Here is a 55,236-nt window from a genome sequence, read left to right as displayed (position 1 = left end):
ATCATCGGCCTTTAGGCCGGTGAGGATGTCAACAACAAATACCGATCTCGTATTTCCCTTAAACATACCGCATTGAATATGAAATGAAGATCCAAATACTCCAAGTAAAGCAACATAACCATTAGTATGATGAAATTTTCCATCCGGAGCTTCTGCTAACAGACCCCAACTTATCAGTACATTTTTAGTAATATTCTTAATGGACTCTTTTTGTACTTCAGATCTACAGTTAGCAAGAGCTACTTGTTTCAATCTTATACATAGATCTTGAATTTCCTTATCATTTACCACCAAATCTTTACGCGCTACCGAATCATAAGAACGACCTTCATCTTCATAATACATTTCAGCTGTAAGCTCTATTCCTGCAAGTCTTGAAGTTCCTGATACTCGTATATATGTGCCATCAACAATACCTTTTGCTTTAATATAATAAGGGCGTTGTCTTCCGGCGTTGATTTCTACAACAATAATTGTTTTTTCATCAATAGTTTGTAAATATACATCAGGAACAATCACAGGCTCACAACTGTCAGAAATAGCTGTTGTAATAGCATCAATCTCTGAAAAAATCTTTTCTTTTGGAATTCCTACAACACGACCTAAATCATCCACGCCAAAAAGAATATAACCCCACTCCCATTAGCAAAAGCAACAACTGACTTAATATATTTAATACTGTCCTTAGGACGCTCAACTTTAAATTCTACATTTTTAGACTCGCCTGCAAGCATTTCTTCTATCGTCATAACTTTCTTACAGTCCTTATGTTTTTTCACTGAATTTTCAAAAATTTTTTATCATCCATTCAATTATAATGTAAAAATTTTAGAACAATTTACCTTTCATATTTTCCATACTTGACATAGTCAATCTTACATCCTAACCTACAGCCCGACATTAAACACAGTTAAATCTACAAAACTTAACTTTTAATCATATTTACTCAAAAATGCTCCAAGAAATTTTAGATGAAATAATTTTATTCAGCGTTTCTTTTATAGCTAACCTTTTTGCCTCGGTTTCAGGAGGCGGTGCAGGTTTTGTACAATTTCCTCTTCTTATATTAATGGGACTTCCTTTTGCCGAAGCCTTAGGAACTCACAAAGTTGCCGTAATCTTTCTCGGTGTCGGAGCTTTGAGCAAGAAAAAAAGCGAACACGGCAAATTCAATCTCGACCGGCAGATTGCGCTTCTTATGCTCTTTATCGGCTGTCCGGCCGTCGTTGCCGGAACGCTTATAGTCATCAGCGTTCCTTCGCAAATTGCCGAAATAGCAGTAGGCATAATTACTATCGCAGCAGGTTTCTACACTTTCTTTAAAAAGCAATTCGGATCAAATGCCAATCCCGAGCGTTCTAAACTGCGGGTTTTAGCTGGAACGTTAGCTATTATTGCAGTGGGCTTATTTTCAGGATCTTTATCCTCAGGTGCAGGTCTTTTTGCCACACTTACCTTTGTTTCAATTTTCCGTTTGGATCTTAAAAGCGCAATTTTACATACTATGGTATTCGTAGCAACAATTTGGAATATCGTGGGAGCGATTACCGTAGGATCGGTAACCGCTATTCATTGGGCATGGGTGCCGGTACTGATTGCTGCTACTTTTTTAGGATCTTTTGCCGGCACAACGCTTTTAATTAAACTTCCGGTAAAAATAGTACGACTAGTTTTTTCCTGCGTGGCTATTATGAGCGGCATAATCCTCATATCTACAGCCGTGTAGATCGTTTTGCTCAATACCGATATTGCTGATATGATCTTTAACCGCGATCTTAATAAGCATCTTGGCTAAATCAGGATCGCGCTTTGCTCCTCGCAGCATTTCCATCAAATCCACTTGGAAATTAATCTCGTTGTCAACCAGCTCCTGCTCTCGCATAGCATCTTCATCAAGATCTTCATCGGTATTGTTTTCTACCATTCGCACCACTGCTGCAAGACTCGATCTTGATGCTATTTCCGCCTCATCGCCCTGGTGAAGAATAATTGCATCAAAAGCGGCAGTTAAAGACGCTGCGGCATCTAAAGCAAATAAAGTCCCGAGGCTGTCTCCGTCTTTATCCGGATCGGGAACAAAAGGATCAAAAACATCCAAAACCTTTTCTAAATCTATGTGATTGAATTTATCTAAGTGATATTCCCAAAGCTTTTTTAACGCGAAATTATATTCCGCTTTGCCCTTATGCTTTACGGTATCTACCCATAATTCAAAATTAGGGAACTGACGATGGGCTAAAACCAAAGCAAAAAGGCTTTGACGCCACGGAGACAACTTATTTAAAGTCGGATAAAACTTTTCACCGAATAATGTCATGAAACAAAACCTTACACGTTAATTTTCTTTACAGAGATTTTACACAGATTTGCTACAAAGATAGAACATGTCTTCAGAAAATCAGGAACTAAAAATGCAGCTTTATTTTGTTAATGTCGGTTACGGAGAATCTATCGTTATCAAAAACGCAGAAAAAGCTATTGTCATAGACGGTGGACCTGACGACAAAGAAACTTATGAAGAAAAAGGGACAATCCGTCTGCACGAGTTTCTAAAAAAGATAGAGATAACAACAATTGAGGCGATGATCTTAACTCATCTTCATTATGATCATGTAGGCGGACTTTATAAAGCCGCCTCCTGCTTTCCCGTTAAAAATTTTTATACTGGATTGATTACCGAAATTGCTCCTCAAGCCGTAAGTTATATCAACGAAAATTTAGAAGAAAATATTTCCACCTTTATGCGCGGAATTTCCATCTATGAAAAATTGCTTAAAACTCTGACTCAAAACAAAGTCACTTGTTGTGAAATTTCCAAAGAAGACCGGCTCTCTTTTTTTGACGGACAAGTACAAATTCAAACACTGGGAATAAGCAAAGACGCTTTATTAAAACGCAAAAATATGCTCGAAAAAGCTTTTTTAGGCTATCAAAATCCCGACAGTCAAAAAATTATGCTTAAATTTGATAAAAGTGAAAACTTATTTTCTCTAGCACAATTCGTCACAGTTAAAAACCGTTCTTTCATGCTTACGGCAGATCAGTCAGGAATTGCACGTTTTGCCGATGAACTGCAGCGTTCTAATGTAGTTAAACTAACCCATCACGGACAAATCGACGGCATGCCGCCCTGTCTTATCGATATCTGCAAACCTTCTTTTTTCGTTATCTGCGCCGATATTAACCGTACATACAACAGCGCTCGTCCGGAAATAGTTGCCGCAGCTCAAGATTATTTAAATAAAGAATCTATAGCCGGTAAAGTTTTTATTACCGGAATGCTTAACAAAAGCTTTCCCTTTAATAAAGAAGTTTGCGCAGTAGGCTTTGACTGCACAAAGGATCTGACGTATTTTCCCGTAATCAAAAATTAACTTTACAAAATCCTTACATAAAACAAATTTGTATTTAAAAAGTGTCTGCTAATCTTACGCCAGCTTTTTTAAAGGTGTAAGTATGATTAGCAACAAACGACAAAAAACCGTAAAAGGAATATGCCTTGCCTTTTTAATGGTATGGACGCTCTTTCCTATTTACTGGATGTTTACCCTTTCAATCCGCAGTCAGGATGATTTGAACTCGGGATTCTCTTTTTACCCGCGATCTTTTTCTCTTGATAATTTTATCGGTCTTTTTACGGAAAAAGGATTTTTGAACGCCATCTTAAATTCTTTATTCGTAACCTGCACTTCTTTGTGCGTATCCTTAGTGTTCGGCGTAATGTGTTCTTACATATTATCCCGCGCCAGATTCAAATTCGGCATGAAGGGCCCGATGCTTTTCTGGGTTCTTCTTATTAGAATTCTGCCGCCTATTTCCCTAGCGCTGCCGCTTTACATCATGATGACATCTTTGGGCATCATCAACACCATGACTCCGATCGTGCTTGCCCACATTTTAATTAACGTACCTTTTATCATCTGGTTCCTTTTGTCATTCTTCCAAAAACTTCCTGTCGAAGTCGAAGAAAGCGCTATGGTTGACGGAGCCAGCGAATGGCAGATGTTTACCAAAATCGTTCTGCCCCAGGTTCTACCCGGTCTTACCGCAGTCGGTATCCTTTCTTTCATGACTTCATGGAATGAATACCTTTACGGTGTAATTTTCGTGCAGGATCCGCAAAACTTTACCATTCCCCTGCTGCTTTCCACCATGAACTCCGAACAGGAGCTCACTCAATGGGGCATGGTCGCGTCAGGCGGAGTTATCTCCTTAATCCCGGTTTTATTTTTCGTAATTTTTGCACAAAACTTCTTAATCTCAGGACTGTCAAGCGGTGCTGTGAAAGAGTAAACCAAAGGAAAAAATCATGAAACATTCACGCTTATTTAAATCCGCAATCTCCGTATTAGCCGGTGCCGTCATACTAAGCTGCAGCGCCTCTGCCGCTCTTGCCGATGACGAGGTAACCCTTACCATCGCCGCACGCGGCGGTTCACACGTTGACGTAATCAATGCCGTTAAAGATAAGTTTGAAAAAGAAAACAACTGCACCATTAAAATTCTGGGTCTTGAAAACGCTTCTTTAAAGCAGAAAGTTTCCCTTGACTCCCGCAATGAAGAAGGTGCCTTTGACCTTGTAATGCTTGACGATCCGTGGATCCCCGAATTTGCCGCAGGCGGTTTGCTTTTAAACTTGACGCAAAACGGTTATAAAGACGATCCTGATTTCGTCACCACCTCTCTTGCCGTATGTAAAGAGCCCTATGCTACCGGCGATACCTACGCTCTGCCTTTTGCCGGCAACGTAACTTTGCTTTTCTATAATGCCGGTGTTCTTGATAAAGTCGGCGCTAAAGTTCCTGATAACTGGCAGGATGTTTTAACCGTCTCGCAAAAAGTAAAAGATCAGGGACTTTTAGGCTATTTAGTCCGCGGACAACAGGGCAACCCGATAGTCGGTGACTATCTGCCGATTTTGTGGGCTATGGGCGGTGACGTTTTTGATAAAGATATGAAGAACGTAACCGTAAACTCACAAATTGCCAAAGACGCCCTTGCCTTATACATCGAACTTTACAAAACCGGCGCCAATTATGACAAAAATGACCTTGTAGCCTCCGTATCCAAAGGCAAAGCCGCCATGAGCCTCGGCTGGCCGTCATGGTTTATCTCTGGCTCCGATTCTTTAGCCAACTATGCCGTAATTCCGGGCAAGAAAGACGCTTCCTCACCTGAATACAGCGCAGGAGTAATCGGCAACTGGATGATGGGCGTTACCGCCAACACCACGCATAAAGATCTTGCCGTCAAATTGCTGCAATACCTAACTTCAGCTGAAGTACAGATCAGCGCTGCCGACAAAGGTGCCGTTCCTACCCGTACTTCTGTCTTCAACAATGCTGATTTGAATGCCAAATATCCGTTCTATCAGGTATTGCTCAAAGGTACTGAAAAATCCAAAGTTCGTCCTCGTACTCCGCTTTGGGGTGAAATCGAGAACGTCTACGGTATCGAGCTTTCCAATGCTTTAACCGGACAAAAATCAATTGATGATGCTTTAAACGACGCCAAAGCCGCCATCGAAGAAGTCATCGCCCGCTAACTGTAAAGCCCCGCCCAGCGGGGCCTATACCATCATGAAAAAATCAACAAGTCTTTTCGAATACTTAATGATAAGCCCTACGGCTTTGGTTTTAACCGTATTAAGCTTATTTCCGTTAATTTTCATTATTTACTACAGCTTTACCGATTATTACTATCTTTCTTTATCCGATCCGAAAAACATCGGTATTGACAACTATATAAAACTGTTTTCAGATCGCTATTTCATGCAAGCGCTGTACAACACCTTCATCTTTACGGTCGTTGCCGTAATCACTGAAGTATTTTTAGGTCTTATGATTGCGGTTTTGATTGACAGCATCGTCAAAAAACAAAAATTTTTCAGAACCGTAAGTCTGCTGCCGACTCTGCTGCCTCCGGTAACCGTAGCTTTGGTATGGCAAATCATGCTTGCCAATAATGACGGTCTTTTCAATTCGATTCTTAATCTCTTGGGCTTTGCAGGCTACAACTTTTTAGGTGAAATCGATACCGCTTTCTGGTGCATTCTGCTTATTGATATCTGGCAGTACTCTCCTTTTGCTTTCCTTTTGATGTATGCCTCACTCCAAGGCGTGCCCAAAGGCCAATACGAAGCGGCAGCAGTTGACGGTGCCAATGCTTTTCAGCGCTTTATCTACATTACTTTGCCCAATATTTCAAACGGCATCGCGCTCGTTGCCATATTGCGTATGATTGACTCATTCCGTCTGTTCGATAAAGTCAACGTCTTGACCAAAGGCGGTCCGGCCAACTCAACAGCCACAATTTCCCAATATATTTATCAAAACGGCGTCAGCTCTTTGCGCGTAGGTTATGCCTCAACTGCGTCAGTAGTAATGACCGTCATGGTCCTTGCCATGGCATCAATCTACATCTACCGTTCATTTAAAACCAAAAAGCTCTAGTAAAGGATTTCTTCCATGGCAAAAATATCGCTTCAACACATCAATAAAACTTATGACGACGGCGTATGCGTAATTGATGACTTAAACCTTGAGATCAAAGATAAGGAATTCATCGTTTTAGTAGGCCCCTCAGGATGCGGCAAATCAACCACGCTGCGTATGATCGCGGGACTTGAAAGCATTTCCGGCGGTGAAATGTATATAGGCGATCGCCTTGTCAACGATTTAAATCCTAAAGAACGCAATATTGCGATGGTTTTTCAAAGCTATGCTCTTTACCCGCATATGACCGTGTACGAGAACATGGCCTTTTCCTTAAAGCTGCAGAAAGTCGACAGCGGAACTATCGATCGTAAAGTCAGAAATGCAGCCAGAATGCTTGATTTAGAGCATCTGTTAGAACGCAAACCTCGTGCCTTGTCTGGCGGTCAGCGCCAGCGCGTAGCATTAGGCCGTGCCATGGTACGCGATCCTGATGTCTTTTTACTTGACGAGCCTTTATCAAATCTTGACGCAAAATTAAGAACCCAAATGCGTACCGAGATTTCATCTTTGCATAAGCAGCTTGGTACGACTTTCATCTACGTTACTCACGATCAGACCGAAGCCATGACCATGGCCGATCGCATTGTCGTAATGAAAAGCGGTGAGATTTTACAAGTCGATACCCCGACCAACCTTTACAATCATCCTAACTGCATATTCGTTGCAGGCTTTATCGGCTCGCCGCAAATGAACTTCTTTAAAGGCAAACTTGAAAGAAACGGTGATCACCTTGACTTTGAATTTGACGGTAATGTCATAGCCGTAAATAAAGAAAATCAGCCCGGCTCTCTTGAAAGCTACACCGGCAAAGAAATTTATCTCGGTATCCGCCCTGAGCATATCCATATCAAAGCTCACGACAATATGCAGAAAGTCCGTGCTACCATGGAGTTTCGTGAACTGCTGGGCGCCGATATATGTCTTTATACCAAAACCGGAACCGATCGTATGGTGATAAGATGTCCTTCAACTTATGAAGGCGAGTTAAGTCAAAATTGCGATTTTTATTTTGACATGTCAAAAGTGCATTTCTTTGACGCAGTCACTGAGCGCACCATCATTTAAAAACTGTTTAAGCCTTGCAAAATGCAAGGCTGTTTTTCTTTCGCTTTGCTATCCTTTGCAAACTGCAAGACCACCTTCAAGCTTCCACAATTTTTGCCCTTCATCACATATTCATCATCTCAAAATTGCTTATCGTGAAATTTTCATTAAAAACTTGAACTTTTTACTGTAAAAATAGTCGTTTATTACATAAAATATGAGAAATTTTTTTATTTTTCATAGCGTCTCTTTTTTCTAAGAGACTGTTTCCGGCAATTTTTCACATAAAACCTTTTTATTGCATGCATTTTGAAGATTTCATTTCAGGAGAGCCCCTAAAAAAAGGCCCCGCAGGTGCTTTATTACCGAAAAAGCATATCATTATCATCTGTGCCTCAATTGCCGTTATCGCTTTAGCCGCCATTTCTGTTTCAATTCCTGCCGATGCTTCAAATGACGCAGGATTAGTTGCCGTTAATGATCCGAACTCATCAGACGAGATGATTCTTATCGACCCGAATGCAACCGATAACATAATCCGCCCTGAAAACTCACTTACTGATGCATTATTGCCAAACAGTGCAGATGCCAAGGTAAAAACCTATGCAGTCGGTAAACAGATTGTGGAAGTTGACTCTAACCCGATAACTCTTGATACGATGGATGACGAACTTACCGACACAGCCATTGATGAAGATAACTCAATTGAAAAACAGGTTAGAAAACTTGCCAAAGCCGAAGGCTCGGATTTGACTCCCAATCACTGGTATACCGAAACGGTGACTAAAGGCGATACCATATCCTCAATTTTCTCGGATTTGAACATTCCGGCAAGAACCTTAGTTGCAATCCGCAAAACAGACGGTCTGACCAAATCATTCGATAAGCTGCAGATTGGCGATACCCTTTCATTTTTAATTGACGATGACAACAATCTTTTATCTTTCGTCAAACAGGAAAACAAAAAATCCCAACTGCGTTTTACCCGTCCTGACAGCTTAGGCTCTGATTTTATTTTAACTAAAGAAGCTTTAAATGCTCATACCGCCGTCAGTACCGTAAAATTACTTGCAGAAGCAAAACAAGAGCTTAAAAAGCTCAATAAAGACACTCCTGCAGCAGAAATGCAGGATAACTCTCAAGGCTCACTATTGGCCGAAGCCAAGAAAAAAGCCGATGCTTTAGAACAAGAAGCAGCACAAGCTGCAGCTGACAGCAAGACTACTGAAAGCACTCATGATAAGCTTTTTGCCTCACGCGGCCGCCTTGTTGTCGTCAACATAGAAAAAGGACAGACCTTTGCTGAAGCTGCTTATAACTGCGGACTCAGTTATTCGGAAATATACAAAATCATCGGTTTGTTTAAAGGGCGCATTCAATTTTCACGGCATATACAGCCGGGTGATTCCATGCGTGTGCTGTTTTCCAACAGTAAAGGCAAAGGATCAATCAACGCTGTTGAATTCAAACTGTCGCGCCTTGGCAAGGTTGCCACCTACCGTAACCTAACTGATAATCGTTACTATGATGAAAACGGACCTGCCGCAGCTAAAAAAGCTACGTTCAAACGTATTCCGCTTGAAGGCAATGTTCGCATTTCATCACAGTTCAATCCTAACCGCCGTCATCCGGTCACCGGGCGTATTCGTCCGCATAACGGAACCGACTTTGCGGTAAGAGTCGGAACCAGGGTTATCGCACCGTCAAGCGGAGTTGTCGAAACTGCTCGTTACTCGCGATCTGCCGGCTACTTCATCGTATTAAATCATGCCAACGGCTATTCCACCGTATACATGCATTTATCAAAACTCAACGTTAAACCCGGTCAAAGAGTCAAAATGGGTCAGGTTATTGCCCGTTCAGGCAATACCGGCATATCAACGGGCCCCCATTTGCACTACGAGTTAAGAAGAAACGGCCGTCCGGTTAACGCGATGCGAGTCAAGTTGCCAAGCTCGGGAGTTTCCTCTGCAACGACAAGACAGATTCAGCGTTTTAAAAATAACGTAGCGCAATTTAAAAAAGATCTTTATAACTCACGGCTTATGGCTCAAAACTAAAAATAGCTTTCTACTCTTTTTATATGAAACGATCGGAAGTTGCCGATCGTTTCTTTTTTGTGCTTACAAAGCTTAATTTTTGACGAAATTAACATCAATCTTTACCGATTTCTTTTAAGCTTTAAACAAGTCTTACAAAGACTTGAGGAGCTACGTATGGGACAAGATACTTTAAGAGGTTTTAATACCCAGCTACAAGAAGTCGACGATCGTTATTCCTGGATCAATGACATGATTAAAGCACGTCAAGATCTTGTTTTAATGTACATGAAACTTTTAAACCTCACGCCCAAAGGAAGTACCGACATTACCGAGTGTTATCCTTCCTATGAAGAAGTGACAAGTTTTTGTGAGCACCTTATAGACTACCTGTCCCACGGTCATTTTGATCTCTATCCTAAAATAATCGAGCTAATCGAAAATGCTTCGGGACGCTCGCTGTCCATCGCACATCGTGTCTTACCGCGTATTGAAAAAACTACGGAATTTTTAATGCGTTTTAGTGATTTATATGCCGAAGATCTTAATGAAAAGAAAATGCAAAGCTTAAAGCGTGATTTGGAGCAGGTCGGAAAATGCCTCGAGCAGCGTTTTAAAAATGAAGACCGCCTCATTATCGGACTTCGTCTCGTCCACTCCATCATGAAAAGCAATTAGACCAAATCAATTAAATCACCGATGCGCTTTACGGCAATGATTTCCATTCCGGCAGGCGCTTTTTTGGGAGCATTATCAAAAGGTACAATTGCCCTTTTAAAGCCCTGCTTAAAAGCTTCGGCAATACGCTCCTGTCCTGACGGAACAGGTCTTATTTCTCCGGTAAGACCCACTTCACCGAACGCAATCGTCGTTCTGTCAATAGGCTTTGAATGGTAAGAAGACAATAAAGCCAAAATTAAAGGTACGTCTGACGCAGTTTCCTCGACTTTTACTCCGCCTACGACATTAACAAACACGTCCTGATCGGCAAGCTGACAACCTCCGTGCCGATGCAATACCGACAACAGCATGGCAAGGCGATTAGGATCGGTGCCTAAAGACAAGCGCCGCGGGTTACCGAGCTGAGATAAATCAACCAGAGCCTGCAGCTCGACTAAAAGCGGGCGAGTCCCTTCCCAGACCACCATGGCAAGAGAGCCCGGAGCAACTGTTTCCTGACGATTTAAAAAAATCGCAGACGGATTTTTAACTTCGCAAAGACCATGATCAGTCATAGCGAAAACACCGATTTCATTAACCGCTCCGAAACGGTTTTTATGACAACGCAGGGTTCTAAAACGCGGATCGTTTCCTGACTCCAAAATAACCGAACAATCAACACAATGCTCTAAAATCTTAGGTCCGGCAAGAGTTCCGTCCTTAGTCACGTGCCCGATTAAAAACACCGCAATACCGGTTTTCTTGGCAAACTGGGTTAAAGCAGCCGCTCCCTCGCGAACCTGACTTACGGATCCAGGAGCCGATTCAACTCCCTGCACGTGCATTACTTGAATAGAGTCGACAATCAAAACAGCCGGCTTTTCCTCGGCCGCAATCCGGCAAATTTCATCAATTGAAGTCTCTGCGGCAATTCTTACCCGCTCAGTAGGCAGCATCAGACGCTGAGCCCGCAATGCCACCTGCTGCAAAGACTCCTCACCCGTGATATACAAAACAGCTGCATGGCTTGCAAGCTTGCATACGGTTTGCAGGAGCAATGTAGATTTACCTGCTCCGGGATTGCCGCCCAGCAGTACCACAGATCCGGGAACAATGCCGCCGCCTAAAACCCTGTCAAACTCGCCGTACCCGGTATATAAACGCTGCGCTTTTTCAAGCTTTACATTATTAAGATTACTGACTCCGCTGCCGCTTGCTCCGGCAAAACCCGACATAGCTCTGGCGGCCGCACTGCGACCTGCCGAAGGCTCATCATTTACTCTTATTTCGCTTATGGTATTCCACTCGCCGCACTCACGGCATTGTCCCTGCCAGCGCGGATAACGTGCTCCGCAAGAAGCGCATACATATACCGTTTTAACTTTTGCCATATCTACAGATCACCGCTTTTGAGCATTAACAGAACCGTGGAAAGGTCAGAATAATTAAGGCAGGCTAAAGCTTCGGCTTGAACCTTGGGCTTGGCGTGATAAGCAATTCCCAAAGACGCGGCATTCATCATTAACAGATCATTAGCTCCGTCCCCTATCGCAATACTTTGCTCTTTAGGTACCGAAGCTTTAGTCATCAGATCCGCAAGCGCATCTTTTTTCTTTAAAGCATCAACGATTTCACCCTCAACAAATCCCGTAAATTTTCCGTCTTTTATCTCAAGGCTGTTAGCCCTGACCATATCAAGATCATATTTATCTTTAAGAACATTAATAAGCTGTACAAAACCGCCTGAAGCTATTCCTACCTTCCAGCCTTTTTCCTTAAGCCCCTTGACCAGAACGCCGTAACCTTCCGTTTCATGCATGATAGATTTTACTTTTTCAAGAACTAAAGCATCACCGTCCTTTAATAACGACACTCTCTTTTTTAATGATGAAGCAAAATCAAGTCGACCGTGCATAGCCTCACCCGTTATGGCTGCAACCTTATCATAAACATTAAGGCAACGGGCAATTTCATCAATACCTTCAATCTGCACTGAGGTCATATCCATATCCATTACCAAAACTCCGGGTGTTTTTAAAGACGGAACGGATTGAACCATAATAACGTCAAAATCAAAAAGTTTTTGGCAGACGGCTTCCCTTAAGCACTCTTTTAATTCTGTGTAATTGTCGCATTCATAAATATATAGAGCATATGAATGGTTAAACTCTGTACCTGCCGCTTTCAACTGAAGCGTTCTGTCATTTAAAGCCAAATGCTCGCACAGTCTGTTTATCGCGTTTAACTCGTTTAATTCATTATTCTTGACTGATAAATATAAAAACACCTGCATCTTTTCGTCCTTTTACATACTGCGCTTTTAAAGCAATAACGCTATTTTACAAAAGGACCGAACAATTTAAAACGCGGATGCGATATTTTCGCCATTAAGGTTCAAAACAGCACAAGCATTAAATAACATTTTGTTTTTAAATGCTTTTTCATCCAAAGAAAAAAGTATGCAAAGCTCTTTTATTAAGCTGTTAAAAAGTTTGCAATCATAGCTTAAGCGATCGTCAAAATCGCTTTCCAAAACCAAATTTGCCGCCCCCGCATAAATTAATGCTTCATTAAAAGACCGTCCGCGCCTTAAGCCGTAGCGTCCGATCCCGAGTATGAATCCCGCATCCAAATAACGCTTAGCCAAATCCTTTGAAAAAGTAAAACCGTGAATTATTCCGCTTAGTTTCCCGCGATATTCATTTAAAAGCTTTAAAAGTTCGTTATGATATTTTCTTATATGCAATGAAAGCGGTATGGAATAAGCTGTCGCCATATCACAAAAAAAGCGCAGATTATAAAGCTGCTCTTCAAGAGAAATTGCCGCTTTATCATCTAATCCGCACTCGCCTATGCATAATATTTTATTGTTATTTAAAAGATTATTCCACTCATCCTTTTCTTTATCACTAAGACTTCCCGTCGCATAGCAAGGGTGAAGACCTACTCCTGCAAAAATATTTTTACCGCTATTTTGCAGGTTTAAAAGACTGTCTTTAAAATCTACGGCAACAGATAATGCACAGATTTTATTGAGCTTAAGCATAAGACAAAGCGCGTCTTGAGAACGCGCTTTTGTCAAATGCATATGAGTGTCAAAAAAGCACATCTTAATGCTCGCGCGTTGCGGCAAAATGCACTTTAGGATGTCTCTCCATGGTTAACGATAAGTTAACACCGGAACTTGCCAAATACGTCAGATTATCACCGCCGTCATAAGCAAGATTCTGCGGAACCTTCTTTTCAAGCTCTTCAAGTGCTTTAGGATCGTCAGAGCTTACCCAGCGGGCGGTCGACACATTGACATTCTCGTAAACGGCATCCACGTTATATTCATGCTTAAGGCGCGATACCACCACGTCAAACTGCAAGACACCGACGGCACCAACGATTAAGTCGTTGCTGACTATAGGACGGAATACTTGTACCGCACCTTCTTCTGACAACTGTACCAATCCTTTAAGCAGCTGCTTTTGCTTTAAAGGATCTTTTAAGCGAATGCGGCGAAACAGTTCAGGCGCAAAGTTGGGGATACCGCTAAAATGCAGAATTTCACCTTCTGTGAAGGTATCTCCGATGCGGATGGTTCCATGATTATGAATACCGATAATGTCACCCGCCACGGCAGAAAGTGCCATTTCACGTTCTCCGGCCATAAAGGTAACGGCATCAGATATCTGCACGTCGCGCTCAATGCGTACATGACGCAGTTTCATTCCTTTATGATAACGTCCTGAAACCAAACGCATGAAAGCGATGCGATCGCGATGCTTGGGATCCATATTAGCTTGGATCTTAAAAATAAAACCGGAAAGCTTCTCTTCAGTCGCCTGTACTTTTCTTGAATCAGCCTCACGATCTAAAGGAGACGGCGCCCAAGCAGTCAGACCGTCCAGCATGCAGTCAACACCGAAATTACCTAAAGCGGTACCGAAAAACACCGGGGTAAGATCTCCGTTTAAAAAGGCCTCTTCATCAAAAGGATTCGATCCTCCCTGAATAAGTTCCATATCTTCGCGTAATTTAGCGGCAAAATCTTCACCGATAGCAGCATCAAGCTCAGGATTATCAAGACCTTTTATTACACGGCGCTCTTGAATATGGAAGCCCTCACCTGAATGATATAAAAGAACTTCATCACGCAGGATATGGTAAATACCCTTAAACGACTTGCCGCTGCCTATAGGCCAGGTAATTGGAGCGCATAAAATATTAAGCTCATTTTCAACCTCATCCATAAGCTCCAAAGGATCGCGGGTTTCACGATCAAGCTTATTCATAAAAGTCAAAATCGGAGTCGAACGCAAACGCGTTACCTCCATGAGCTTACGGGTACGCTCCTCAACACCCTTAGCCGCATCAATCACCATCAGGCAAGAGTCTACTGCAGTAAGAACGCGATAAGTGTCTTCAGAAAAGTCTTCGTGGCCCGGGGTATCAAGCAAATTGACGATACAGCCGTTATACGGGAACTGCATTACTGAGGTAGTAACCGAAATGCCGCGTTCTTTTTCCATATCCATCCAGTCGGATTTGGCAAAAGAGCCGGTACTGCCGCGGCCTTTTACTTCACCTGCTCGCTGGATCACGCTGCCGAAAAGCAAAACCTTTTCGGTAATCGTAGTTTTACCTGCGTCAGGGTGGGAAATAATCGCAAAGGTACGGCGCTTGTGCACCTCGTTTATAAAATTCTGATCTGCCATAAATTATTTACGCATAAAAAAAGCGGACAAAACACCTTCGTCCGCTTACTTAAATCATCTACTTGGAAAAGTGAGCAATCGCTTTTTCAATACGCTTTAATGCACGATCGCGTCCGACCAAAACCATAGTGTCACCGATACCCGGGGACATAGCTGTACCGGTCATGGCAAGGCGTAAAGGCTGTCCGACTTTGCCCATACCGATTTCAAGTCTTTTAGCCAAAGCTTCCAGAACTTCGTCAATGGCCTGGGGCTCCCATGAAGAAAGTGAATTTAAGGACTCAAGTGCTGCTTTAAGTACATCAACCGAGCCTTCTTTAATCCACTTTTTTACACCGGCAGGATCGTATTCGGTAAAATCCTCATAGTAGCAGCGGGCCTTTTGTGCCATTTCTTTTAAAGTATGGGTACGCTCGGCATAGTTTTTAACTACCAGCTCAGGAGCAGGACCTTGAGACAAATCGGTAACGCCGATACGGTTTAAATGCCAAACCAGTTCTTTTGCTACATCTTCAACCGGTAAAGTCTTCATATAGTGAGCATTAAGCCAATCAAGTTTTTTGGTGTTAAAACTGGATGCGCTCTTGGAGATCTGAGCCGGGTCAAACCACTCTATCATCTCCTCACGGGAGAAAATTTCCTGATCGCCGTGACTCCAGCCAAGACGAACCAAATAGTTAACTAAAGCTTCAGGTAAATAGCCGTCTTCACGATACTGCATAACGCTTACCGCTCCGTGACGCTTTGACAGCTTAGTACCGTCATCTCCTAAGATCATTGCCACGTGACAAAATACCGGGATCTTGGCACCTAATGCTTTATACAGGTTAATCTGACGGGGAGTGTTGTTGACATGATCGTCCCCGCGAATAACATGGGTAATACCCATATCGTAATCATCAACAACCACGCAGAAATTATAGGTCGGAGTCCCGTCTGAACGCTGGATGATAAAATCATCCAACTCGCTGTTCTGAAATTCAATATGGCCCTTTACCAAATCGTCAAAGGCGACGGTTCCTGTATCAGGATTGCGAAAACGAATTACATAAGGCTCATCAGGAGCATGCTCGCTGTGATCATCACGGCAATGACCGTCATAACGAGGCTTCAAGCCCTTTTCCATCTGCTCCTGACGCATCTTTTCAAGGCGTTCTTTAGAGCAATAACACTTATAAGCAAGACCTTTTTCCAAAAGCTCATTGATAACTTCTTTATAACGGTCAAAACGCTTGGTCTGATAATAAGGACCTTCATCCCAATTAAGATTGAGCCATTGCATTGACTCTAAAATAGCGTCAATTGCAGGCTGAGTGGAACGTTCTCTATCGGTATCTTCAATACGCAGCACAAACTCTCCGTTACAGTGTCTTGCGTACAACCACGAAAACAATGCGGTTCTGGCACCGCCGACGTGCAAAAAACCCGTAGGTGACGGGGCAAAGCGAGTCTTGACCATTTATCTAAATATCTCTTTACTGCTATTTAATTCAAGATGGGCGTATTTTAGCACTTTCGCTTGCTTTTTTCCGCTATTACAAGACTAGCAGCTTAAGGAATATCCTTTGATTATTTTCTTCTGCCTTAAGGCCCTGCGGATAACGGAAACCGTCATCACTGTGCCTTTTCTTAAACTTGGGATATCCTCCATTGCCTTTAAAAAACTTTTTAAACGCCTCATATAAATCCATTACTTTCTGCTGCAGGACTTGACTGTGACAATATTTCTTTTAAAAAAGAATATTCTTCTTTTAATTTCTTTAAAGCGTAATTAAATGTGTATTGATTAAGTTTAGGTTTAACACATAAAGCTTTGGCTTCATCTTTACTTAAAGTTTCTCCCCCAACACCGCATTAATTAAATCCATATACCTAAAATATGAAAATCCTATCTGCCGCAAAATAATGTTTTGTACCAAAACATAAGCTTTAAACGTTGTTGTATTAATTACGCCGACTTTAATACTTCATATTACAAACCGTTCGCCGGATGAGATATGCTGCATTCTTAATCTAAAGACTTGGCATCAAATCTAACTGCATGAATTTCTCACTAAAAATTAGAAATTTGTAAGCAATGAAGCTTTTTTAGAATAGATCCTTAGGTTAATATTTCAAAGTTAACCAAACACAATGACCAGATAAATAAATTATATGGAAATGCCAACCAGTCAAAAAGCAAAACTTCAGATCCGCGGTACGCCTGCAAGCCGCGGCATAGCTTTCGGCCGCATCTCTTTTTTAAAACGCCACGCTCTTCCTTCTGAGCGGCACGAAGTTTCTGACATGAAAGCCGAGCTTGAACGCTTTGAAAAAGCTCGAACCGATGCAATAGCTCAGCTTGGCAATCTTTATGAAGCATCTCTTGAAAAAGTCGGTGAACAGAATGCAGTGGTCTTTCAAATTCACCAGATGATGCTCGACGATCCGGATTACGTCTCTCAAATAAATGAGTTAATCGAAAACGAACACGTCAATGCTGAATACGCTGTAGACTTCGTTTCCAAAAAATTTGCCGACATGTTCAAAAGCATGGATAACGATTACATGCAAGGACGTGCTGCGGATGTAATTGATATTTCTCGTCGCGTAACCGAGTTGCTGCTTTTAAATTCAGGTCAGCTCATCCCGCAGAAAATCTCTCCTTCTCAAGGCCAGCCTGTAATTTTAGCAACTGATGATCTGTCGCCGAGTGAAACCGTCCAGCTTGATAAAGACTCAGTATCCGGCATTATTACTTCAGACGGATCTTCAAGATCGCATACGGTGATCTTTGCAAGAACTATGGGCATTGCCTCGGTTATCTGCATCGGACCTTCACTTAACCCTTCCCTTGAAGGAAAATTTGCTATCGTCGACGGCGGCAGCGGTATTGTTTATATTGAGCCCGATGAGGCGACTATAGCTGAATTTACCGAAAGAAAACGTACGGAAGATGCGCTGCGTGCTCGCCTTGAGCAATTCCGCGGCAAAGAGACTTTGACTTTATCCGGCAGAAAAATTCATCTTTATGCCAACATCGGCTCTGCCGACGACATAGAACTTGCCAAAGCCTCGGACGCAGAAGGCATCGGACTTTTCCGCAGTGAATATATTTATCTGTCATCTCCTGATTTTCCGAGTGAGGAAACTCAATTTAACATTTACAAACAAGTACTTGAAGGCATGTCCGGCAAACAGGTCATTATCCGTACCCTTGATATAGGCGCAGATAAAACAGCAGATTATTTTATGCTAAAGCCCGAGGACAATCCGGCGATGGGCATGCGGGCAGTACGTATCTGTCTTACCCGCCCTGAAATATTCAAAACCCAGCTCAAAGCTCTCTATCGCGCTTCAATATACGGTAACCTCGCTATCATGTTCCCGATGATTACCACGGTTGAAGAAGTCAAGCAGTGCATAGCTTTATGTGATGAAGTAAAAAAAGATCTCAGTAAAAACTCAATTCCTTATTCTCATAATGTAAGTCTCGGAATTATGATCGAGACGCCGGCCTCTGCCATAATCAGCGACGAACTTGCCCAATATGTAGATTTCTTTAGTATCGGTACTAACGATTTAACGCAATTTACATTGGCAGTAGATCGCCAAAATGCTGAAATCAGTAAATTTTTAAACCCTTACCATCATGCCGTTATCCGCCTTATTGAATATACAGTGAAAAACGCGCATGATGCGGGAATTTGGGTCGGAGTATGCGGCGAACTTGCTGCCGATGAAGGTTTTACACATGAGCTGGTAAGGATAGGCGTCGATGAAATCTCCGTTGCGCCTTCAAGTGTACTTATGTTGCGTGCCAGAATTTCAACTTTAGGATAAAAACCATGGCTGAATGCGTTGTAATTTCAGATGAAATCACCGGCGGCAGTTCAGTTGCCGCCATGCTTGAAAAAAATCGTTGTACGGTTTGTTCCCTTATCAGCAATAAAGGACTAAAAGATCCGGCCACGGCTAAATTTGACTGTCTGGTTTATTCCACCAACAGCCGTACCCTAACTCCGGAACAAAGTTATCAATTGGTTTTCTATGCCGGAAAACTTCTGAAAAATCCCGAAGTAAAGCTTTATGCAAAACGCATTGATCCTTCAATGCGCGGCAATACCTGCACTGAAACCCAGGCGTTGCTTGACGCCTTAGGCGAGCCTGATCGCGTAGCCATCGTAGTTCCTGCTTTTCCCGATCTAAAACGTATTAACGTAGGCGGTTACATATTAGTTGACGGACTGCCGCTGCAAAAATCACTTGCAGGGCTTGATGATATGCGACCTGCCCAAGGCGGACGCGTTGCAGAGCTTTTTTCAGAGAAATTCCGCTACCATACAGAGGTCTTATACCTAAAAGAATTCATTAAAGGAACCGAGCATTTAAGCAATAGACTTAAAGAATTGGCTGAAAAAGGAGCCCGGGCCATCGTTCTTGACTGTACTTCTCAAGAGGACATTAATACTATTGCCGACGCCGTGTTAGCCTCAGGAATCAAATTCCTTGCAGTAGATCCGGGGCCTTTTACTGCAACTCTTGCAAGAAAAGTAATGCGTGAGGCAGAATCACATAAAGCTGCCAATCAAAAAATTTTCGGCTTGGTAGGCGGTATCAGTCCGCTCATTGCAGCCCAAGTCGAGAAGCTGCGCCTTGAAGAACAAGTCCTGCTTATATCAGTTGACAGCGCAGCACTGATTGAAGATGATCAGCGCCGAGCTGCCGAAATCGATCGCGTGGTAAATGAGTATCTTGCAAAATGCGATGAATACAAAATCATCTTTGTCGTATCCGATCACTTAGGTGCCACATCCCAGCAAATATTGACATATGAAACGGAGCTTGAAAAAACAGGAAGATCAAGTCTTGAGGCTTTGGATTTAACCAGCTCGGCTTACGGACAAATTGCAAGACGCGTTCTTCTCGGAGATCCCAACGTAAAAGCCATTTACTCCACCGGAGCCGAATACACTCTTGCCGTATGCCGAGAACTAAAATCATCGGGACTTAACATATTAGGACAAGTTCTGCCGCTCACTGCCTACGGTGAAATCTTAGGCGGAGACTTTAATGGTCTTAAATACGTAACATCCTCGTCATCTGCTACAGATGCATCTACAATTACGGCAAGTATTCAATATTTAAAGAGGAAGATGGAGATTTAAGGATAAGCAACAAAGAGGATGACTATCGTCACCCTCTTTTTTCTAATTACTTAATATCCTGATTAAATTGTAATTTATATAAGATTTATTTCTTTTTATATTCTTAGATGTAAATAGTAAATCATATTCTACTAATGCATTTAAAGCTTTACGAGCTGTAGTAATATTCATTTTACAGATTTGAGATACATCCTTAACCGTAAGTCTCGGACATTGGAATGATAACAACCAAGCTTTTCTCTCTGAATCAAGCTTTATTTTTTTCAACCCCTGTTCGGCCAACTGAGTAGACGTTTGCATTTTTTTTACTAATTGTTCAGACATACGTCCGCAGCAATCAACAAAAAAGCTAAGCCAAGCAAACCAATCCGGATCTTCTCCCCTAATACCATTTAATAAATCGTAATAACGACTTCTCTCTTTCTCCAATTCTTCACTAACTAAAAAAACAGGAACATTAACTAAACCGTATTTAACAGCCATTAAAGCTATTAAAATTCTTCCTAATCTGCCATTACCGTCAAGGAAAGGATGTATTGATTCAAATTGAGCATGCATAATAGCTATTTTTAATAGAGGATCTGCATGTTCATCAATAATAAACAAATCAGGCTGATTAATCTCAATGAAACTACTATGATGTATACCATTGACGAAAAACTCTAAATTTTCCATATAGTTCGAAATAGTTTGCGCTTCTACAGGAATGTATACAGCATGTTCAATTTTAGAATCAGGCCCTATAAAGTTTTGTATTTTGCGAAACTCTCCACCGGCTGAATTTGTGCCGCGAGCATTAGTCATTAAAATTCTATGTAATTCTTTTATTAACCGAGTTGAAAAAGGCATTCCGCTATCAATTAATAACAGCCCATGTTTTAGCGCTTCCTGATAGTTAAGAACCTCTTGTTTTTCCCATTCTTTTTGTTTATTGGAAGATTTTTCAAACATATCATAGAAAGTAACTTGAGTACCCTCTATTCGTGTGGATTGAACAGATTCCGATAAAGAAAATAAACTTACCAACGAGTCTCTGACTAATGAATGACCGAACTCACTTTTCATAGAGCCTATAACCATGTTTACTTTAGCAAGCTTTTGTAAAAGAATGACAGCCTCTTTAATTGACATAGAGGGAGGCAAAAATTTTAATCCTTTTTTACTTGTCATCTTTTTCTCCATATAAGATTAAAAATTAACTAAAGTTAAACTTATAAAGCAGTATAAAACTATATTTACACAAAAAACACCATTAATACATCAAAGTTAAATTTTAAAGATACAAGCTAAAAAGCGTAAAAAAAATGATGTCTTTCAAACAAAAAAAATAAAGACGATTTTGGTTATACTGTAAATTTTGAGGTTAACTGGAAGATTTGGTTCTTGCCCGGAAATGATGTGAAAATCTATGGAGCGAGCGACGGGAATCGAACCCGCGTCAGAAGCTTGGGAAGCTCCTGTTCTACCATTGAACTACGCTCGCATTGAAAGGATGGAGCTATTCTATCTCAATCTTAATTATTAAGCAAAAACATTTAAGCTTATTTTTTATTTTTAATTTTAGCTTTTTACAAGGACAATTAAATATATAACAAACAATTAACTATTTAAAACATTCGTCAAGCTTTCTTAACACACCGATTAATTTGCGATATTTTGCCCAATTTCCGCGCCAATATTCTTGAGCTGCAGTATGAAGAAGCATTTTTGAAGGCAAAGGTTTACCTTCTTTTATCATCTGACGCATTTTAGCAACCAGCACATATTCAAGCCACTGGTGAAATTCCATGGTATCAATACAAAACGGAGCAGTACTTAAAAAAGCCTGAGCACGAGGTCTTTTCTTTTCCCCTCCCCAATGCTCCAAGGCTTGTAACTCATGTTCAATTTCATCTAAAATTGCTGAGATTTTATTAATATCATGCATATTTATCACTTTATCCAATTTGAAATTAGAACGATCATACTAAAAAGGATCGAGTATGACACAAGATTCAACTCAAAATACTATTAATGAATTGCTGAAAATTGCCGCCGAACTTACGGCAAAAGGTATTACCCCGGGAGTTGCAACCTTAAAAACTCACTTAAACAAGCCCGTATCATTACCTCTTATCATCGAAGCGGTTAAGCTGTGGAAAACTTTAGATAAAGATTCTATAAAACAAGCCGTTAACTCTGTGTTAAACAATGCAGATAAACCGACTTCGCAAGTAATGAATGAAGAAAATTCAACATCTGCTTCAAACGAACTTAGTGAACTTAAAAATGAAATAAGTTCTTTGCGCTCTGAAATTGAGTTACTGCGTCATGAAATCGGTAATCTTACCGCTGCGCTGAAAAACCTTTAACCGCTCACGGCCTTTTCTTCAAAAAAGGCCTCTAAAATTAGAGCAGCTGAAACGCAATCTATTTTGCCCTTACTTGCAAGTCCTTTATAGCCGTATTGAGAGAAAATCCTCTCTTTGGCATCTGCAGTGGTTAAGCGCTCATCTTTAAAATAAACTTTTAATTTAAATTTATCCGCAAGACGGTTTCCGAATTTCCTTGCCTTAAAAGTAAGCTCTTCTTTTGTCCCGTCCATATTTATAGGATAGCCTACCACAATATAAGACGGCTGCCATTCTTTAAATAAAGCATTTATCTGATCGGCATTGGGAATACCGTCACGAGCTTTTACAGCTTCAAGAGGAGTTGCCGACATTGTGAACTCATTGCCTACAGCAACACCGATACTGTTAATTCCGAAATCAAAAGCAAGAACACTCACGCTAAAGCCCTTCCGTTAAAGCGAATCGGATTACGACGACTGCCGCCTAATAAAGACTCCGCAATAACAGAATAATCTTTCATTGATTCAAAGCAATGAGTTCCTATGCTGTTATGCAGACTCTCAAACGGAACAACGGTAGTTATAACCATAGATAAACCGTTGTCATGCCGAGTACGAAGCAGTTCTGCGACGATTTTTTGATCAAAAAGCTGCAATCCTTCATGGTTTTGGCACAAACCGTCCAAGATCAAAAGTTTGACAGTACAAAAACGTTCCCAACGATCGTTTCTTTCAATACGCTCTTCACGATCTTCACTTTGATTAAACAAACGGCTCTTTTTAAGCTCATCAAAATAAATGAGCTCCACGCTTTCAGGAGATGATTTCAAACGCTCATTGGCTATTGCCGTAGCCAGCACAGATTTACCCGCACCCTCGGCTCCCTGAATGATAAGCAGCATCGGCATGGTTGCATCATCTACTGCATAACAGAACCCTTGAGCTGTTCCGATAGCTTTTGAATTAAGCTGATCTTTTATTATCGTGTCAAAAGTATATTTTGCGTCAATGCGTCCGGATTTATGGATTTTGTTTATAAGGCTTTTAAGATCGGCTTTTCTGCTTTGCTCTATCTCATAGGCGGCAAGAGCAGCCTCACGCTGCTTCATTACCTTAAAATCAAAATTCGGATCTTTTTCAAGTTTTACTTTGATCTTCGAGATATCTTCAATAGTATCGATTAGTGCCTGTACTGCATCAATACTGTTTTTCCCGTTTTTTTCTGCCATCAATCTACTCCTAAATTAGCTAAATTGTAGCAAAAAGAACTTAAACAGTTAATTTTTTAACCATTACTCATCTTAAAAGATAAAGTATTAAGTTTTTCAACAGAAAATCATACCTAAAAAACAAAAAAGCCTCCTTATACTTAAGCACAAGGAAGCTTTTTTACTAAAAACTCAAATTACAGAGCAGTAAAAGTTGCACCGTCAAAAGCATGAGTCTCAATGACAGTAGCTTTACGCCCTGAAATTGCTTCATACTTAGCATCAATTGCAGCTTTTACAGCATCGACCTTTTCAGGCTTGAGAACAGCAACAACGCTTCCGCCGAATCCGCCGCCGGTCATACGGACTGCAGCGTTTTCACCGATTGCTTCACGAATGATCTCAACCAAGCCGTCAATTTCAGGAACAGTAATCTCAAAGTCATCGCGCATTGAGCAATGCGATGCGTACATAAGTTCGGCAAGACGCTTTAAATCACCCTTGGTAAAGGCTTCAACTGCGGCTAATGTACGATCGTCTTCAGTGATTACGTGGCGAGCTCTGCGGTAAGTTACATCATCAAGCTCCGCTTTCTTGGCATCAAGCATATCCATAGTAGCATCACGCAATGCTTTTACACCTAAAACTTTAGCTGCATTTTCGCATTGTTCGCGACGCTCATTATATTCACCGCCTACAAGCTGATGTTTTACATTGGAATTTACAATCAAGATTTCCAATTCCTCAGGAATATGAACCTGAGTCTTTTCAAGAGAGCGGCAATCAATAAGCAAAGCACAGTCTTTCTTGCCGCAGGCAGAGATAGTCTGATCCATAATGCCGCACTTGCAGCCAATGAAAGCTTCTGCTGCCTGACCGATTAATGCAATGTCCTGCAAATCAATATTAAGACCGAAAGCGCAGGAAATAAGGTTGCCGAAAGATACTTCCAATGAAGCGGAAGAAGACAAACCGGCTCCTAACGGAACATCACCGCAAATTGCCAAATCAAGGCCTTCAAACTTATAGCCCTTCTTAGCAATAAGCATGGTAACGCCGCGCAGATAATTGCTCCAAAGTTTATCCGGATGCTTATCCATATCAACAGTAACGGTAAACTCATCACTGTCGCCATTTACGTCTGCAGCGAACACGCGCATTTTATCAGTGCCGTTTTTACGGGCAGCAATAGCAGTACCGAACTTAATTGCACACGGCATAACGAAACCGTCATTGTAATCGGTATGCTCACCGATGATATTAACACGGCCCGGGGCATAAGAAAGCATAGTAGGCTCAGTGTTGAAATGTGCTTTAAAAGCCTCGATTGCTTTTGTTTTTACGTCGTTCATATTTAACCTTTTTAATTAACGTTTAGTGTAATGTACTTCGCTTAATGCCTGTAAACGGGCAGCGGCCTGTTCAGCAGTAAGATCGCGCTGTTTCTCAGATAAAAGCTCAAAACCTGCGACAAACTTCTTAACTGTAGCTGAACGTAAAAGAGGCGGATAGTAATGTGCATGCATCTGCCACTCAGGATGCTCTTCACCGTCGGCAGGTGCATTGTGCCAGCCCATGGAGTACGGGAAAGAGCACTCAAACAGATTGTCATAACGGGTGGTAAGCTTCTTGATAATAAGAGCCAAATCATCACGCTCGTTATCTTTTAACTGATTGATTGAAGCAACCGGGAATTTTGGCAGAATCATTGTTTCAAACGGCCAGAAAGCCCAGTAAGGAACCAGAGCTACAAAGAACTCTGTCTCACAGACAATACGCTCTTTCTTTTCAAGCTCGGCTTTAACGTAATCGAGCAAAAGCTTTGACTTGTGCTTTTCAAAATATGCTTTCTGCTGCTTTAATTCTTTAGTTATTTCCTCAGGGAGGAATGAGCAAGCCCAAATCTGTCCGTGCGGATGAGGATTGGAGCAGCCCATGATAGCGCCCTTGTTTTCAAAAAGCTGTACCCATTTATAAGTCTCGGACAACTCCGTAAGCTGAGAAGCCCACAAATCAACGACGGAGCGAATCTCATTGACTTCCATAACAGGCAAGGTCTTGGAGTGATCGGCTGAGAAACAAATAACGCGGGCAGTACCGCGAGCCGGCTCCAATTTGAAAAGATCATCACCTGCAGGTCCGTCAAGCGGGGTATCCGGGGTTAAGGCAGCAAAGTCATTAGTAAAAACGAAATTACGCTCGTAATCCGGGTTTACGTCTCCTGACACACGGGTATTACGCGGGCAAAGGTAGCAGTTAGGATCATAAGAAGGCTTCTTATCATCGGCTGCTTTTTCGACCTGACCGTTCCAAGGACGCTTTGCACGATGCGGAGAAACCAAAATCCATTCACCGGTCAAAGCGTTGTAACGACGGTGCGGATGTGAAGTTGCATCAAACTGGCTCATAAAAATACCTCTTAATCATCGTAACCGTTAGGGTTGTTCTTTTGCCAATTGTAAGAATCGCGAGTCATATCATCTAAGGTAAGCTCTGCAGTCCAACCGAGCTCTTCTTTAGCACGGGAAGGATCGGCATAACACTGAACCACATCTCCGGCGCGTCTTGGAGCAAACTTATAAGGAAGCTCGCGGCCGATTGCTTTGGAAAAAGCCTTAACCATATCTAAAACGCTGTAACCGATACCGGTGCCTAAGTTATAAATATGGACTCCGCTCTTATTAAGGCAATGCTTAATAGCAGCAACGTGACCTTTAGCCAAGTCGACTACGTGAATGTAATCGCGGATGCAGGTACCGTCTTTAGTAGGGTAATCGTTGCCGAAAATATTAAGGCAAGGAAGCTTGCCTACTGCGACCTGAGTAAGGTAAGGCATAAGGTTATTGGGAATACCGCGCGGATCTTCACCTATAAGACCCGACTCATGAGCGCCGACCGGATTAAAGTAACGTAATAAAGTAACGGAAAATTCAGGAACGGCCTTCTGCAATTCCTCAGACATATATTCAATGTCTACCTTGGTTTGACCGTACGGGCAATTGGCGCGTTTAACCGGAGAATTCTCAGTCAAAGGAACGCTGTCAGGCTCACCGTAAACAGTGGCTGATGAAGAGAAAATAAAGTTGTGGCAATTAAAATCGCGCATCACGCCTAACAAAATGCGTGAACCGTTAACGTTATTATCATAATACTCAAGCGGCTTTTTAACGGACTCACCTACAGCTTTTAAGCCTGCAAAATGAATGACACCGTCAATTTTGTTCTCTTTAAATACCGCTTCAAGCTGTTCTCTTACGCGGATGTCACCGGCGATAAACGGAACGTGGCGTCCGCAAATTTTATTGATACGAGCAAGTACTGCAGGTTTTGAATTGCTGAAATTATCGAAAATAATAGGATCGTATCCTGCTTTAACCAATTCGATAACAGTATGGCTGCCGATATAACCTGCGCCGCCGGTAACAAGAATAGTAGTCATTTATTTTCTCCAAAATACGGCAGATATGCCGATGTAAACGTTTACATTATAACCCCCGCTGACTCCAATACAACTAAAAAAACGGACTTTTTAAAAATTTACGGTACAGATCTCATTTCTTATTTCTAAAATTAAAAAAAGCGTAACTTTCCTTCGCTGTGCAACAAAGAACCGTAAAAAAACGTGCTGTTAATCTTAATTTTTAAAATTCATCCGTTTTTATCGCGGCGTTAACAAATTGTTTCAATTTCTGTCATTCCCGCTTTATATAGAACAAATAAAAAACTTTGTGTGGAAACGTTTTCACGATAAGATTAAAATAAAAATTGATTTATTAAAACTATTAAGGAAAAAGAATGGCAACCATTCGAGATGTCGCTAAAAGAGCTAATGTTTCCGTGGCCACGGTGTCGCGTGTTTTAAACGGCTCGCCCAAAGTCAGCAAATCGGCACGCGAGGCTGTACTCTTGGCAAGACGCGAACTCGGATTTTATCTAAATGCCAACGCTAAAGCGTTAGCCAAACAAGATGCCGACGTCATAGGGCTTGTGGTCTCCGACGTTTCCGACCCTTACTTCGGAATCATGGCCAAAGAATGTGAAAATGCAGCATATGAAAAAGGCAACTCCCTGCTTATCTGTCAGGTATTTCACGATCAAACTCGTGAAAGAAAAGCAATTGAAAAACTGTTATCCCATCACTGTCGCGGGATTGTAGGCCACTTTTTAACACTGCCTGACGAAGAGCTGAAAAGCTATATGGAGCTGGTTCCGAGCCTTGTTTTAGTCAATCGTACTCTTGAAGGTTTTGAAAATCGCTGCGTAAATGTCGATAACCGTTACGGAGAAAAACTGGCGGTCAACGAACTTATAAATAACGGGCATAAACAAATCGTTTATATAGGTTCAACGCATAAAATTCTGGACCGTATCGAGCGTGAAAGCGGTTATAGAGAAGCAATGGAAGAAGCCGGACTTACAGTCGATGATAACTACATCATTGAAGTAGAACCCTTCCTGGAAGGCGGGGCAGAAGCTGCAAATATTTTATTATCAAGAAATCTGAAATATACGGCTGTCGCCTGCTATAACGATACCATTGCAATCGGACTTATGGCTGAGCTTCATAATCACGGAATAAATGTTCCTGATGACGTATCTATTGTCGGATTTGACGATTTATTCCTATCACGCTGCTTAAATCCGCCTTTAACGACGATTTATCACCCCATTTCGTTAATGAGCAGATCTGCCGTTAATTTGTCAAATTCCTTATACCAGGGGAATAACTACGATTTACCCGAGTTTAGACTTGAACTTATAAAAAGAAATTCAGTTAAACGCATTTAACGGCATTTCCTTTCAAAAAACGAAAATTTTACGCTAAAACAGCCTTATTGCCGCTATCTGTTTTTTTACCGCTGCTTGTTCTGTTTATAACAAGACTTACTTGTCGATTTTTGACGGTAATCTCTATAGCTACTGGAAACATAACTATTTAAGTGCATAAGCAAAATCTAAAAAGAGCAGGATATTTTTACTCAATATTTTACCCGCCTTGCAAAACATTCCAATTTTAAAACATGCGACAATATTATTAAGCGGCAAAAAAACTATTAAAAACCTGATTTACGCTATGCCCTTTAGCTTGAAGAACCCAAGGTTTGAAACTAATCTTTTTGATAATAGACAAGAGTAAAGCAAATAACTTAATCAAAAAAGATACGTAGGGTATAATCAAAATATTGAATTTAGGGCTAAACATGACACAGAAAAAAATATCATTACATACTTCTTTTTCCAAAAGACAAAAACAACATAGAACAGTAAACCGTGATAAAGGCTGGGGCAAAGGTTTAACTGAAAAAGCCGTATTTACCCGTAAAATGCTTTACCCGACTTTTTGGGGAGCCTGGTTTGCTATTTTTACTTTATATTTAAGCGTTAAATTAATTCCCTATCCTCTTTTAATGAAGCTCGGCAAAGCCCTCGGTAAAATAATGGCTCGAGTTATTAAAGGCAGACGTTACATTGTTGACTGCAATTTAAAGCTGGCCTTTCCGCAAATGACCGAACAAGAACGCAGTGTACTTGCAGAAAAAATCTTTGAAAACTCGGGAATGGCGGTCTTCGAAACCGGCATGGCCTGGTTTTGGTCTGACAAAAAGATTTTAAAATATACCATTATCGATGATGAAGAATTAGAACGTGCCCGCGCCATCGCCGCAAGTGATGCAAGGATCTTGGTTTTAACCTGCCACTTCGTCACGCTTGAACTTATGGCCAGAATGTACGCGCTTACCATCAAACCCGGAGTCGGAGTTTATCGTCCGTCCGATCATCCCGTATGGGAATACGCCCAGGTAAAAGGGCGTTTAAAATCCAACCTGGCTTTAGTTGACCGAGCCGATCCGCGTACCATGATAAGAGCTTTAATGAAAAGCCTGCCGATATGGTATGCCCCCGATCAGGACTACGGTCGCAAAGTTTCTATTTTCGTCCCCTTTTTTGCTGTAGAAAAAGCCGCTACGGTTACCGGAGTTCACGATTTATCCAAAATAAAAAACACATTAGTTCAACCATCTTGGACAATTCGTGTCAAAGACGGTTATCGTCTTTATGTTTCGGCACCTCTTGATAACTTTCCTACAGAAGATGAAGTTGCCGATACCGCGCGCTGCAACAGAGTTATCGAAAATATGATAAGAATTGCTCCCGAGCAGTATCTATGGCTGCATCGCCGCTTTAAAACAACGCCCGAAGGAGAGCCGTCCCGCTATCCGGAGATTAAATGATGAAAAAGATTTTTTTGCTTATAAGCGCTACCGGAGCTTTCCTTCTCTCCGGATGCGTAAGTGATTTTGAACGCAATATCGCTTATAAGGTTATAACTTCCCTGCCGCAGGAAGTTGAAGGATGTGAATTTATTGCCGATGTTGACACCACACCGCGGGCTACAGTCAATAATGCCCGTTTTGATTTAAAGCTGCAGGCAGCTAAATTAGGTGCTACCCATGTGGTGGAAACCCACGCCTATGCTGCACCTATAGGTTTATATTTTTCACCTGATATAGGCGTCGCGCTATCAGGACGCGCTTACATCTGTCCTGAAGGCATCGGACCTAAAATTTATGAAGGTCCGCGCATTCCCGGAGCCCCGCGACCAGCGCTAAGCGATAAAAACTGATAAGCTGCAAGCAAAAAACTTTAAAGGCGGGTTTGCCCCGCCTCTTCTATTTTAGAATTTGATGCTTGATATCGATCTTGATACCGGCGCTTAAATCCTCTTCCTCTTTAGCAAAAAGCTTACGCCAAATTCTTTCAACATCAGCACATTCTTTAGGTTTATCCTCAATTGCCACGATTCGCGGCAAATCGGCTAAAGACACGCGATGATAATAGCCGCGAATTGCAATATAGGCATCTTTTAAAGTCGTAACATCTGCTTTTGATAAAATATTAAGTCGAGAACACTCATCAAGAATACGCACGTTATCCGACCATAAAACCATGTCAGGATGCTTGGGAGCTTCGCGAAGCAGAAGATATTGCGCAATAAATTCAATATCAACCATACCGCCGCGTCCTTGCTTCAGATCAAAAAGAGTCTTACCGCTTCTATCAAGATGATCGCGCATCTTACAGCGCATGGCAAAAACATCTTGTTTTAACTTTTCATCATCGCGCGGCATGCGCAGTACTTTACTTCTGATATCCTCAAAGCGATCCATGACTTTATGCGAACCGGCTATAGGTCTTGCTCTTACCAGAGCCTGATGCTCCCATGTCCAAGCCCTCTTTTCCTGATATGCCTCAAATGCTGCAGTATCAGTAACAAGCATGCCCGAATCTCCGTCAGGGCGCAAGCGCATATCCAAATCATAAAGGACACCGCCGGACATTCGCGTTGTAGACAAATGCAAAAGTCTTTGTACCAAACGCTGATAGAACATAGAACAAGGTACGCTGTGATCGCCTTCGGTCATTGAATCGTCAATATCGCGGATAAACACCATATCAAGATCTGATTTATAACCGAGCTCGATTCCACCTAATTTACCGTAACCGATAATGGCAAATCCCGGATCGGCAGCACTTCTCCCGGGAGGCGTACCGAAACGTTTAACAGTCTGATTCCACGCAAGAATCGAAATTTCACGAATCAAAGCCTCGGCAAGCCAGGTCAAAGAATCGCTTATTTTCATTAACGGCAAGCTTTCCGCCCTATCGGACATGGCAATGCGCAGCACCATTATTTTTTTGAACAAACGCAATTCTTCCATCTGATCTTCTAAATCATCAGGATCAATACGCAGCAATTTTTCTCGCAGCATCGCCATATATTCATCAGGCTTAGGCGGTGCATTTAAATAATGCGGAGCGATTAATTCATCAAGCAAAATAGGATGCGCCGAAATAAGAGATCCGGCAAAGGCATTATCTTTTAACAAAGATATAAGTCTTAAGCAGGCTTGATGATTTTCACTTAAAAGCTGCAGATAAGTAGTACGTAATGCCACCTTTTCTATTAAAAGACCTACTTTTTTAAACAAAGCCGGAGGGTCATCATCTGCCGCTATTTCCTTAATCAAAAACGGCATTAAATAAACCAAGGTCTTACGGCCCACCGGTCCCATCGGCAGTCTTACAAGCAATCTTCTTAGTTCATCAACTGATTTAGCATAGTCAAGAGCTTTTTTAGGATCTTTCATCAAAGGCTCAAGCACCTCTGCCATCTCATCAAGCGATAAAGTCGACTCCCAAAGTTCGGCACTGTCGCGATCTACGGAATGATCCGCATCAGGCTCATCACGAATTACCTTACAGAATTCTTCATGAACTTCATCCATAACAGCCTGCAGCTCTGCTTTAAGTTCGGCAAAACTTGCCTTATTCATAGCAATGCGGCAGCGCTCCTCATCACGAAGATTCTGCGGCAAGCTTTGGATCTGCTGATCGGCAAATTCCTGAATAGAATTCTCAAGACGTCTTAAATAAATATAATTCTCATCAAGCCGCTTGCAAACATCACTTGGCAGAAGCTGCAATTTATCAAGCTTTCTTAAAGTAACGCGCAATGAACGTTCGGATAATTCAGGAATGCGTCCTCCGCGCATTAACTCAAAGACTTGAGCTATAAACTCAACTTCGCGTATTCCTCCGGATCCCAACTTGAAATTACCGTTTAAGTTTCGGCGCCTTACTTCTGCTTCTATCATATGTTTAAGTTTGCGCAATGATTCGATAGCGCCGAAATCAAGATAGCGGCGATATACAAAAGGGCGAAGCATCTCTATAAGTTCACCGCCGTAATCGCCCCAGTCGTCTTTTGTTCCTAAAAGTTTGGCTTTAACCAGAGCATAGCGCTCCCAGGTACGTCCTTGCGTTTCATAATAAACAGAAAGAGCGTCAAAACTATGTACCAAAGGACCGGCATCACCGAACGGACGCAAGCGTAAATCAACGCGATAGCAAAAACCGTCAACCGTAGTATCGGATAACAAATTTGATACGCGCTGTACTATTTTGGCAAAAAATTCCTGATGGGAAATAACACGGCTGCCGCCCACCGTCTGCCCGTCATAAGGATAGGAAAAAATCAAATCCAAATCTGAAGAAAAATTAAGCTCTCCTCCGCCGAGCTTGCCCATACCGAAAATTAAAAGCGGCATCTCTTTACCGTCTTTATCAAAAGCATTGCCGAAAACATTAGATAAAGATGCTCTTACAACCCTAACTGTCTGCAAAACGATAGCTTCCGCAAGATTTGATAAAGATGTAAAGATTTCCTCAATATCCGCCCTTCCGGTAAGATCACGCCAAGCAATCGGCACCATTGAGCTGCGGCGCAGAATACGCAGTCGTTTTTTAAGCTCAATATCGGAAACTCCGGAAACTATTGCCGCCTTAACGGCTTCTTCCCGATTTAAAGAAAAGCTGTCGCTTTCGATTGCCCCTTTTGCTATAAGCTCAAGACACGGCTTAGGAAATTGAATTAAAGTTTTAGCAATAAAGTCCGACATGCCGAGGACATAATTTAAATCTTTTTGCTCGCATAACTTAGCAAAATCCTCAGCGTCAAGACGCTTTTTCAAACGATCGGTATAAATGGAGGCTTCTTTTTGCAAAACCTCCGGCAAGTCGGGAAGATTATCTTTATTCGGAACAATTGAGTACGGCATTATTCTTCCTTAGCGCCGCTCAATCATTTTTCGTAGGCGGCAGCTATCTTATTGAGCAAAACTCTGATGCGCAAAGGCAGCATATAAAGTTTAGTTTTACCGATTTTAGCGCGTAAAACTTCGACAGTAGACGCAATTTCATGTTCATCTATAGCAAATGCCACATTTAAGAACTCACCTTCAAGTGCATGCATATATTTATACATACGCATTAAGATGGCGCGCAAGTCTTTTATTTCTTTTAATAACGGCTTGATTTGCTCTGACGGGAAAGCCATTTTAAGCTCACGCTTTAATTCTTTTAAAGCTTTATTAATTGCTTTTAAGGTATAGCTTATATAGCCTAACACCGCAGGATTTTGCTTTACCATCAAAAGACCAATCATCTTTTCAAACATAATGATGAGGCCGATAAGAAAATCGCTTACATTATGCGGTCCCGAATCGGGAAGTCTTATCATATTGCGCTCGTTACGCAGCAAAACGGCAGCCTTATGCATCTTAGAAAAGGGCTCTAAAGTCATAGCTACGCCCTTTTCATCCAATGCTTTTACCAAATTTAAAAAGGCATCAAGCAGCTCTTCTTCAGACAAAGATGCTTCTTTTAACTCAACCTCAAGCTCATTAATAGGATATTTGCCGCCCTCATATAATATTCCGCCGCGATCATAACTTACTTCAAACAAGGCTTCTCCGTATCTGAAATCATAACTGTGGCGGGTAAAGTCAAGTTCACAATCTTTGCGCAGTTTTTTCTGCAGTTGAGCAATATCCGTGCCGTCAGGGAAAGCATCAAGCGGAAATAAAGACAAATCAGGTTTTTTAGCATTGTCATCAATACGAACATTATATTCATTTCGTACATGCACGCCGGCAATATTGGATCCGCGAATTTTTAAAGTCTGTTCCGTATACTCATTGGCTTTACGAATGCGCAAACCTGCCTGCATCTCGTAAAAATCACGTTTATTGGTATCAAAATAGATATTGGTCAGATTATCGACATGCTCATTTTCTACCTTTCCGATACTCTGCAGAATCTTTCTTAAATTAGTACAAACTCCGATAACCCCGAATTTAAGTTCTATTTCCTTACCGTTCATATAATCGTCCTTTAAAAAATATTTGCAACATAATAACAAACAGATAATCCTTGCGCACTTTAAAAAATGTTAAATTCTTGTAAAGTGCATGAAAATTCAGCATTTTTGCTGATGAAAAATCTTGGGAAAATGCCAAAAAATGATATGATTATCTAATATGTTACATAAGTTAAAGCACTGTTGCGGAACAAAGCATTCATTAAGTGCGGAGCAGTAAACACTTTATAAGCATCCGGGTTTATCTTAATTAAAAATGCTTTCGTCAATGACATTACCGAACAAAACCGATAAGTTTTGCATAAGTGCTAAAAACTCCTGCTAAAGCAGAGAGTAAATAAAAAGGAATTACCGTGTTTAAATCAAAAACCGCTTTTACATTTATCTTTGCCTTACTATGTTTTTTAAATTCTGCCTTTGCCGCAGAGTCCGATAATGCCGCACAAGTGCCCACTCAGGGAGAGACGATTTACGTATCCGATCATAATCGTATCTGGACCAGAAGCGGCCCCAGCTCCCGCTATCGCATCAACGGCTCGGTACGTATCGGCGATAAACTCACCTTCCTTGAAGAGCGCGGCAAGTTTTACAAAGTGAAAAGTGAAGACGGAAAGGAATTCTGGATGCAATCCGACACCCTGCAGGTAGAGCCTTGCGGCTATACTTACACGGAAGATCTGCAAAAACAGGTAAAAGAACTTACTTATAAGCTTGAAAACTACGATAACGAACTTTCGCGCAATTACCAAACCGCCCAAAAGCGTCTTGAACGTCTTGAAAAAGAAAACGCCGGCATGAAAGAGGCTATTTTACAAAAAGATGCAACGATTCAACAACTTGACGAACAGCGACGCAGTTATGCCGAGAGCCTTGAGACCAAAGATTTGGATATGCAGATGCGTTGGTGGATGCAAGGTGCTATGATCGCATTAGGCGGTGCGATTTTAGGTGCAATTTTCATTTTTATTCCCCGTCCGCGTTTAAAGCGCAGACGTGATCGTTATTAATAAGGATCCTAATGCAAGAGTATTTAGTCGGCGGAGCAATTCGTGATCAATTATTAAAAATTGACGGAGCAGATCGCGATCACGTAGTCGTAGGTTCTACTCCTCAAGAAATGCTCGATTTGGGATTTACCCAAGTAGGCAATGACTTTCCGGTTTTTATCCACCCTAAAACCGGAGAAGAATACGCTCTTGCCCGTACTGAAAAGAAGCAAGGACACGGTTATACGGGGTTTGTTTGTTCCTTTGATAAAGACGTAACCCTTGAAGAAGATCTGCAGCGCCGCGACCTGACTATCAATGCGATGGCCATGGATAAAAACGGAAAAATAATCGATCCTTACGGTGGGCAAAATGATTTAAACAATAGAATTTTACGTCATGTTTCCCCTTCTTTTATCGAAGATCCTTTAAGAGTACTGCGTGTCGCGCGTTTTGCCGCCAAACTCCATTATTTAGGTTTTTACATCGCCGATGAAACTATTTCTCTTATGAAAGAGATTACGGAATCTGGCGAACTGTCAAGCCTTACGCCTGAACGCATCTGGATAGAAACCCAAAAGGCGCTTAACACGTCCGATCCTCAAATCTTCTTTATTATTTTAAGAAAAATCGGCGCCTTGAAAATAATTTTTCCTGAAGTAGACGCTCTTTTCGGAGTTCCCGGACCTAAACGCTGGCACCCCGAAATCGATTCGGGAATTCACACTTTTATGACGTTAAGGCGCATAAGCCTTGAAACATCCGATCCTAAAACCCGCTTTGCCATGCTATGCCATGATTTAGGCAAAGCTTTGACTCCTAAAAATGAGTGGCCGCACCATCATAATCACTGTGCTTTAGGAGTGGAGCCGCTAAAACAATTATGCAAAAGGTTAAAAGTACCTAAAGATTATGAAGAGCTCGCCTATATCGTAGTGTTTCACCACTCATATATGCATCATCTTTATCGCAACGGCGCAGAGGGCATCGTTAATTTACTTGATGAACTTGATGCATGGCGCAGACCGCAGCGCATAAAACCTTTCGTACAATGCTGTAAATGCGACTTTTTAGGAAGAAAAGGATTTGAAAACCGCCCTTTTCCGCGTGCGGATTACTTCCTTGCTATCTTCAGTCTCTGTCTTTCTGTTAAAGCAGGTGAATTTATTTCCCAAGGCTGTACCGGTAAAGATATCGGTATAAAGATGCACGAAAAACGCGTTGCCTTAGTCAAGGAATTTATGAAAATGCTGCCGCAAGGTGAAATTGACGACAGCCTTAATGAAATGCCTCCGATTTCTGAGTTTAAAGATTAAACTTACTGTAAGCCATAAGGCGGAAAATGCCGCCTTATGACTATCAATGGATGAGGTACAAAAGCAAAGATCCAAGCAACAGACGATAAATAACGAAAACAGCCATTCCTGACTTTGAAATAAATTTCAGGAAGCAATGAATTACGATAAGCGCAGTGATAAAAGAAATAAACACGCCGACAAAAATCTCAAGCGGAGCAGCATTTAACTCAGGATATTGAACGATCTTAATTCCCTCAAGAAGACCCGAGGCTAAAATAACCGGAATAGACAAAAGGAAACTAAAACGTGCCGCAGATTCAGGGCGCATGCCTAAAAACAATCCTGCAGTAAGAGTAATACCGGAGCGAGACGTTCCGGGAATTAAAGCCAAAGCCTGAACAAATCCGATAATCACAGCCTGAGTTAAGGTCATTTTTCTTAACGAATCTGAACGCTCGTCCATATTAACCACATTGTTCCAGCAGAACTTGCGATTAATATAAGAGGCAAGACCTAACAACAAGCCGAACCCTATTGTGGTATAAGCTATAACATGAATAGATCTTGCTACAGATGAAATTTGAGATTCAAAAAGGAAACCGCATAGCCCTGCAGGAATAGTTGCAATGACAATAAACCAGCCGATTCTGCTTTCCGGGGTATTCTTCCTTTCAACTAAAGATCTAAGTACTGCAAAAGTAATTTTTACCAAATCTGCAAAATAATAAATGATTACTGCAAGCAGCGTTCCGATATGCACAGCCACGTCAAAGGCCAGGCCCTGATCGGGCCAGCCTAGGATTTGACTTGGAAAAATAAGATGTGCACTTGACGAAACCGGTAAAAACTCAGTGATGCCTTGAAGAAAAGCTAAGACAAAAATTTGAGTTAAGGTCACAATTATTCCTTAGTCCAGGAAGGAGCCGGTACTTCCCAGTCAAAATCAACTTTATTAACCTTCATTTTTTCAGGCAAACGAGGCTCCATTTCTTGCCACAACTCGGAAACTCGCACCTTTAAAAGCGGATGAATAAAATCAGGATCGATCTCACACAGCGGACATAATACGAAAGGATAATCCTGAATATCATGGCGCGGAAGTTTACACGGCTCGGTAGTTACTAAATCGCCATAGACCAAAACATCCACATCCAATCGACGCTTAATGCCGAAATTAGTTCCGTTATGAAACATCATTTCTTTTCCTGCTGATAATTCAATCTCGGCAAGCTTGGCGACCAAATCATCAAGAGACAAATCACAATCTCCGCCGATTACAATATTATAGTAATCAGGCTCGGCCTCACGAACTGGACGGCTTTCCCAGACAGAGGAACACTTTACGTTTGAAAACAAAGCAGAAAGCTCTTTTTTAGCAAAACGCAAAGCGTTATCACGATTTAAATTCGAACCTACACCCAAGTAAACTTTAGTAGTCATCTTATCTTCCTCTATTACATCTGGTAATCTCTATACCTACGCCTAGAGCTTCTTTAACTGCTTTCGGCTTTGATAATCTTAAAGTCACTGAAGACGGATTAAACTCCTGCAAAATTTTTGAACAAAGTTCTTCAGCAAGTTCTTCAAGCAAAAAAGCTTTTCGCTCCTTTGCAAAATCAAGACAAAAAGAAGCGACCCTTGCATAATTAATGCTCAAATTAAGATCGCCTTTTTCACCTGCCTGTTTTAGCGAATGCTCCATACAAACATCCATAATAAGAGGTTGTTCATGAACACGCTCATCAGGCAAAATTCCGATAATACAGGAAACCTTAAGGCCGTTTATAAAAATTTTATCCATTATAAAGCCTTTAAGGAATCAAGCGGCCAACGCGGAAAAACGTCTACTCCGAGAGTTCCGATTTGCCCTGCTTTAAATCGCATCATTCCGGCAAGAGCAATCATTGCTCCGTTATCGGTACAAAATTCGCGACGGGCAAAAAATGCCTTTCCGCCGCGGCTTTCCATTAATTCAGATAATAAAGAGCGTATGGCAGTGTTGGCGCTGACGCCTCCGGCTACAACCAAAGTATTAAGCCCCGTAAGGTTTAAAGCTCTTTCACATTTATGCCGTAAAGTATCGGCAACGGCATCAGTAAAGCAGCGCGCAATATCAGCCTTTTGCTTTTCTAAATCAGTACTTGCATGTACGGCGTTTAAAACCGCCGTTTTAAGTCCGGCAAAACTGAAATCACAATTAGGCCTATCCAGCATCGGCCTTGGGAAATGATAGGCTTTGCTGTTGCCGGTTTGGGCCAACTTTTCAAGACCGGGGCCCCCGGGATACGGAATACCTAAGAGCTTTGCTGTTTTATCAAAGGCCTCACCTGCCGCATCATCAACCGACTGACCTAAAAGCTCATAAGATCCCGGTTTTTCAACTTTAATGAGCATAGTGTGTCCGCCGGAAATAAGTAAAGCGACAAAAGGAAAAGTCGGGGCAGGATCCTCAAGCATCGGTGCAAGCAAATGACCTTCCATATGATGCACCGGAACTGCCGGAATATTTAAAGCATAAGCAAGAGCTCTTGCTTCCGTTGCGCCTACCAATAAAGCTCCGATTAATCCGGGTCCTGCCGTATAAGCGACGGCACAAAGATCATGCATGGAAGTTTCAGATTGTGCTAAAACTTCTCTTACTAAAGGAACAACTCTTTTTATGTGATCGCGGCTTGCAAGTTCCGGAACCACCCCGCCGTATTCGGCGTGCATGGCAATCTGAGTATGCAGGACATGACCTACAAGACCTTTTTCATCATCAAAAACGGCCACGCCGGTCTCATCACAAGAACTTTCAATTCCTAAAATACGCATTAATCAAAACTTCATAAAAAAACACACAACATTGTTCATTTTAACAAAAATGCTTGAACTTAAGAGATATTTTAATTTTTATAATTTTAAAATCAAAATTACAAGTTAATTTCCTTTGTTGATAAGTTCTATTGCACGAAAAATAACTTTTAGAACAAGTTCGCTGGTCAAAAGAGCATCCCTATTTTCTATAGCCTGCAAGATTTCTTTTGGGGAATTTAATAAATAAAATGATATTTACTTATTTAAAGAAGTTTTCATGAACATCAAGTTACATTATTATGTAATTATTACGACATTATCAGAAAACAGCTGTAATAATCATTTACTAAAAGTTAGTTTTTATGTATAATTCGCACGTTTATAACCAGCCGGAGTTTGTTTATAGCCCGGCTTCGTCATTTTATAAGTGAGGTGGTTTTCCACATGCCAGTCATTAAAGTACGTGAAAACGAGCCGTTCGACGTTGCCTTGAGACGTTTCAAGCGCTCCTGCGAAAAAGCCGGTATTTTGGCCGACGTAAGAGCCCGCGAATTCTACGAGAAGCCTACTACCGTGCGTAAGCGCGCTAAAGCTTCTGCAATCAAGCGCCACGCCAAGAAGATGGCCCGCGAAAATGCGCGCCGTACAAGGCTTTACTAATCACGCACTTGTGTCTTAATAAGACATGACTGCTTGTTTAGTCTAGTTTTGTTAAAAAGCATTTGCTTTTTTAACGGTCTCTAGATTGTGTATTTAAAGGTCGACTTTATGTCGGCCTTTGCTTTTATATAGCGATTGAAAATTTTACGATTTGAAAGTCATTACTGTTAAAAATACTCTCAAAGCATAACCTTCAATAAAAAAATAGTATTTTGCAAAAGGCTGAACATTGACTACATTTTGACAAAGAAGATATAGAATTTATCTTTTCCGAACAACCCCAAAGCTAATATTATTGAAAGGCATATTTTATAAATTTACCAATATCAAAAACCTTTATATAAATTTACGGAATACGTAAATGAAAGCTTTCAAATCTTTTTTAATTAAAATCATAATGTATGTACTGCTTTTAGGTTCAAGTTCGCTGCTGTTAGTACCGCGTTCTTTCCCGCTTTTATTGCATGAAATCATAGGTACAGCATTATTTTGTATTGTGCTTTTCCATATTTATATTCTTCGCGACTATTTTCACTATAAAGAACAAAAAAGCTTTACCTCCATTTATAAAAACACTCTGCTTGTATTGGTTGCAGTAAGTTTTTGCGTAGTTATCATAAGCGGTATCGGTATATCAAGATATCTATTTTCAGCTGTAGATTTGGGATCAGGACGCGTTTATCATCAACTGCATACCGGATCAGTTTACCTGTTCTTAATCTTTGCTTCTATGCATGCAGGTTTTTATTTTGATCGTTTCTTTGCTTTAATCAGCGAAAGCCTTGGACACAAAAGTAAAATTGCAATTATCTGTGCTCTTTATTTCATCGCCTTAAACGCACTGCCTCTTATTTTCTCTTACGAATTTATAGACAAGATAACCTTTAATCAAAGTTTCTCATTTTTTGACGATGAAAGATCGGTTTGGCTTTATATTGTAGATAATTTCAGTATCGGCATTCTTTTTGCACTTTTAAGCTATAACTTTTACAAACTTTTTTTACATTTTGATATTCAAAGGATAAGGAATAACAATGCTGTATAAAAATCTCGGTTCGACCGATATAAAAATTTCAGCGCTATGTGTCGGATGCATGAGCTTTGGCGAGCGCTTTAAAGATTTTCATATGTGGACTTTACCCTATGAGGAAAGTAAACGCATTATCGATCATGCCATTGATCTGGGTATAAACTTTTTTGACACGGCAAACTGCTATGCGCACGGTACTTCAGAAGAATTTTTAGGCAAAGCTCTCGCCTCTGTTCCGCGTGATAAGGTCGTAGTCGCCTCTAAAGTCTATTTTAACGAAGGCCATCTTAGTAAAGAGGCTATCTCTAGAGAAATCGACGGTACGCTAAAGCGTCTTAACATGGATTATCTTGATCTTTACATAATTCATCGTTTTGATAAAACCACCCCGATTGAAGAAACCATGGCAGCTTTAGACTCCTTGGTTAAAGCCGGAAAAGTTAGAGCATTGGGGGCTTCAGCCATGTACGGATATCAATTCTATAACATGCAGCAATGCGCTAAAGACAACAACTTGACGCAATTTGTTTCAATGCAAAATCACTACAACCTGCTTTACCGTGAAGATGAACGCGAACTCATTCCTATCTGTAAGCAAATGAATGTTTCACTAACTCCTTACAGCCCGCTTGCTGCAGGACGTGTCGCTCGACCTGACTGGGAAAGCTCAAGCTTACGCTCACAAAGCGATACTACAGCAAAAGCCAAATACGACAGTACCGAAGATTCCGACAAGCTCATTGCTCTCTCAGTTAAGGAAATTGCAGAAAAATATAATGCTACCATGGCGCAAATCGCTCTTGCCTGGCATTATGCCAAAGGTGTAACCGCCCCTATTATCGGCAGTACCAAGATAAGCCAATATGATGATGCAGTTAAAGCTTTGGATATTTCATTAACGGATGAAGATATTAAAGCACTTGAAGCTCATTATTTACCGCATAAAGTGATGGGAGCTTTATAAGCTGTTTTTCCCGTAAGAAAAAGTCAGTTGCAACTGACTTATTTTTTATCTTTAAAATCAATTAGATTTATCGTCAGTTGCGACTGACGATTTTTTTAATTTAAATACTTTTACAGCACACAGCAAAACTCATAACAATAGACGCTGCACGATAAAGGTTTGGACATATCCGCTGCAGAAGCTGTTGCAGCGCTTGAGTCCATGAAGATATCCCATCTTAAAGGACTTAAAAAAGCGAACAATAATCTGTACGGCTGCAGCAATATTGATGTCCTGTCAGCTGCAGTAAAACACGCTGACGGTGAAAATGTGACGCTTAAGGAGTTATGTGATGAAATTCTGAGGGCTTGCGGTTTAGAGCTGCTTAACAGTCTGGATACCGCTTCCACTATCCGCCGTAAGCTTAAATTTACCTTGGCGATGCAATAAAAGTTACCTACAAAAGGCAATAATCTCTTCTAATCCGTTGATAGATATAGAAGAAACAAGAAAATTACAACTAAAATGCGCTAAAGTCGGGACAAAAACTCGGGGTGCTTTTGACATCCCGAGTCTTCCTTAATGAAGGCTAATTAAAAATTAACCTACAAACTTACGAGCATTTCTGAAAATGCGGCACCAAGCGCTGTCTTCACCCCAATCTTCAGGATGCCAAGAATTTGATACCGTACGCATTACACGCTCAGGATGCGGCATCAAGATAGTAAAGCGACCGTCCGGTGTAGTTACGGAAGTGATACCGTTAGGCGATCCGTTAGGATTTAACGGATATTCCTCAGTAACCTTACCGTAATGATCGATATAGCGAACTGCTACCAATCCTGATTTCTCAAAACGCTCCAAGTGAGCTGCGTCCTTAAATTCGGCGCGACCTTCACCATGAGATACCACAATAGGCATCTTAGAGCCGGCCATGCCGTCAAAGAAAATTGACGGGCTCTTTTGAATCTCAACCTCAACAAAACGGGCTTCAAAGCGCTCGGAAAGATTAGTTACAAAACGCGGCCAATCCTCAGCTCCGGGAATTAAATCACGCAAAGTAGACATCATCTGACAGCCGTTGCAGACACCTAAAGCAAAAGTATCTTTACGGTTAAAGAAGTTACCGAACTCCTCGCTTGCTCTTGAATTAAAGAGAATTGACTTAGCCCATCCTTCGCCGGCACCTAATACGTCACCGTAAGAGAAACCGCCGCAAGCTGCAAAGCCCTTGAAGTCCTTTAAGGAAACTTTGCCGCTTAAAATATCGGTCATGTGTACGTCAACGCAGTTAAAGCCGGCGCGGTCAAATGCTGCCGCCATTTCGCCCTGAGAGTTAACGCCTTCCTCACGAAGGATAGCAATTTTAGGAGCAGTTGATCCGACGATGTAAGGAGCTGCGATATCTTCTTTAGTATCAAAAGTAAGATCGGCAAACAAGCCCGGATCTTTTTCATCAAATTTAGCGTCATACTCGGACTTGGCGCAAGCAGGATTGTCACGCAATGACTGCATATGATAGGTAGTTTCAGCCCATGCAGTTCTGAAATGAGTACGGGTCTCATTGATGACATCCTGACCTTCACGCGTAAAGACGATGCGATCGTCATCGCGCAGAGTTCCGATAACAAATGAACAATTAGATAATCCGTGACCTGACAAGATATTAAGCACCTGCTCTTCAAGCTCGGCAGGAACCTGAATCACCGCACCGGGCTCTTCGGCAAACAAGACGCCTAAATCATTTTGTCCTAACTCATCCATACGTACGGTAACACCGGTGTGGCCGGCAAAACACATTTCAGCGACGGTTACAAACAAACCGCCGTCTGAAATATCGTGATAAGCCAAGATCATGTTCTTGCTGTTTAAGAACTGGACGGCATCAAACAATCCTTTCAAGCGAATAGGATTATCAAGGTTGGCAGGCTTGCTGCCGAGCTGACGATAAACCTGAGCAAGGCAAGAACCGCCAAGACGGTTCTGTCTTTCACCTAAATCGACATAAATAAGAACTGTATCGCCCTTATCGGTTCTAAGCTGCGGAGTTAAAGTTTTGCGAATATCTTCGCAACGGGCAAAGGCCGAAATAATGAGGGACATCGGAGCGGTAACGGTACGTTTCTCGCCATTTTCCTCCCAAGTGGTCTTCATGGACATGGAATCTTTGCCTACCGGTACGGTAATTGAAAGCTCAGGGCATACTTCCATACCTAAAGTCTTAACGGCTTCATAAAGACCGGCGTCCTCTCCCGGGTGTCCGTTTGCAGCCATCCAGTTTGCGGACAATTTGATTCTATCCATATCGCCGATCATGGCAGGAGCAATATTGGTAATTGCCTCGGCAATAGCCAAACGTACTGATGCAGCCTGATCAAGCAGAGCAACCGGAGTACGCTCACCCATGGAGGCGGCTTCACCGTGATAGCTGTCATATGAAGCTGCGGTTACGGCGACGTCGGCCACAGGAACCTGCCACGGACCTACCATCTGATCGCGGGCAACCATACCGGTAACAGAACGGTCACCGATAGTAATAAGGAAAGTCTTCTCGGCAACGGTCGGCAGACGCAGAATTCTTTCAGCTGCATCAATCGGGCTTATGCCTTCGTCTTTAAACTCGGGAGAATCAGCTTTGGCACTCTTTACAACCTTATTCATGCGCGGAGGCTTACCGAGCAATACGTCAAGAGGCAAATCAATAGGACGATTACCGAAATACGGATCTTCAAGTACCACACGACGCTCTTTCGTTGCTTCGCCGATTACGGCAAACTGTGCACGCTCACGTTTACAGAAAGCTTCAAATACCGGGAATTTCTCAGGTGAAACGGCTAAAACATAACGCTCTTGAGACTCATTACACCAAATCTGCAGCGGGCTCATGCCCGGTTCGTCATTGGGGATTTTGCGCAGATCGAAATGACCGCCGACACCGCCGTCAGAGACAAGCTCAGGCATTGCGTTTGATAAACCGCCCGCGCCTACGTCATGAATAAACATAATCGGATTTTCAGATCCGAGCTGCCAGCAGGCATCAATTACTTCCTGACAACGGCGCTGCATTTCAGGGTTGCCGCGCTGAACTGAGGCAAAATCCAAATCCTCTGACGACTGTCCTGAGTTCATGGAGGATGCGGCACCACCGCCAAGTCCGATATCCATGGCCGGACCGCCTAAAACGATTAATTTAGCGCCGGGCTCAATATGATCTTTTTGAATGTGCTCACGGCGGATATTACCCCAACCGCCTGCCAGCATAATCGGCTTATGGTAGCCGCGGATCTCCTTTCCGGCAAAGCTTACGACTTCCTCTTCATAAGTTCTAAAGTAGCCGCAAAGATTAGGACGTCCGAACTCATTGTTAAATGAAGCTGCTCCTAATGGTCCTTCAATCATAATATCAAGAGCTGAAGCCAAACGATTAGGCTTACCGAAATCATGCTCCCACGGCTGAATCGCACCGGGGATCTTTAAATTCGATACGGTAAAACCGCACAAACCGCCCTTAGGCTTAGAGCCTACGCCGGTAGCTCCTTCATCACGGATTTCACCTCCTGAACCGGTAGCAGCTCCGGGGAAAGGAGAAATTGCTGTCGGATGATTATGAGTTTCGACCTTCATAAGAATCGGCATATCTTCCTGATGATAGTTCCACTCTAAAGTGTCTCTGTCAGGGTAGAAACGTCCGGCTTTTGAACCTTCCATAACCGCAGCATTATCGCGGTAGGCAGAAAGTACGTAATCATTATGAGTGTTATAAGTATTACGTATCATCTGGAATAAAGATAAATCTTCTTTCTTGCCGTCAATTTCCCATGAGGCATTAAATACCTTATGACGGCAGTGCTCGGAGTTCATCTGAGCAAACATGTAAAGCTCAATATCGGTAGGATCACGGCCTAAATCTTTAAAAGAATTTAAAAGATAGTCCATTTCCTCATCATTTAAAGCCAAACCGAGCTCAACATTTGCTTTCTTTAAAGCTTCTTTACCGCCGGTAGTAAGCGGGACTGTGGTAAAAGGCTTGGGAGATTGCTTTTCAAATAAAGCAGCACCGGCATCAAAACTGTCAAGTACGGTCTGCATCATGCGATCATGAATAAGCGGAATAATTGCTTTACGTTCATCTGCATTTAATGACGTACCGTCCTTTTTCTTAAACCAATATGCAATACCGCGTTCAATACGATGAATTTCAGTCAAACCGCAATTATGCGCAATATCGGTAGCTTTTGATGCCCATGGAGAAATAGTACCGATTCTAGGGATCACGAAAAATAAGTCACCTGCTTCAGAATGTTCTTCATCAACAGGACCGTAAGTTAAAATTTTATTCAAAACGACTTTTTTGTCGTCGCTTAAAGGTGCATCAACATCAACAAGGTGAATAAAACGGGTACAAATGGAAGCAACTTCGATTCCGGTTTTAGCCACTGCCTCTAAAAGCTTCTCGACCTTATATCCGGAAAGAGCTGAAGAACCGCGTAAAATATCCATAGATACTATTTCTCGCTAAGAAAATTATGTTGAAAGGAGTAAGAAAATCTCACGATCCGTATATTTTAACAAACCGTCAGCTACTACAGAAAAAATATTTAATAAGCTAGAAAAAATCTTTAAAAAATTCACACAGTCCATTAAAAATAAAGGCGCCATGAACAAAATCACCCGGCGCCTTTACATATTCTTCTAACTTTTTACTAGAAATTAAGTCTCTGCTTCATAAGAGACAGCAGCCTTTGGTTATCAACTGCCGTCATGATTTTCACTTTACGGGATGATTTAGGCTGTATTTCATCGGCGTTTTTCAAAAATCCGATATCGGCAATATAGGTTTTGCCGCGAAACGCCCCTTCAAGCTCAATATTAACAAAGTGATCTTTAAAGCAAAATAATGATTCATCGATTAAATACGCAACGGTCAAAACATCATGCACCCAGCAGCCGTCAATGCCGCGCGTTTTCTTTGAATACGCAAGCCAAGGTTTGGTTGTCTTATACAGATACTGGCATAATGAATTTTTAATATTCCCTATTTCCTCAAGATCTTCTTGCTTCATCAAAGTGGTAGAGGTCGTATCAAAAGGAGCCATCGTGCAGGGAACGGAACTTTCCAACACTACGGCTGCAGCTTCCGGATCCAAACCGAAATTCGTATCTTTTAAATAATTTTTGACATTAAAGCAGCCGCCCATCAGCACAATCTCCTGAATTTTATTCACTACTTCAGGATATTGATTAAACAAAGCCGCAACATTAGTCAAAGGGCCTATAGCGATTATCGTTATTTCGTGAGGATTGTCGTTAATAATCTGCGCCATTTTCTCTACGGCATTGCTGTCCATGCCGGTATCGGCTAAAGAAAAATTTTCCTCCGTATCCTGCCATAAATATTTAAGTCCTTGTTTCTCCACTCCGTGATCAAGCCGTTCGCGCCACTTTTGGGTCGGCTCTTTTAATGCCCTGAAAGAGCCGCAATAAACGGGCACATCATATCCAGACTCCTGTAAAAAGTGCCTTGCCACAAGACACGCCTTAAAATTTAAAACATTACCGCTTACAGTCGTAACAGCTTTCACTTCAATTTCAGGACTTGCCAAAGCTAAAGCTAAGGCTAACCCGTCATCAACATTTGCTCCGGCAATACCGTTGCCGATATCACAGTCGACAATTATTTTTCGCATTTTGTATCCGTATATAATTAGTGATCTCTAAGCGACATTCCGTCCTTTACGATATAAGGAACATTGTAGACACTGTCCGTTACTTCATGATTCAGTACCATATTAAGCACATGCTGGGCAACCAGCTTAACCGGCTGAAACATGGCAGCAAAAGACGGTACGACAAATTCGGACAGCTCGGTTGCATTAAAAGTAGCCATTCCGATGTCATCAGGAACTTTAATTCCTCTTTCCTTAAACGCCCGTAAAGCACCGAATGCCTGCATTTCATTGGTAGTAAAAACGCTGTCGTATTGTGCATTCATAATTAAATCAAGAGCCGCAAAATATCCGTCATTTCTCGTATAGTCAGAATAAAAAATCAGAGCGGGATCGGGGTTTAAGCCGTGAGATATCAAAGCGCTCTTCCAACCGCGGATACGCTCCTGCGTATTATGCATGGACTTAGGGCCGCAGATAATCGCTATTTTCCTATATCCCTTAGCGATCATCATTTTGACCACATCAAAAGATGCCTGATATTCATTGATTTTAACCACCCGCAGTCCGGGGGTAAGGCTTGCCATATGATTTAACAGCACAAACGGCGTATTGCTTGAAGAAAGTAAATCAAGATAAGGATCTTTTATCGCATTATAGATAATGCCGTCAACCTGACGCTGCAAAAAGAACTTGAGCAAATCAAGCTCCTTATCTTCACGATCATCACTGTCACCAAGCAAAATGACAAAACCGCGATCAATTGCCTCTCCTTCAATAGCGTGAGCAAGCGAGGCAATAAACGGATTTGAAATATTAGGAATGATAAGTCCTAAACAGCGTGATTTACCGCTTACCAGTGCTCTTGCGATATTATTAGGCTGATAACCCGTAATTTTTATCGCCTCAAGCACTTTCCTTCTGGTTTTTTCCGATACCGGCTTAGGTCCGTTATTAATTACATAACTTACTACCGCACTTGAGGTACCGGCTAATTTAGCTACATCATTACGGGTAACTTTTTTATTAAAATTCTGCATAGTCTTTCCTTATGATGTAGCCATTGTACCTAATTACAGGGCATCTTCCGGCAGATTAAGATCACGTCCTCGCGTTTCAGGAGCAATGAACGTGCTTACCAGACCGATGAAAGCGCATACTGCAAAGTAAGTTGCAATCGGCCACCAATGTCCGTAGTACGATAAAAGGGCAGAGGCAATCATCGGAGCGGTTCCGCCTGACATGATAGATCCGAGCTCTTTGGCAAACGCCATCTTGGTGTAGCGGTTGGTTACGCCGAATAGTTCTACACCCCAGGCAGCCTGAACACCGAAAATTCCTAAAGAGGCAAGTCCCATACCAATTACGATAACGGGTCCTACAATCCACGGCTCCTTGGTATCAAGCAGCATAAAAGCAGGGAACGCCCACAAAACCAGCAAGATGCAGAACCAGCGATAGGTAATGCGGCGCCCGAATTTATCGGATAACCAGCCGGAGAACGGAATGATAAAAAATCCCAGTACCGATGCTACAAATACCGACATGGTGGCTACCGACTTGTCAACGCTTAAGAAGCTCACAACATAACCGATGATAAATCCTTGAGCCAGATAAGACGGTCCGTTCTCTCCTATGCGCAATCCGACCATAACCCAAAAAGCCTTGGTTCTTGCAAAGAAGGAACGCTTGTCTTTCTTCTGCAGTTCCACACCTTTTTCAAAGGCTTCTTTGCGCATTTTTTCAAGCTGCTTTTTCTGTTTTTCAAAAACAGGTGTCTCACGCATATGCTTTCTGATTAAAAGAGCGATATAAGCAATTAAGATAGATCCCAAAAACGGAATACGCCAGCCCCAGCTCATCAAATCATCATGATCAAGCTGCAATACCAAAAGCCAAACTGCAGAGGCCAAGAGAGTGCCGCTGTTTGATCCTAATCCGATAATTGATGAAACTACACCGCGTCTTTTTACTGGAGCATACTCGCCTAACATAACGGCTCCGCCTGATAATTCGGCACCGGCACCGAGACCTTGCATAAAGCGCATCAAAACCAGCAAAGCGGCAGACCATGCGCCGATTTTTTCATAGCTTGGAATAAGTCCGATACATGTAGTGGCAAGTCCCATCAGGGAAATGGTAATAACCATGACAAACTTGCGGCCCATTTTATCACCGAGCATGCCGAAGACTATAGCTCCGATAGGACGCGCAATAAAACCTACGGAAAAAGCGGCAAAGCTTTGCAGCAAAGCCATAACCGGTGTTGATTCAGGGAAAAATACTTCACCGAAAATGATACCTGCGGCCAATCCATACAGAGCAAAGTCCGTATATTCCATAGTGGTTCCTAGCCAACAAGAGATAGTGGCTCGCCAAAAATCCTTTTTTCCCTCTTCCGTTTGGAAGTTGGCTTCGGCAGCCTGGGTGTGGATGTTGTTTTCGCTCATAGCAAACTCCGTAATATTTATTCTACACGTGTAGAATAAAGACAAAAACAAAGTTTTGATGTGAGTAGTTTCACAAAATTAATTTATTAATTTTTAATTTGTTTATTTAAATAAGTCTTATTGATACAGACAAAAAATTATCTACTCGTAAAAAAATTCAAAAATTTTAAACAGTTAAAAAGCGGTAAAGTCTGATGCTTTGCCGTCTTTCTCCAATATGATTAAAATTAATTAAAAGCCTTCTTAGCTAAAAAAATACCGGCTGCAAGCAATAGAAGCCAAATTCCCATTACGGCAAACGCCCCACTTAAGGAAAACAAGGTCCCGATAGATCCGATTAACGCGGGGCCGAACGTGATTGCCGCATAGCCGCAGGTTGATACCGCAGCAACAGCTGCCGTTTGCGGCATATATTTCTGGCGCCCGGCATAAGACACGGCAAGCGGTAATATATTGGCAAGCGACAAACCAAGAGCTGCCAATGCTGCATAAATAACGGCAGGATCTTTATTTAAAGACACAAGCATCAAAGCTGCCGCGGCAATAATCACGCTTATAAGCAAAGTTAAAAAAGCCCCGACATGCTTTAAAACCATGCTTCCTGAAAAGCGCCCTACAGCCATGAAAACTACTACAGTTAAATATCCGCTTGCTGCTGTTTGCGGATCCGCCGCCTCTTTTTCTATAAGCAGTAAACCGGTCCAATCAATCATTGCTCCTTCTGCAGTAAGCGCACTTAAGGCTATCAGCGCCAACATAATGACAAAGCCTTTAGGCAAAACAAAAAAAGGTTCATCTGAAACTATTTTTTCACTGTCTAAGGCAAAACTTGCCAAAATTAAAGTTCCGAGTACGACCAAGGAGGGAATTGCAGTCGCATACAGAGGAGAAAAATTTACAGTCAAAAACAAAGAAATAATCAAGACGGCAAAAATCTGCCCTATTGAGTAAAAACCGTGGAATCCGGATAAAAGAGGAGCTTTAAACTTTTTCTCGAGAAAGCTTCCGTAAAGATTTACCGCCACCTCCATACAGCCCATGGCAAATCCGTAAACAAGGACACAGAAAAACTGCAAAAAAAAATTAAATCTCGCCGCTACCGCTATAAGAGCAAGACATAAAACCGTTCCTGAAACAAAAACGGCAAAACGCGTTCCTTTAACTTTGACGATAAAAGTTGCAGTAAGCATCCCGATAATTGACCCTAATCCCATGGTCAATATCATTAAACTCAATTCAACTTTGGAAAGGGAAAGATCTTTTTGAATATACGGCACTAACGGGGCCCAGGCGGCTATTGCAAAACCTAAAAGAAAAAAACAGGTTCTGGCTGACTTCAGCACGGTCAGACTTCGATTTAATGTGAACATAAAAATCTCCGTCTTAAGTACCTAGGGTTAGGTCAGAAAATTTTAGCACATTTTAAAATGTAAAAATGCGCAAGTCAGTCTGCTCTTTTGGGCGCCAACAGATAAAAGCTCCCCAAACCGACCGCTACTACCGCACAGGCCAAGCATAAAAAAGTGTATTCAAGTGAAATAACTTTAGCTAAAAAACCGATAAGCGCCGGTCCGCACAAAATTCCGGCAAATCCTATAGCATTAACCCAAGTTACAGACAGATGCATCGGCATTTCTTTGCGGGAAGCTATATAAGAAATCAACTGCGGAACAATGTTGGATGCCCCGACTCCGATAAGAGCAAAACCGCATAAAGATGCTATCGCCATAGGGCAATAAACAACCACGCAATAGCCGCTGAAAATACATAAAGCACCTAACAGCAAAACGCGCCTGCGCCCCATTTTCATCACAATCTTGTCGCCGGTCAAGCGGCAGACTGTCATAGCGATGGCAAAAGCCGAATAGCCGTATCCTGCCATTGATATATCGACACCGCGCTCACTGCTTAAAAACACACCAGACCAATCCAATACCGATCCTTCCGTCATAAACATTACAAAACACATCAGACCTACAATAATGACAAGATAATGCGGAAAAATAAACTTCTTGGACGTAATAGCATTGTCTTTGCTTTCGTTGTGCCCGACAGAAGAAAAAAGATGCTTTCCTCCGGCAAATGTAAAAATCACTACAAAAACCGCAGCAAAAATCGCAGATCCTACAATGCCAAGCCACGTGTTTAACAAAGTCGTCACTATAATCGATCCGCAAAATCCGCCAACACTATACAAACCGTGTAATCCCGACATCACTCCGCGCTTTAATTCCTTTTCTACTAATGCAGCATTAATATTGGATACCACATCCACAATTACGGCACTAAAACCGAAACACAATAAAATCACTGCCATCAAATATAAATTTGACGTAACTGAAATCGCCACTATCAAAAAAGCCAATAATAATACGGAGGCATATATGAGTTTTTTACAGCCGAAACGTCCGGCCAAAACTCCGGTTATCGGCATTGAAATAAAAGAGCCGATTCCGACGCATAATAACAACAAACCAAGCTGATGCTCATCAAGTGCAAAACGTTCTTTCACATACGGGATCATCGGTGCCCAAGCCGCTACTGCAAAACCTGCGGCCAAAAACGAACAGCGATTGGAATTTAACAACTGTAATTCTTTTGTTTGCATATTTTTAAATATTACCGTTTAACTTAGCGCTTAGTTAAATTAAAGAATTACACTCACCCTGTCAATCTACTGATTTGTCCTAAAAACGTATTTTCTTCTCCACCTAAAAACAAAAAGAGCCGCCATTTCCGGTAGCTCTCTTTTTAATTATGCGTTACGGCTCAATTACATCATGCCGCCCATTCCGCCCATGCCGCCCATTCCGACACCGGCAGGAGCTTCGGCTTCCTTCTTAGGAGCGTCGGCAATCATGCACTCAGTAGTGATCATGAGACCGGCAATTGAAGCAGCATACTGCAATGCAGAACGGGTAACCTTGGTAGGATCCAAAATACCCATTTCGATCATATCGCCGTACTCACCGGTAGCAGCGTTATAACCGAAGTTGCCTTCACCTTCACGTACGCGGTTAGCGATAACTGAAGGCTCTTCACCGGCATTAGCAACGATCTGACGTAACGGAGCTTCCATAGCGCGCAAAGCAACCTTGACACCGACGTTCTGATCTTCGTTATCACCTTTAAGCTCAGCGGCAATCTTAGAAGCAACACGAACCAAAGCAACACCGCCGCCAGGAACAACACCTTCCTCAACTGCAGCACGAGTTGCGTGCATAGCATCTTCGACACGTGCTTTCTTCTCTTTCATTTCAACTTCAGTTGCTGCACCGACCTTGATAACGGCTACGCCGCCTGCAAGCTTGGCAACACGCTCCTGCAGCTTCTCGCGATCATAATCAGAGGTGGACTCTTCAATCTGCTTACGGATCTGAGCAACACGATCTTCAATAGCTTTAGCATCACCGGCACCGTTGATGATGGTGGTGTCATCTTTAGTGATAACAACGCGTTTTGCAACACCCAAATCATCAAGCTGGGTCTTATCAAGTTCCATACCGACATCAGAAGAAATTACAACACCGCCGGTCAAGATAGCGATATCCTGAAGCATTGCCTTACGACGGTCACCAAAGCCAGGGGACTTAACAGCAGCAACTTTAACGATACCGCGCATGTTGTTGACAACCAAAGTAGCCAAAGCTTCACTTTCTACATCCTCTGCAACGATAAGCAAGGACTTGCCGGCTTTAGCAACACCTTCCAAAATCGGAAGAATATCGCGAATATTGGAAATCTTCTTGTCAGTCAAGAGAATATACGGATTCTCAAGTTCAACGGCTGAAGTATCAGGCTTGTTGATAAAGTACGGAGAGAGGTAACCTCTGTCAAACTGCATACCTTCAACGAGGTCGAGTTGATCTTCAAGGCCCTGTCCGTCTTCTACAGTGATAACACCGTCACGACCTACGCTCTCCATAGCATCAGCAATGAGGTTGCCGACGGTAGCATCGGAGTTTGCAGAAATGGTGCCGACCTGTGCAATTGACTTTTTATCTGAGCACTCGGTGGAAATCTTCTTGAGCTCTTCAACGGCAACATTAACGGCCTTGTCGATACCGCGCTTTAAATCCATCGGATTCATGCCGGCGGCAACTGACTTAAGACCTTCGGTTACGATAGCCTGAGCCAAAACGGTAGCAGTAGTGGTACCGTCACCGGCTGCATCATTAGCCTTGGAAGCGACTTCCTTGACCATCTGAGCACCCATGTTCTGGAACTTACCCTCAAGCTCAATCTCTTTTGCAACGGTTACGCCGTCTTTAGTGATAAGAGGAGCACCGTAGCTCTTATCCAAAACTACGTTGCGTCCCTTAGGACCTAAGGTTACTTTAACGGCATTTGCCAAAACATTGACGCCCTCTAACATCTGAACACGGGCATCATTACCGAAAAATACTTCTTTAGCGGCCATTTTTCTAATACTTCCTTAAAATCTTAGTCGTTAACAACAGCAAGAATATCGCTTTCAGAAAGAATGATGACGTCATCGCCGTCAATACGCTCTTTCTTAGTACCGTAGCCTTCGTTATAAATTACGGTATCACCGACCTTAACGCTCATCGGAGCGATGGAACCGTTATCAAGAATACGGCCATTGCCTACAGCCAAAACTTTACCGCGAGTAGACTTCTCAGTAGCGCTGCCGGTTAATACGATACCGCCTTCAGACTTCGTCTCGACTTCAAAAGGTCTTACGATTACGCGATCATACAAAGGAACTAATTTCATTTGTTTCTCCGCAGGTTTATAAACCGCAAAAAATTCTAATCAAGTCGGCATAGGGCCCGACTTTCACCCCGCTTTGCGAACAAAGCTCTAAATTCAACACAAATACAAATGGGGATGCTTTTTTCACTTTCAAGAGAAAATTAAAAAAAATTTACAATTTTTTTGTCGGATAAGAGATAGGAAACACTGCAGCTGGATAAAACTAAGAAGGACGTAAGCTTTTCTAATTAACATTCCGGGAAGAAAAGCGCAGGATTAAAATGAAAACCTGCGCTGCTCAAAACTGATTTATCAAAAAAGATCAGCGGCTAAAACCCCGT

49 protein-coding genes and 1 tRNA gene are annotated in these 55,236 nt (G+C 42.0%); 20 read left to right on the top strand and 30 right to left on the bottom strand.

Features of this window, described 5'->3' with window-relative positions; translation table 11 throughout:
* Both HMPREF9444_RS01125 and HMPREF9444_RS10895 read right to left on the bottom strand, forming a co-directional pair.
* On the bottom strand, positions 1 to 615 hold a 615-nt coding region (locus HMPREF9444_RS01125), incomplete at its 3' end, for an AlbA family DNA-binding domain-containing protein (RefSeq protein ID WP_187363636.1).
* Positions 603 to 749, bottom strand: coding sequence for an RNA-binding domain-containing protein (locus tag HMPREF9444_RS10895; RefSeq protein WP_156791211.1), 147 nt, complete (start codon positions 747 to 749; stop codon positions 603 to 605). The genes HMPREF9444_RS01125 and HMPREF9444_RS10895, both read right to left, overlap by 13 nt.
* Positions 750 to 952: 203 nt before the next feature.
* Here HMPREF9444_RS10895 and HMPREF9444_RS01120 point away from each other — a divergent pair, with 203 nt between their 5' ends.
* Positions 953 to 1,726 carry a sulfite exporter TauE/SafE family protein gene (locus tag HMPREF9444_RS01120; protein WP_009142468.1) on the top strand — a complete coding sequence of 258 codons (774 nt, stop codon included), beginning with the start codon at positions 953 to 955 and terminating at the stop codon, positions 1,724 to 1,726.
* Here HMPREF9444_RS01120 and HMPREF9444_RS01115 read toward each other — a convergent pair.
* The gene (locus HMPREF9444_RS01115; protein WP_009142467.1) at positions 1,667 to 2,317 is read right to left on the bottom strand and encodes a DUF416 family protein; all 651 of its coding nucleotides are present in this window, start codon (positions 2,315 to 2,317) and stop codon (positions 1,667 to 1,669) included. The two genes, HMPREF9444_RS01120 and HMPREF9444_RS01115, sit on opposite strands and share 60 nt — an antisense overlap.
* 67 nt (positions 2,318 to 2,384) lie before the next feature.
* Between HMPREF9444_RS01115 and HMPREF9444_RS01110 the strand changes: the two genes are divergently transcribed.
* The 7 genes from HMPREF9444_RS01110 to HMPREF9444_RS01080 all read left to right on the top strand — a co-directional run bounded on the left by HMPREF9444_RS01110 (position 2,385) and on the right by HMPREF9444_RS01080 (position 10,258).
* The gene (locus HMPREF9444_RS01110) at positions 2,385 to 3,374 is read left to right on the top strand and encodes a ComEC/Rec2 family competence protein (protein WP_009142466.1); all 990 of its coding nucleotides are present in this window, start codon (positions 2,385 to 2,387) and stop codon (positions 3,372 to 3,374) included.
* Positions 3,375 to 3,456: 82 nt separating this feature from the next.
* Positions 3,457 to 4,293, top strand: coding sequence for a carbohydrate ABC transporter permease (locus HMPREF9444_RS01105; protein WP_040909030.1), 837 nt, complete (start codon positions 3,457 to 3,459; stop codon positions 4,291 to 4,293).
* 16 nt (positions 4,294 to 4,309) lie between these two features.
* The gene (locus HMPREF9444_RS01100) at positions 4,310 to 5,545 is read left to right on the top strand and encodes an ABC transporter substrate-binding protein (protein ID WP_009142464.1); all 1,236 of its coding nucleotides are present in this window, start codon (positions 4,310 to 4,312) and stop codon (positions 5,543 to 5,545) included.
* Between the two features lie 34 nt (positions 5,546 to 5,579).
* Positions 5,580 to 6,452 (top strand): carbohydrate ABC transporter permease, encoded by an 873-nt coding sequence (locus HMPREF9444_RS01095; RefSeq protein ID WP_040909029.1) that lies wholly within the window; start codon positions 5,580 to 5,582, stop codon positions 6,450 to 6,452.
* A gap of 15 nt (positions 6,453 to 6,467) precedes the next feature.
* Positions 6,468 to 7,562: an ABC transporter ATP-binding protein gene (locus HMPREF9444_RS01090; protein WP_009142462.1), complete on the top strand. Its 1,095-nt coding sequence runs from the start codon at positions 6,468 to 6,470 to the stop codon at positions 7,560 to 7,562.
* A 281-nt stretch (positions 7,563 to 7,843) separates the two neighbouring features.
* Complete coding sequence (locus HMPREF9444_RS10410) at positions 7,844 to 9,601, top strand: peptidoglycan DD-metalloendopeptidase family protein (protein ID WP_009142461.1); 1,758 nt, start codon at positions 7,844 to 7,846, stop codon at positions 9,599 to 9,601.
* 156 nt (positions 9,602 to 9,757) lie between these two features.
* On the top strand, positions 9,758 to 10,258 hold the full coding sequence (locus HMPREF9444_RS01080; RefSeq protein ID WP_009142460.1) for an Rsd/AlgQ family anti-sigma factor: 501 nt from the start codon (positions 9,758 to 9,760) through the stop codon (positions 10,256 to 10,258).
* Here HMPREF9444_RS01080 and radA read toward each other — a convergent pair.
* The 5 genes from radA to gltX form a co-directional block, all read right to left on the bottom strand.
* Positions 10,255 to 11,631 (bottom strand): DNA repair protein RadA, encoded by a 1,377-nt coding sequence (radA, locus tag HMPREF9444_RS01075; protein WP_009142459.1) that lies wholly within the window; start codon positions 11,629 to 11,631, stop codon positions 10,255 to 10,257. The two genes, HMPREF9444_RS01080 and radA, sit on opposite strands and share 4 nt — an antisense overlap.
* 2 nt (positions 11,632 to 11,633) lie before the next feature.
* Entirely contained in the window at positions 11,634 to 12,533 is a 900-nt protein-coding gene (gene serB, locus HMPREF9444_RS01070; protein ID WP_009142458.1) for a phosphoserine phosphatase SerB, read from the bottom strand.
* A 66-nt stretch (positions 12,534 to 12,599) separates the two neighbouring features.
* Positions 12,600 to 13,328 (bottom strand): TatD family hydrolase, encoded by a 729-nt coding sequence (locus HMPREF9444_RS01065; RefSeq protein ID WP_267902406.1) that lies wholly within the window; start codon positions 13,326 to 13,328, stop codon positions 12,600 to 12,602.
* Positions 13,329 to 13,350: 22 nt separating this feature from the next.
* Positions 13,351 to 14,943 carry a peptide chain release factor 3 gene (gene prfC / locus HMPREF9444_RS01060; protein ID WP_009142456.1) on the bottom strand — a complete coding sequence of 531 codons (1,593 nt, stop codon included), beginning with the start codon at positions 14,941 to 14,943 and terminating at the stop codon, positions 13,351 to 13,353.
* Between the two features lie 58 nt (positions 14,944 to 15,001).
* The gene (gene gltX, locus HMPREF9444_RS01055) at positions 15,002 to 16,402 is read right to left on the bottom strand and encodes a glutamate--tRNA ligase (RefSeq protein WP_009142455.1); all 1,401 of its coding nucleotides are present in this window, start codon (positions 16,400 to 16,402) and stop codon (positions 15,002 to 15,004) included.
* Positions 16,403 to 17,103: 701 nt separating this feature from the next.
* Here gltX and ptsP point away from each other — a divergent pair.
* Both ptsP and HMPREF9444_RS01040 read left to right on the top strand, forming a co-directional pair.
* Positions 17,104 to 18,765, top strand: coding sequence for a phosphoenolpyruvate--protein phosphotransferase (gene ptsP, locus HMPREF9444_RS01045; RefSeq protein ID WP_050778968.1), 1,662 nt, complete (start codon positions 17,104 to 17,106; stop codon positions 18,763 to 18,765).
* A 5-nt stretch (positions 18,766 to 18,770) separates the two neighbouring features.
* On the top strand, positions 18,771 to 20,090 hold the full coding sequence (locus HMPREF9444_RS01040) for a four-carbon acid sugar kinase family protein (protein ID WP_009142452.1): 1,320 nt from the start codon (positions 18,771 to 18,773) through the stop codon (positions 20,088 to 20,090).
* Between the two features lie 42 nt (positions 20,091 to 20,132).
* Here the strand turns inward: HMPREF9444_RS01040 and HMPREF9444_RS01035 are convergent, their stop codons facing one another.
* The 3 genes from HMPREF9444_RS01035 to HMPREF9444_RS01025 all read right to left on the bottom strand — a co-directional run bounded on the left by HMPREF9444_RS01035 (position 20,133) and on the right by HMPREF9444_RS01025 (position 22,017).
* Complete coding sequence (locus HMPREF9444_RS01035; protein WP_040909028.1) at positions 20,133 to 21,260, bottom strand: Fic family protein; 1,128 nt, start codon at positions 21,258 to 21,260, stop codon at positions 20,133 to 20,135.
* A 239-nt stretch (positions 21,261 to 21,499) separates the two neighbouring features.
* Positions 21,500 to 21,573 (bottom strand) — tRNA-Gly (locus HMPREF9444_RS01030).
* Positions 21,574 to 21,693: 120 nt separating this feature from the next.
* Positions 21,694 to 22,017: a YqcC family protein gene (locus tag HMPREF9444_RS01025; protein WP_009142450.1), complete on the bottom strand. Its 324-nt coding sequence runs from the start codon at positions 22,015 to 22,017 to the stop codon at positions 21,694 to 21,696.
* 55 nt (positions 22,018 to 22,072) lie between these two features.
* On the opposite strand from HMPREF9444_RS01025, the gene HMPREF9444_RS01020 reads away from it, so the two are divergent.
* Positions 22,073 to 22,441 (top strand): hypothetical protein, encoded by a 369-nt coding sequence (locus tag HMPREF9444_RS01020; RefSeq protein WP_009142449.1) that lies wholly within the window; start codon positions 22,073 to 22,075, stop codon positions 22,439 to 22,441.
* Here HMPREF9444_RS01020 and ruvX read toward each other — a convergent pair.
* The 5 genes from ruvX to galE form a co-directional block, all read right to left on the bottom strand.
* The gene (gene ruvX, locus HMPREF9444_RS01015) at positions 22,438 to 22,860 is read right to left on the bottom strand and encodes a Holliday junction resolvase RuvX (RefSeq protein WP_009142448.1); all 423 of its coding nucleotides are present in this window, start codon (positions 22,858 to 22,860) and stop codon (positions 22,438 to 22,440) included. The two genes, HMPREF9444_RS01020 and ruvX, sit on opposite strands and share 4 nt — an antisense overlap.
* Complete coding sequence (locus tag HMPREF9444_RS01010) at positions 22,857 to 23,651, bottom strand: ATP-binding protein (protein WP_009142447.1); 795 nt, start codon at positions 23,649 to 23,651, stop codon at positions 22,857 to 22,859. Before HMPREF9444_RS01010 ends, ruvX begins: the two co-directional genes overlap by 4 nt.
* A 176-nt stretch (positions 23,652 to 23,827) precedes the next feature.
* The gene (galK, locus tag HMPREF9444_RS01005; protein WP_009142446.1) at positions 23,828 to 24,982 is read right to left on the bottom strand and encodes a galactokinase; all 1,155 of its coding nucleotides are present in this window, start codon (positions 24,980 to 24,982) and stop codon (positions 23,828 to 23,830) included.
* Between the two features lie 15 nt (positions 24,983 to 24,997).
* Positions 24,998 to 26,038 (bottom strand): UDP-glucose--hexose-1-phosphate uridylyltransferase, encoded by a 1,041-nt coding sequence (locus tag HMPREF9444_RS01000; RefSeq protein WP_009142445.1) that lies wholly within the window; start codon positions 26,036 to 26,038, stop codon positions 24,998 to 25,000.
* A gap of 11 nt (positions 26,039 to 26,049) precedes the next feature.
* Positions 26,050 to 27,069, bottom strand: coding sequence for a UDP-glucose 4-epimerase GalE (gene galE / locus HMPREF9444_RS00995; RefSeq protein ID WP_009142444.1), 1,020 nt, complete (start codon positions 27,067 to 27,069; stop codon positions 26,050 to 26,052).
* Positions 27,070 to 27,425: 356 nt separating this feature from the next.
* On the opposite strand from galE, the gene HMPREF9444_RS00990 reads away from it, so the two are divergent.
* The 3 genes from HMPREF9444_RS00990 (at position 27,426) to HMPREF9444_RS00980 (ending at position 30,255) form a co-directional block, all read left to right on the top strand.
* The gene (locus HMPREF9444_RS00990) at positions 27,426 to 28,418 is read left to right on the top strand and encodes a substrate-binding domain-containing protein (protein WP_009142442.1); all 993 of its coding nucleotides are present in this window, start codon (positions 27,426 to 27,428) and stop codon (positions 28,416 to 28,418) included.
* Between the two features lie 413 nt (positions 28,419 to 28,831).
* Positions 28,832 to 29,863: an LpxL/LpxP family Kdo(2)-lipid IV(A) lauroyl/palmitoleoyl acyltransferase gene (lpxL, locus tag HMPREF9444_RS00985; RefSeq protein ID WP_009142441.1), complete on the top strand. Its 1,032-nt coding sequence runs from the start codon at positions 28,832 to 28,834 to the stop codon at positions 29,861 to 29,863.
* Positions 29,860 to 30,255 (top strand): conserved domain protein, encoded by a 396-nt coding sequence (locus tag HMPREF9444_RS00980; RefSeq protein ID WP_009142439.1) that lies wholly within the window; start codon positions 29,860 to 29,862, stop codon positions 30,253 to 30,255. The genes lpxL and HMPREF9444_RS00980 overlap by 4 nt, the downstream gene beginning before the upstream one ends.
* A gap of 46 nt (positions 30,256 to 30,301) precedes the next feature.
* Here HMPREF9444_RS00980 and glnE read toward each other — a convergent pair whose 3' ends face one another.
* On the bottom strand, positions 30,302 to 33,250 hold the full coding sequence (glnE, locus tag HMPREF9444_RS00975; RefSeq protein WP_009142438.1) for a bifunctional [glutamate--ammonia ligase]-adenylyl-L-tyrosine phosphorylase/[glutamate--ammonia-ligase] adenylyltransferase: 2,949 nt from the start codon (positions 33,248 to 33,250) through the stop codon (positions 30,302 to 30,304).
* Positions 33,251 to 33,273: 23 nt separating this feature from the next.
* The gene (locus HMPREF9444_RS10405; RefSeq protein ID WP_009142437.1) at positions 33,274 to 34,353 is read right to left on the bottom strand and encodes a CYTH domain-containing protein; all 1,080 of its coding nucleotides are present in this window, start codon (positions 34,351 to 34,353) and stop codon (positions 33,274 to 33,276) included.
* 350 nt (positions 34,354 to 34,703) lie between these two features.
* On the opposite strand from HMPREF9444_RS10405, the gene HMPREF9444_RS00965 reads away from it, so the two are divergent.
* Together HMPREF9444_RS00965 and HMPREF9444_RS00960 are read left to right on the top strand one after the other, a co-directional pair.
* Positions 34,704 to 35,357, top strand: coding sequence for a TIGR04211 family SH3 domain-containing protein (locus tag HMPREF9444_RS00965; RefSeq protein WP_009142434.1), 654 nt, complete (start codon positions 34,704 to 34,706; stop codon positions 35,355 to 35,357).
* Between the two features lie 11 nt (positions 35,358 to 35,368).
* Entirely contained in the window at positions 35,369 to 36,652 is a 1,284-nt protein-coding gene (locus tag HMPREF9444_RS00960) for a multifunctional CCA addition/repair protein (protein WP_009142433.1), read from the top strand.
* Between the two features lie 43 nt (positions 36,653 to 36,695).
* Here the strand turns inward: HMPREF9444_RS00960 and HMPREF9444_RS00955 are convergent, their stop codons facing one another.
* From HMPREF9444_RS00955 to tsaD, 4 genes are read right to left on the bottom strand one after another with little or no spacing between them, the layout of a single operon-like run.
* Positions 36,696 to 37,532, bottom strand: a complete 837-nt coding sequence (locus HMPREF9444_RS00955; protein WP_009142432.1) for an undecaprenyl-diphosphate phosphatase — start codon at positions 37,530 to 37,532, stop codon at positions 36,696 to 36,698.
* A 2-nt stretch (positions 37,533 to 37,534) separates the two neighbouring features.
* Positions 37,535 to 38,074, bottom strand: a complete 540-nt coding sequence (folK, locus tag HMPREF9444_RS00950) for a 2-amino-4-hydroxy-6-hydroxymethyldihydropteridine diphosphokinase (RefSeq protein WP_009142431.1) — start codon at positions 38,072 to 38,074, stop codon at positions 37,535 to 37,537.
* A 1-nt stretch (position 38,075) separates the two neighbouring features.
* A complete protein-coding gene (gene folB / locus HMPREF9444_RS00945; protein WP_009142430.1) occupies positions 38,076 to 38,435 on the bottom strand; it encodes a dihydroneopterin aldolase in 360 nt (119 codons plus the stop codon).
* Positions 38,435 to 39,448 (bottom strand): tRNA (adenosine(37)-N6)-threonylcarbamoyltransferase complex transferase subunit TsaD, encoded by a 1,014-nt coding sequence (gene tsaD / locus HMPREF9444_RS00940; protein WP_009142429.1) that lies wholly within the window; start codon positions 39,446 to 39,448, stop codon positions 38,435 to 38,437. Before tsaD ends, folB begins: the two co-directional genes overlap by 1 nt.
* A 426-nt stretch (positions 39,449 to 39,874) precedes the next feature.
* Between tsaD and rpsU the strand changes: the two genes are divergently transcribed.
* From rpsU to HMPREF9444_RS00920, 4 genes are all read left to right on the top strand, one after another.
* Entirely contained in the window at positions 39,875 to 40,090 is a 216-nt protein-coding gene (gene rpsU / locus HMPREF9444_RS00935) for a 30S ribosomal protein S21 (protein ID WP_009142428.1), read from the top strand.
* Between the two features lie 361 nt (positions 40,091 to 40,451).
* Positions 40,452 to 41,135: a DUF4405 domain-containing protein gene (locus HMPREF9444_RS00930; protein ID WP_009142427.1), complete on the top strand. Its 684-nt coding sequence runs from the start codon at positions 40,452 to 40,454 to the stop codon at positions 41,133 to 41,135.
* On the top strand, positions 41,125 to 42,084 hold the full coding sequence (locus HMPREF9444_RS00925; RefSeq protein ID WP_009142426.1) for an aldo/keto reductase: 960 nt from the start codon (positions 41,125 to 41,127) through the stop codon (positions 42,082 to 42,084). The genes HMPREF9444_RS00930 and HMPREF9444_RS00925 overlap by 11 nt, the downstream gene beginning before the upstream one ends.
* A gap of 159 nt (positions 42,085 to 42,243) precedes the next feature.
* On the top strand, positions 42,244 to 42,513 hold the full coding sequence (locus HMPREF9444_RS00920) for a hypothetical protein (RefSeq protein WP_009142425.1): 270 nt from the start codon (positions 42,244 to 42,246) through the stop codon (positions 42,511 to 42,513).
* A gap of 150 nt (positions 42,514 to 42,663) precedes the next feature.
* Here the strand turns inward: HMPREF9444_RS00920 and purL are convergent, their stop codons facing one another.
* The 8 genes from purL to HMPREF9444_RS00880 all read right to left on the bottom strand — a co-directional run bounded on the left by purL (position 42,664) and on the right by HMPREF9444_RS00880 (position 54,916).
* Positions 42,664 to 46,563, bottom strand: a complete 3,900-nt coding sequence (gene purL, locus HMPREF9444_RS00915; RefSeq protein WP_009142424.1) for a phosphoribosylformylglycinamidine synthase — start codon at positions 46,561 to 46,563, stop codon at positions 42,664 to 42,666.
* A 203-nt stretch (positions 46,564 to 46,766) separates the two neighbouring features.
* Complete coding sequence (locus tag HMPREF9444_RS00910; RefSeq protein ID WP_009142422.1) at positions 46,767 to 47,750, bottom strand: nucleoside hydrolase; 984 nt, start codon at positions 47,748 to 47,750, stop codon at positions 46,767 to 46,769.
* A gap of 17 nt (positions 47,751 to 47,767) precedes the next feature.
* Complete coding sequence (locus HMPREF9444_RS00905; protein ID WP_009142421.1) at positions 47,768 to 48,769, bottom strand: LacI family DNA-binding transcriptional regulator; 1,002 nt, start codon at positions 48,767 to 48,769, stop codon at positions 47,768 to 47,770.
* A gap of 33 nt (positions 48,770 to 48,802) precedes the next feature.
* Positions 48,803 to 50,179, bottom strand: coding sequence for an MFS transporter (locus HMPREF9444_RS00900; RefSeq protein ID WP_009142420.1), 1,377 nt, complete (start codon positions 50,177 to 50,179; stop codon positions 48,803 to 48,805).
* 227 nt (positions 50,180 to 50,406) lie between these two features.
* Entirely contained in the window at positions 50,407 to 51,549 is a 1,143-nt protein-coding gene (locus HMPREF9444_RS00895) for an MFS transporter (RefSeq protein ID WP_009142419.1), read from the bottom strand.
* 74 nt (positions 51,550 to 51,623) lie between these two features.
* Positions 51,624 to 52,787, bottom strand: coding sequence for an MFS transporter (locus HMPREF9444_RS00890; RefSeq protein WP_009142418.1), 1,164 nt, complete (start codon positions 52,785 to 52,787; stop codon positions 51,624 to 51,626).
* Positions 52,788 to 52,952: 165 nt separating this feature from the next.
* On the bottom strand, positions 52,953 to 54,599 hold the full coding sequence (gene groL / locus HMPREF9444_RS00885; protein ID WP_009142417.1) for a chaperonin GroEL: 1,647 nt from the start codon (positions 54,597 to 54,599) through the stop codon (positions 52,953 to 52,955).
* 23 nt (positions 54,600 to 54,622) lie between these two features.
* Positions 54,623 to 54,916: a co-chaperone GroES gene (locus tag HMPREF9444_RS00880; protein WP_009142416.1), complete on the bottom strand. Its 294-nt coding sequence runs from the start codon at positions 54,914 to 54,916 to the stop codon at positions 54,623 to 54,625.
* Positions 54,917 to 55,236: the final 320 nt, after the last annotated feature.

The sequence above is a fragment of the Succinatimonas hippei YIT 12066 genome, assembly GCF_000188195.1.
GTDB lineage: Bacteria > Pseudomonadota > Gammaproteobacteria > Enterobacterales > Succinivibrionaceae > Succinatimonas > Succinatimonas hippei.
Note: the sequence above shows the minus strand (reverse complement) of the source record. Positions and strands in the feature narration are given on the sequence as shown.

Excerpts from the sequence above, each read along its gene's own strand:
- HMPREF9444_RS10895 (WP_156791211.1), bottom strand. The coding sequence starts at position 749 with ATGACGATAGAAGAAATGCTTGCAGGCGAGTCTAAAAATGTAGAATTT.
- HMPREF9444_RS01120 (WP_009142468.1), top strand. The coding sequence starts at position 953 with ATGCTCCAAGAAATTTTAGATGAAATAATTTTATTCAGCGTTTCTTTT.
- HMPREF9444_RS01115 (WP_009142467.1), bottom strand. The coding sequence starts at position 2,317 with ATGACATTATTCGGTGAAAAGTTTTATCCGACTTTAAATAAGTTGTCT.
- HMPREF9444_RS01110 (WP_009142466.1), top strand. The coding sequence starts at position 2,385 with ATGTCTTCAGAAAATCAGGAACTAAAAATGCAGCTTTATTTTGTTAAT.
- HMPREF9444_RS01105 (WP_040909030.1), top strand. The coding sequence starts at position 3,457 with ATGATTAGCAACAAACGACAAAAAACCGTAAAAGGAATATGCCTTGCC.
- HMPREF9444_RS01100 (WP_009142464.1), top strand. The coding sequence starts at position 4,310 with ATGAAACATTCACGCTTATTTAAATCCGCAATCTCCGTATTAGCCGGT.
- HMPREF9444_RS01095 (WP_040909029.1), top strand. The coding sequence starts at position 5,580 with ATGAAAAAATCAACAAGTCTTTTCGAATACTTAATGATAAGCCCTACG.
- HMPREF9444_RS01090 (WP_009142462.1), top strand. The coding sequence starts at position 6,468 with ATGGCAAAAATATCGCTTCAACACATCAATAAAACTTATGACGACGGC.
- HMPREF9444_RS10410 (WP_009142461.1), top strand. The coding sequence starts at position 7,844 with ATGCATTTTGAAGATTTCATTTCAGGAGAGCCCCTAAAAAAAGGCCCC.
- HMPREF9444_RS01080 (WP_009142460.1), top strand. The coding sequence starts at position 9,758 with ATGGGACAAGATACTTTAAGAGGTTTTAATACCCAGCTACAAGAAGTC.
- radA (WP_009142459.1), bottom strand. The coding sequence starts at position 11,631 with ATGGCAAAAGTTAAAACGGTATATGTATGCGCTTCTTGCGGAGCACGT.
- serB (WP_009142458.1), bottom strand. The coding sequence starts at position 12,533 with ATGCAGGTGTTTTTATATTTATCAGTCAAGAATAATGAATTAAACGAG.
- HMPREF9444_RS01065 (WP_267902406.1), bottom strand. The coding sequence starts at position 13,328 with ATGCATTTGACAAAAGCGCGTTCTCAAGACGCGCTTTGTCTTATGCTT.
- prfC (WP_009142456.1), bottom strand. The coding sequence starts at position 14,943 with ATGGCAGATCAGAATTTTATAAACGAGGTGCACAAGCGCCGTACCTTT.
- gltX (WP_009142455.1), bottom strand. The coding sequence starts at position 16,402 with ATGGTCAAGACTCGCTTTGCCCCGTCACCTACGGGTTTTTTGCACGTC.
- ptsP (WP_050778968.1), top strand. The coding sequence starts at position 17,104 with ATGCCAACCAGTCAAAAAGCAAAACTTCAGATCCGCGGTACGCCTGCA.
- HMPREF9444_RS01040 (WP_009142452.1), top strand. The coding sequence starts at position 18,771 with ATGGCTGAATGCGTTGTAATTTCAGATGAAATCACCGGCGGCAGTTCA.
- HMPREF9444_RS01035 (WP_040909028.1), bottom strand. The coding sequence starts at position 21,260 with ATGACAAGTAAAAAAGGATTAAAATTTTTGCCTCCCTCTATGTCAATT.
- HMPREF9444_RS01025 (WP_009142450.1), bottom strand. The coding sequence starts at position 22,017 with ATGCATGATATTAATAAAATCTCAGCAATTTTAGATGAAATTGAACAT.
- HMPREF9444_RS01020 (WP_009142449.1), top strand. The coding sequence starts at position 22,073 with ATGACACAAGATTCAACTCAAAATACTATTAATGAATTGCTGAAAATT.
- HMPREF9444_RS01010 (WP_009142447.1), bottom strand. The coding sequence starts at position 23,651 with ATGGCAGAAAAAAACGGGAAAAACAGTATTGATGCAGTACAGGCACTA.
- galK (WP_009142446.1), bottom strand. The coding sequence starts at position 24,982 with ATGAACGACGTAAAAACAAAAGCAATCGAGGCTTTTAAAGCACATTTC.
- HMPREF9444_RS01000 (WP_009142445.1), bottom strand. The coding sequence starts at position 26,038 with ATGAGCCAGTTTGATGCAACTTCACATCCGCACCGTCGTTACAACGCT.
- galE (WP_009142444.1), bottom strand. The coding sequence starts at position 27,069 with ATGACTACTATTCTTGTTACCGGCGGCGCAGGTTATATCGGCAGCCAT.
- HMPREF9444_RS00990 (WP_009142442.1), top strand. The coding sequence starts at position 27,426 with ATGGCAACCATTCGAGATGTCGCTAAAAGAGCTAATGTTTCCGTGGCC.
- lpxL (WP_009142441.1), top strand. The coding sequence starts at position 28,832 with ATGACACAGAAAAAAATATCATTACATACTTCTTTTTCCAAAAGACAA.
- HMPREF9444_RS00980 (WP_009142439.1), top strand. The coding sequence starts at position 29,860 with ATGATGAAAAAGATTTTTTTGCTTATAAGCGCTACCGGAGCTTTCCTT.
- glnE (WP_009142438.1), bottom strand. The coding sequence starts at position 33,250 with ATGCCGTACTCAATTGTTCCGAATAAAGATAATCTTCCCGACTTGCCG.
- HMPREF9444_RS10405 (WP_009142437.1), bottom strand. The coding sequence starts at position 34,353 with ATGAACGGTAAGGAAATAGAACTTAAATTCGGGGTTATCGGAGTTTGT.
- HMPREF9444_RS00960 (WP_009142433.1), top strand. The coding sequence starts at position 35,369 with ATGCAAGAGTATTTAGTCGGCGGAGCAATTCGTGATCAATTATTAAAA.
- folK (WP_009142431.1), bottom strand. The coding sequence starts at position 38,074 with ATGACTACTAAAGTTTACTTGGGTGTAGGTTCGAATTTAAATCGTGAT.
- folB (WP_009142430.1), bottom strand. The coding sequence starts at position 38,435 with ATGGATAAAATTTTTATAAACGGCCTTAAGGTTTCCTGTATTATCGGA.
- tsaD (WP_009142429.1), bottom strand. The coding sequence starts at position 39,448 with ATGCGTATTTTAGGAATTGAAAGTTCTTGTGATGAGACCGGCGTGGCC.
- rpsU (WP_009142428.1), top strand. The coding sequence starts at position 39,875 with ATGCCAGTCATTAAAGTACGTGAAAACGAGCCGTTCGACGTTGCCTTG.
- HMPREF9444_RS00930 (WP_009142427.1), top strand. The coding sequence starts at position 40,452 with ATGAAAGCTTTCAAATCTTTTTTAATTAAAATCATAATGTATGTACTG.
- HMPREF9444_RS00925 (WP_009142426.1), top strand. The coding sequence starts at position 41,125 with ATGCTGTATAAAAATCTCGGTTCGACCGATATAAAAATTTCAGCGCTA.
- purL (WP_009142424.1), bottom strand. The coding sequence starts at position 46,563 with ATGGATATTTTACGCGGTTCTTCAGCTCTTTCCGGATATAAGGTCGAG.
- HMPREF9444_RS00910 (WP_009142422.1), bottom strand. The coding sequence starts at position 47,750 with ATGCGAAAAATAATTGTCGACTGTGATATCGGCAACGGTATTGCCGGA.
- HMPREF9444_RS00905 (WP_009142421.1), bottom strand. The coding sequence starts at position 48,769 with ATGCAGAATTTTAATAAAAAAGTTACCCGTAATGATGTAGCTAAATTA.
- HMPREF9444_RS00900 (WP_009142420.1), bottom strand. The coding sequence starts at position 50,179 with ATGAGCGAAAACAACATCCACACCCAGGCTGCCGAAGCCAACTTCCAA.
- HMPREF9444_RS00895 (WP_009142419.1), bottom strand. The coding sequence starts at position 51,549 with ATGTTCACATTAAATCGAAGTCTGACCGTGCTGAAGTCAGCCAGAACC.
- HMPREF9444_RS00890 (WP_009142418.1), bottom strand. The coding sequence starts at position 52,787 with ATGCAAACAAAAGAATTACAGTTGTTAAATTCCAATCGCTGTTCGTTT.
- groL (WP_009142417.1), bottom strand. The coding sequence starts at position 54,599 with ATGGCCGCTAAAGAAGTATTTTTCGGTAATGATGCCCGTGTTCAGATG.
- HMPREF9444_RS00880 (WP_009142416.1), bottom strand. The coding sequence starts at position 54,916 with ATGAAATTAGTTCCTTTGTATGATCGCGTAATCGTAAGACCTTTTGAA.